This is a genomic window from Arthrobacter sp. 01T425, assembly GCF_056398725.1.
The window spans coordinates 1-43,182 of the sequence record NZ_JBFTPY010000026.1; the positions used below are offsets into that span (position 1 = coordinate 1).

At 65.4% G+C, this 43,182-nt stretch carries 45 protein-coding genes and 1 pseudogene; 25 read left to right on the forward strand and 21 right to left on the reverse strand.

Annotated features, from left to right (window positions below):
* Together AC1DNG_RS20140 and AC1DNG_RS20145 are read right to left on the reverse strand one after the other, a co-directional pair.
* Positions 1-446: dihydrofolate reductase family protein (locus tag AC1DNG_RS20140; protein WP_476888095.1), on the reverse strand; the 446-nt coding region annotated here is incomplete at its 3' end.
* 234 nt (positions 447-680) lie between these two features.
* The gene (locus AC1DNG_RS20145; protein WP_476888096.1) at positions 681-1,238 is read right to left on the reverse strand and encodes a putative immunity protein; all 558 of its coding nucleotides are present in this window, start codon (positions 1,236-1,238) and stop codon (positions 681-683) included.
* Between the two features lie 322 nt (positions 1,239-1,560).
* Here AC1DNG_RS20145 and AC1DNG_RS20150 point away from each other — a divergent pair, with 322 nt between their 5' ends.
* Positions 1,561-2,493 carry a hypothetical protein gene (locus AC1DNG_RS20150; protein ID WP_476888097.1) on the forward strand — a complete coding sequence of 311 codons (933 nt, stop codon included), beginning with the start codon at positions 1,561-1,563 and terminating at the stop codon, positions 2,491-2,493.
* 82 nt (positions 2,494-2,575) lie between these two features.
* A complete protein-coding gene (locus tag AC1DNG_RS20155; protein WP_476888098.1) occupies positions 2,576-3,070 on the forward strand; it encodes a DUF1801 domain-containing protein in 495 nt (164 codons plus the stop codon).
* Between the two features lie 98 nt (positions 3,071-3,168).
* Here AC1DNG_RS20155 and AC1DNG_RS20160 read toward each other — a convergent pair whose 3' ends face one another.
* Together AC1DNG_RS20160 and AC1DNG_RS20165 are read right to left on the reverse strand one after the other, a co-directional pair.
* Complete coding sequence (locus tag AC1DNG_RS20160; RefSeq protein WP_476888099.1) at positions 3,169-3,810, reverse strand: NADPH-dependent F420 reductase; 642 nt, start codon at positions 3,808-3,810, stop codon at positions 3,169-3,171.
* Positions 3,811-3,957: 147 nt separating this feature from the next.
* Complete coding sequence (locus tag AC1DNG_RS20165; protein ID WP_476888100.1) at positions 3,958-4,548, reverse strand: TetR/AcrR family transcriptional regulator; 591 nt, start codon at positions 4,546-4,548, stop codon at positions 3,958-3,960.
* Positions 4,549-4,634: 86 nt separating this feature from the next.
* On the opposite strand from AC1DNG_RS20165, the gene AC1DNG_RS20170 reads away from it, so the two are divergent.
* Entirely contained in the window at positions 4,635-4,976 is a 342-nt protein-coding gene (locus AC1DNG_RS20170) for a hypothetical protein (protein WP_476888101.1), read from the forward strand.
* A 22-nt stretch (positions 4,977-4,998) separates the two neighbouring features.
* On the opposite strand, the gene AC1DNG_RS20175 is transcribed toward AC1DNG_RS20170, so the two are convergent.
* The 3 genes from AC1DNG_RS20175 to AC1DNG_RS20185 form a co-directional block, all read right to left on the reverse strand.
* Positions 4,999-6,195: a luciferase domain-containing protein gene (locus AC1DNG_RS20175; protein ID WP_476888102.1), complete on the reverse strand. Its 1,197-nt coding sequence runs from the start codon at positions 6,193-6,195 to the stop codon at positions 4,999-5,001.
* Positions 6,196-6,349: 154 nt separating this feature from the next.
* On the reverse strand, positions 6,350-7,333 hold the full coding sequence (locus AC1DNG_RS20180) for a zinc-binding alcohol dehydrogenase family protein (RefSeq protein WP_476888103.1): 984 nt from the start codon (positions 7,331-7,333) through the stop codon (positions 6,350-6,352).
* Positions 7,330-7,833 (reverse strand): MarR family winged helix-turn-helix transcriptional regulator, encoded by a 504-nt coding sequence (locus AC1DNG_RS20185; RefSeq protein ID WP_476888104.1) that lies wholly within the window; start codon positions 7,831-7,833, stop codon positions 7,330-7,332. The genes AC1DNG_RS20180 and AC1DNG_RS20185 overlap by 4 nt, the downstream gene beginning before the upstream one ends.
* A 165-nt stretch (positions 7,834-7,998) precedes the next feature.
* Between AC1DNG_RS20185 and AC1DNG_RS20190 the strand changes: the two genes are divergently transcribed.
* The 9 genes from AC1DNG_RS20190 to AC1DNG_RS20230 all read left to right on the forward strand — a co-directional run bounded on the left by AC1DNG_RS20190 (position 7,999) and on the right by AC1DNG_RS20230 (position 18,097).
* Positions 7,999-8,793 (forward strand): IclR family transcriptional regulator, encoded by a 795-nt coding sequence (locus AC1DNG_RS20190; protein ID WP_476888105.1) that lies wholly within the window; start codon positions 7,999-8,001, stop codon positions 8,791-8,793.
* A 151-nt stretch (positions 8,794-8,944) separates the two neighbouring features.
* Entirely contained in the window at positions 8,945-10,222 is a 1,278-nt protein-coding gene (locus AC1DNG_RS20195; RefSeq protein ID WP_476888106.1) for a cytochrome P450, read from the forward strand.
* 5 nt (positions 10,223-10,227) lie between these two features.
* Positions 10,228-11,421, forward strand: coding sequence for a PEP/pyruvate-binding domain-containing protein (locus AC1DNG_RS20200; protein WP_476888107.1), 1,194 nt, complete (start codon positions 10,228-10,230; stop codon positions 11,419-11,421).
* Positions 11,422-11,489: 68 nt separating this feature from the next.
* Positions 11,490-13,367, forward strand: a complete 1,878-nt coding sequence (locus AC1DNG_RS20205; RefSeq protein WP_476888108.1) for a PEP-utilizing enzyme — start codon at positions 11,490-11,492, stop codon at positions 13,365-13,367.
* Positions 13,360-14,121, forward strand: a complete 762-nt coding sequence (locus AC1DNG_RS20210; RefSeq protein ID WP_476858717.1) for an SDR family NAD(P)-dependent oxidoreductase — start codon at positions 13,360-13,362, stop codon at positions 14,119-14,121. The genes AC1DNG_RS20205 and AC1DNG_RS20210 overlap by 8 nt, the downstream gene beginning before the upstream one ends.
* A gap of 47 nt (positions 14,122-14,168) precedes the next feature.
* Positions 14,169-14,489: a 2Fe-2S iron-sulfur cluster-binding protein gene (locus AC1DNG_RS20215; protein ID WP_476888109.1), complete on the forward strand. Its 321-nt coding sequence runs from the start codon at positions 14,169-14,171 to the stop codon at positions 14,487-14,489.
* Between the two features lie 2 nt (positions 14,490-14,491).
* The gene (locus AC1DNG_RS20220; protein ID WP_476888110.1) at positions 14,492-15,805 is read left to right on the forward strand and encodes an NAD(P)/FAD-dependent oxidoreductase; all 1,314 of its coding nucleotides are present in this window, start codon (positions 14,492-14,494) and stop codon (positions 15,803-15,805) included.
* A gap of 40 nt (positions 15,806-15,845) precedes the next feature.
* Complete coding sequence (locus AC1DNG_RS20225) at positions 15,846-16,583, forward strand: HD domain-containing protein (RefSeq protein ID WP_476874268.1); 738 nt, start codon at positions 15,846-15,848, stop codon at positions 16,581-16,583.
* Between the two features lie 65 nt (positions 16,584-16,648).
* Entirely contained in the window at positions 16,649-18,097 is a 1,449-nt protein-coding gene (locus tag AC1DNG_RS20230) for an aldehyde dehydrogenase family protein (RefSeq protein ID WP_476888111.1), read from the forward strand.
* Positions 18,098-18,150: 53 nt separating this feature from the next.
* On the opposite strand, the gene AC1DNG_RS20235 is transcribed toward AC1DNG_RS20230, so the two are convergent.
* The 4 genes from AC1DNG_RS20235 to ligD form a co-directional block, all read right to left on the reverse strand.
* Positions 18,151-18,699, reverse strand: a complete 549-nt coding sequence (locus AC1DNG_RS20235; RefSeq protein ID WP_476888112.1) for a TOPRIM nucleotidyl transferase/hydrolase domain-containing protein — start codon at positions 18,697-18,699, stop codon at positions 18,151-18,153.
* Between the two features lie 62 nt (positions 18,700-18,761).
* Positions 18,762-19,787 (reverse strand): NADPH:quinone reductase, encoded by a 1,026-nt coding sequence (locus tag AC1DNG_RS20240; RefSeq protein WP_476888113.1) that lies wholly within the window; start codon positions 19,785-19,787, stop codon positions 18,762-18,764.
* Positions 19,788-19,938: 151 nt separating this feature from the next.
* Positions 19,939-20,751 (reverse strand): MBL fold metallo-hydrolase, encoded by an 813-nt coding sequence (locus AC1DNG_RS20245; protein ID WP_476888114.1) that lies wholly within the window; start codon positions 20,749-20,751, stop codon positions 19,939-19,941.
* 524 nt (positions 20,752-21,275) lie between these two features.
* Positions 21,276-22,520, reverse strand: a complete 1,245-nt coding sequence (gene ligD / locus AC1DNG_RS20250; RefSeq protein ID WP_476874272.1) for a non-homologous end-joining DNA ligase — start codon at positions 22,518-22,520, stop codon at positions 21,276-21,278.
* Between the two features lie 48 nt (positions 22,521-22,568).
* On the opposite strand from ligD, the gene AC1DNG_RS20255 reads away from it, so the two are divergent.
* Positions 22,569-22,961: a VOC family protein gene (locus tag AC1DNG_RS20255; protein ID WP_230009733.1), complete on the forward strand. Its 393-nt coding sequence runs from the start codon at positions 22,569-22,571 to the stop codon at positions 22,959-22,961.
* Between the two features lie 31 nt (positions 22,962-22,992).
* Here AC1DNG_RS20255 and AC1DNG_RS20260 read toward each other — a convergent pair whose 3' ends face one another.
* The 3 genes from AC1DNG_RS20260 to AC1DNG_RS20270 all read right to left on the reverse strand — a co-directional run bounded on the left by AC1DNG_RS20260 (position 22,993) and on the right by AC1DNG_RS20270 (position 26,189).
* Positions 22,993-23,454, reverse strand: a complete 462-nt coding sequence (locus AC1DNG_RS20260; RefSeq protein WP_476858709.1) for a hypothetical protein — start codon at positions 23,452-23,454, stop codon at positions 22,993-22,995.
* A 95-nt stretch (positions 23,455-23,549) separates the two neighbouring features.
* A complete protein-coding gene (locus tag AC1DNG_RS20265) occupies positions 23,550-24,587 on the reverse strand; it encodes a LacI family DNA-binding transcriptional regulator (RefSeq protein WP_476888115.1) in 1,038 nt (345 codons plus the stop codon).
* 153 nt (positions 24,588-24,740) lie between these two features.
* Positions 24,741-26,189, reverse strand: a complete 1,449-nt coding sequence (locus AC1DNG_RS20270) for a sugar porter family MFS transporter (RefSeq protein ID WP_476888116.1) — start codon at positions 26,187-26,189, stop codon at positions 24,741-24,743.
* 356 nt (positions 26,190-26,545) lie between these two features.
* Between AC1DNG_RS20270 and AC1DNG_RS20275 the strand changes: the two genes are divergently transcribed.
* Positions 26,546-27,589, forward strand: coding sequence for a Gfo/Idh/MocA family protein (locus AC1DNG_RS20275; protein WP_476888117.1), 1,044 nt, complete (start codon positions 26,546-26,548; stop codon positions 27,587-27,589).
* Between the two features lie 15 nt (positions 27,590-27,604).
* Here the strand turns inward: AC1DNG_RS20275 and AC1DNG_RS20280 are convergent, their stop codons facing one another.
* Positions 27,605-28,189 (reverse strand): HhH-GPD-type base excision DNA repair protein, encoded by a 585-nt coding sequence (locus tag AC1DNG_RS20280; protein ID WP_476888118.1) that lies wholly within the window; start codon positions 28,187-28,189, stop codon positions 27,605-27,607.
* A 104-nt stretch (positions 28,190-28,293) separates the two neighbouring features.
* On the opposite strand from AC1DNG_RS20280, the gene AC1DNG_RS20285 reads away from it, so the two are divergent.
* Together AC1DNG_RS20285 and AC1DNG_RS20290 are read left to right on the forward strand one after the other, a co-directional pair.
* Positions 28,294-29,757, forward strand: coding sequence for a protein adenylyltransferase SelO (locus AC1DNG_RS20285; protein ID WP_476888119.1), 1,464 nt, complete (start codon positions 28,294-28,296; stop codon positions 29,755-29,757).
* Positions 29,758-29,769: 12 nt separating this feature from the next.
* Positions 29,770-30,093 (forward strand): hypothetical protein, encoded by a 324-nt coding sequence (locus tag AC1DNG_RS20290; protein WP_476888120.1) that lies wholly within the window; start codon positions 29,770-29,772, stop codon positions 30,091-30,093.
* A 30-nt stretch (positions 30,094-30,123) separates the two neighbouring features.
* Here the strand turns inward: AC1DNG_RS20290 and AC1DNG_RS20295 are convergent, their stop codons facing one another.
* The gene (locus AC1DNG_RS20295; protein WP_476857366.1) at positions 30,124-30,462 is read right to left on the reverse strand and encodes a hypothetical protein; all 339 of its coding nucleotides are present in this window, start codon (positions 30,460-30,462) and stop codon (positions 30,124-30,126) included.
* Between the two features lie 123 nt (positions 30,463-30,585).
* Here AC1DNG_RS20295 and AC1DNG_RS20300 point away from each other — a divergent pair, with 123 nt between their 5' ends.
* Positions 30,586-31,404: a pyruvate, water dikinase regulatory protein gene (locus tag AC1DNG_RS20300; RefSeq protein ID WP_476858702.1), complete on the forward strand. Its 819-nt coding sequence runs from the start codon at positions 30,586-30,588 to the stop codon at positions 31,402-31,404.
* 151 nt (positions 31,405-31,555) lie between these two features.
* Positions 31,556-33,973 carry a phosphoenolpyruvate synthase gene (gene ppsA / locus AC1DNG_RS20305; RefSeq protein ID WP_476874279.1) on the forward strand — a complete coding sequence of 806 codons (2,418 nt, stop codon included), beginning with the start codon at positions 31,556-31,558 and terminating at the stop codon, positions 33,971-33,973.
* Between the two features lie 118 nt (positions 33,974-34,091).
* On the opposite strand, the gene AC1DNG_RS20310 is transcribed toward ppsA, so the two are convergent.
* A complete protein-coding gene (locus AC1DNG_RS20310; RefSeq protein WP_476874280.1) occupies positions 34,092-34,781 on the reverse strand; it encodes an HAD family hydrolase in 690 nt (229 codons plus the stop codon).
* Positions 34,782-35,214: 433 nt separating this feature from the next.
* On the opposite strand from AC1DNG_RS20310, the gene AC1DNG_RS20315 reads away from it, so the two are divergent.
* Positions 35,215-35,988: an ion transporter gene (locus AC1DNG_RS20315; protein ID WP_476851137.1), complete on the forward strand. Its 774-nt coding sequence runs from the start codon at positions 35,215-35,217 to the stop codon at positions 35,986-35,988.
* A gap of 634 nt (positions 35,989-36,622) precedes the next feature.
* Here the strand turns inward: AC1DNG_RS20315 and AC1DNG_RS20320 are convergent.
* Together AC1DNG_RS20320 and AC1DNG_RS20325 are read right to left on the reverse strand one after the other, a co-directional pair.
* Positions 36,623-36,958 carry a carboxymuconolactone decarboxylase family protein gene (locus AC1DNG_RS20320; RefSeq protein ID WP_476851136.1) on the reverse strand — a complete coding sequence of 112 codons (336 nt, stop codon included), beginning with the start codon at positions 36,956-36,958 and terminating at the stop codon, positions 36,623-36,625.
* 204 nt (positions 36,959-37,162) lie between these two features.
* A complete protein-coding gene (locus tag AC1DNG_RS20325) occupies positions 37,163-37,816 on the reverse strand; it encodes a TMEM175 family protein (RefSeq protein ID WP_476888121.1) in 654 nt (217 codons plus the stop codon).
* A gap of 452 nt (positions 37,817-38,268) precedes the next feature.
* On the opposite strand from AC1DNG_RS20325, the gene AC1DNG_RS20330 reads away from it, so the two are divergent.
* Both AC1DNG_RS20330 and AC1DNG_RS20335 read left to right on the forward strand, forming a co-directional pair.
* Complete coding sequence (locus tag AC1DNG_RS20330; RefSeq protein ID WP_476888122.1) at positions 38,269-38,598, forward strand: carboxymuconolactone decarboxylase; 330 nt, start codon at positions 38,269-38,271, stop codon at positions 38,596-38,598.
* Positions 38,599-38,671: 73 nt separating this feature from the next.
* Positions 38,672-39,496: a VOC family protein gene (locus AC1DNG_RS20335; RefSeq protein WP_476888123.1), complete on the forward strand. Its 825-nt coding sequence runs from the start codon at positions 38,672-38,674 to the stop codon at positions 39,494-39,496.
* 54 nt (positions 39,497-39,550) lie between these two features.
* Here the strand turns inward: AC1DNG_RS20335 and AC1DNG_RS20340 are convergent, their stop codons facing one another.
* Positions 39,551-40,324, reverse strand: a complete 774-nt coding sequence (locus AC1DNG_RS20340; protein ID WP_476857359.1) for an ion transporter — start codon at positions 40,322-40,324, stop codon at positions 39,551-39,553.
* A 98-nt stretch (positions 40,325-40,422) separates the two neighbouring features.
* On the opposite strand from AC1DNG_RS20340, the gene AC1DNG_RS20345 reads away from it, so the two are divergent.
* The 3 genes from AC1DNG_RS20345 to AC1DNG_RS20355 all read left to right on the forward strand — a co-directional run bounded on the left by AC1DNG_RS20345 (position 40,423) and on the right by AC1DNG_RS20355 (position 42,193).
* Complete coding sequence (locus AC1DNG_RS20345) at positions 40,423-40,626, forward strand: hypothetical protein (protein ID WP_043435465.1); 204 nt, start codon at positions 40,423-40,425, stop codon at positions 40,624-40,626.
* A 193-nt stretch (positions 40,627-40,819) separates the two neighbouring features.
* A complete protein-coding gene (locus tag AC1DNG_RS20350; RefSeq protein WP_476871982.1) occupies positions 40,820-41,425 on the forward strand; it encodes a DUF1326 domain-containing protein in 606 nt (201 codons plus the stop codon).
* Positions 41,426-41,530: 105 nt separating this feature from the next.
* Entirely contained in the window at positions 41,531-42,193 is a 663-nt protein-coding gene (locus AC1DNG_RS20355; RefSeq protein ID WP_476888124.1) for a DUF2182 domain-containing protein, read from the forward strand.
* Positions 42,194-42,268: 75 nt separating this feature from the next.
* Here AC1DNG_RS20355 and AC1DNG_RS20360 read toward each other — a convergent pair whose 3' ends face one another.
* The gene (locus AC1DNG_RS20360) at positions 42,269-42,475 is read right to left on the reverse strand and encodes a TetR-like C-terminal domain-containing protein (protein WP_476888125.1); all 207 of its coding nucleotides are present in this window, start codon (positions 42,473-42,475) and stop codon (positions 42,269-42,271) included.
* Between the two features lie 44 nt (positions 42,476-42,519).
* Between AC1DNG_RS20360 and AC1DNG_RS20365 the strand changes: the two are divergent.
* A pseudogene (locus AC1DNG_RS20365) lies at positions 42,520-43,182 on the forward strand (thiolase family protein); the annotation flags it as partial.

Below are 43,182 nucleotides of genomic sequence, written 5' to 3' on the forward strand. Positions count from 1 at the left end.
AGTGCCTGCCGGACGGTCGAGGCCCCGCCGGCGATGTCCACGCCGTTGTCCCCGGCGGCCTGGCGCGCTGCGGAGTAGGCCGCGTCGAAGCCCTCGGTGACGAAGTGGAAGGTCGTTCCGCCGTCCATCTGGATCGGGTCGTGTCCGTGATGGGTCAGCACGAACACCGGCGCGTGGTACGGCGGTTCGGCTCCCCACCACCCGGCCCAGTCCTCATCCCAGTCCCCGCGGACCGGGCCGAACATGTTCCGCCCCATCACATACGCACCCCGTGGGCGCATGAGCCACTCGTTCGCGACCTTGTCGGCATCGTTGGCCCGCGGGTCGCCGATGTGCCAGCCGTGCAGCTCCAGCCCCCGCTTGCCCAGGGGGTTCTCGCGGCTCTGGTCCGGCCCGGCGACGAAGCCATCCAGCGAGATCGACATGTGGCAGGTGGTGTCCGGCATCGCGAACCTCCAGAGTGATAGCGACTTGCATGCGGTCGTGGGGATTCTGGGGATCGTAGCAGGTGATGGCATCCTCGACCACCGTCTCCGGCGGCTGGTCCCGACGGTCTCCTCACCCGGGCACGTGGGCCAAGCTGCTGGCTTCCAGGAATCCAGTAGCTGTATCGGATTTTCTGGCAGCACCAGTGCGGGCGGATGGTGTCGCGGTGGGGGACCGGCTTGCGGGCGGCAGATTCAACTGGAGGAGGCAGGCTGGTCGGGGCGGGCCAAGTCGGCCTGGATCGTGCGGATGATCGAGGCGAGGATTCCGGATGCGAGAAGTCCTGGCCCCAGCGGACCGGCGGGATTCGCGCCCAGCGGTGGCAGGCGCCGGAGCGCGGACCGGGCTTCGGCGCTCATGTGCTCGAGTTGCCAGTGGATCTCGTCGTCGTTCGTCTGGGGCCGACCGGGCGCGGCCAGTCCGGCCGCTTTCGCGGCATACGCGGCTGCCCCCAGGGCGTGCGCGCCCATGTGGGCGGCGGCGGCGGCTTGCGTGGCGGACCGGGCGGCAGCCACCGCAGCAGGGCTGGTCACCTCGCGTGCGGCACGGCCGGCCACAAACCGCCGGCGGATCTCGTCGGCGGCACTGAGTTCACCGCGGGCGAAGGCCCGCGCCCGGGCGATGGCGTCGCGGGGGCGATCATCTGCCGGCGCCTCGGCCTCAAATAAAGCCACAACCCGCTCAGCGCAGTCTGCGGCCCAAGTCGCGACGACGCGGCGCTCGGGCTCACTCAGCGTCTGCGGAGAAGCCATATCAGCACCATACACATGCTGTGCAGACCGGTCGGCTTACGGGCAGTGCGATGGACGCGAATCTCGGTCTCGATACGTGGGCACGTCTGGATTCCCGGCCGGAACCCTGGACATGACTTGGGTGTGCCGGACCCGCCCCTAAAGCAATGCCGCCTGTTCCGGCTGGAGGTCTCTACCGGGCGGGTCGCAACCTGGGTTCCCATCGGACTGCGACAGAATCGGAATCGGGTTCAGCCTGTGGGCCCACTGACGGCACCAGAAACTCCCAGGCCGGGCAGTGTCGACTTGAATCGATCGACCGCCACAACGAAAGCGGGTCATTGTGGGCATCTTCAGGAAGAAGTCTCCCGAACCGGAACCGCTTGATTCGCACCTCACGTTCTTCACGATTTCAGGCGCTAACCATTTCCGAACGATCACGCGCGAAGTTTTCGCCGAGATGGGACTCGAAGTCCATGTTCAGCCCGGCCACGCTGTCGATGACTCCGGGCGTGAATTCGGATTTTGGAACGTGGCCGCCGCTTGTGGTGACCAGCCGCAATCCTTGTGGCGGGACCTGATACGCGAACATCTTCAACGCGTTCTGGCGAGCTTCGACGCACCCGATCCGTTCGACATCCTTGCCCCTGCTGATGTAGCGAAGCAGACTTTCGCACGCCTTTATGATGAGGCGAGCATGCCAGGGATCGACGGCTACCCGCACAGGGAGTTCGCGCCGGGCATCGTCGAGATGATCGCGCTCGACCTCCCGGACACGGTTACCGTTTTCAGTCACAACAACGCAAACAAGTTCGGCGGGTTCGAAGCCCTCAGAACCCAGGGTATTGCGAACCTTCGCGGGCTGGCAGTCGAAAAACTCGAAACCCTCCCTGCACCGGGAGGGGGCTCGTTCACGGCTCTGTTAGGTGAATCTGTCTATACCGGGAGCCGGGCTCTACTTCTTCCCGACTTGGCCTCACAACTCATCGGCAAGCGCGTCCGAGAAGAATTCGGCTGGCTCATGAGCGTCCCGAACCGACACCAAGTCGTTTGGCACATCATCGAAGACGCCACCGTCATTCCAGCGGTTAACGGAATGGCCCGATTCGCCGCCATGGGATACAGCGATTCACCTGCACCGGTGAGTCCACACGTCTTTTGGTGGAACGGGACGAGCTACGAGCAACTTACCGAGGTTTCCGACGATGGTGGCCTGGGGATACGAGTAAGTCCAGCATTCCAGGCCGTCCTGGAATCGATAACTGCGGACAGTTAGAGACTTCGCCGAAGAGCCTGATACGGCTCGCGAGAAAACGGTTGTGGTTCCGTCTCGCGATGGGTGAGGAATAATACCCTCCATGACCAGCGGGGAGATCGGTAAGAGGGAAGCCCAAAAGCCGGCAACGCGCACCGGTGCGCGTGTTGACGTCGCCCCAACTCTGCCGGAATCCATAACCGGCAGGGCAAGCCCGGCAAAAGCGGCGGTCGGCGACAAGCCAGTCTTCGCATATATCGCCAGCCTGCCACAGCCGCAGCGGGGCATCGCCGAAACGGTCGATGCTTTGGCGGCAAAGACGCTGCCCAGCCTCCGGCGCTCAGTGAAGTGGGGCATGTCCTACTACGGAGTCGGCGACGGGTGGTGCTTCAGCTGCGGCGGTTTTGCTGGCCATGTGAAGCTCATGTTTGTGAATGGCGCCGCGCTCGAGCCTGTACCTCCGGTGACACCGGTGGGGATGGGCAAGTCGACTCGGGGTGTGGAGCTCAAATCCATGGACGACGTCGACGAACGCCAGATCGCGGCGTGGATGAAGCAGGTCGCGTCCGTGCCGGGTGTCGGAGGCAAGAAGCGTTGAACCGGAGGCCTGCCGCCGAGGCAAACAAGAGCACGACGGCGGATCCGGCCCGCCGTCGTGCTCTTGCGTCTATTTCTTGACGCCTATCGCAGTCCGGGTTACTTGGTGACCTGAAGTCCGGTGTCCCAGTTGAAGTCGGCGAACTCGGGGTTGGCCTGCATGGTCATGAGGACGAACTGGAAGCCTTCGAGTTCCCGGGAGCGCTTGAGCGGACCGACCACCAGGGGGCGCATGCCGCCGGCGCTGACGAAGCTGCTCACGGCGGCGGTGGCGTCCGCCTTGTCGCCGGCGATGAAGACGTCCAGGGGCTGTCCGCCTGACTCTCCGGCGACGAGGGTGCCGGCGAAGGTGGTGTTGAACGCCTTGACCACGTTGGCGCCTGCGGGGGCAAGCTGCGCAATTTCTTCGGCGGCGGAGGTGCCGGGCTCGACGACCAGGGAGTCGAAGGTCTCGAAGTTCACCGGGTTGGTGATGTCGACGATGGTCTTGCCGGTCAGGGCCTCGCCGTAGGCGCTGACGACGTTCTTGGCGGCGTCGAACGGGACAGCGAGGACCACGATGGCGCCCTGCGGGGCCTCGGCGGTGGTCCCGAAGGTGACGCCGGCGCCGAGTTTGGCGGCCAGTTCCTGCGCTTTGGTGATGTCCTGTCCGAGGATTTCCACGGTCAGGCCGCCGGCGAGTGCTCGGGTGGCGATGCCGCGGGCCATGTTGCCGTTGCCGATGATGGTGAGGTTCGTCATGGGTGTCTTCTTTCCGAATATGCGGGCCAGGAGGGTTTTCATCAGATTCTGTTCTCTTGGGGGAGTGATGCTTGAAGCTACAACTAAATGTACGTCAGGAAAGTTGAAGCGTCAATTAGTTTTTCGAACGGAACGGAGTATTCGCGCCTATGACGGCCGCTGGGCCGTATCCACGGCATCTTGAGCGAGCAGTTCGCCGGTGCGCACGATGGACGCGCGCCTGCGCTCTGCGTCCGGCGGTCCGGTGATCACGAGGGGGACATTCGGGCTCGCGACCCAGGCGTGGCACAGTGTGACGACGGTCAGGAGCAGGTCTTCCGCCGCGGCCTCGCTCAAGGCCGGAAGGGCATTCCGGACCTCGGTGACTTTGTTCGCCGAGCGGAGGGTGCGGGCCTCGGCTCCTACCGGATGTCCCTGCTCAAGCCCCTCCCAAAGGGTAAGGCGTGCGAGGCTGGGACGGCTCCTGGAAAAATCAAAGTACCGTCCCGCGAAATCTCCGATCGCACCAGGACCCATGCCGGCGACCGGAAGGTCGTCCAGGGCGGTGACGAGTTCGCGTGTGAGCGCCGCTTCAAAGAGTCCGGCCTTGCCGCCAAAGTAGAAGTAGATCCGTTCGCGGTTGCACCCGGAGATCCGCGAAATCTGATGGATGCGCGCACCGGAGAAGCCCCGATCAGAGAACTCGGTAATTGCGGCATCGAGGATTTTCTTCCGCGTCGCATCAGTGTCCCAGGCCATGGCCCCCATCATAACTCCAACCGTTTGTTTGCTTTCGCGAAACAGCACGCAGTAGCATCAATTCCAACCATACGTTTGGAGATTGAGTGGAACACGAGGGTAAGGCGCTAGCGGCCGATGAAACGGATGCGCATCATCACCGAACCGTCGGTGTGGCATCGGTCCATGTGAGGGCTGCTGTCACCTGGGTGGCGATCTTTCCGCTGGCCGCAATCGGGATGAGTATTTTGGCCGCTTTGGCGCCGGGGTGGCCAGCGATCCTGCGCGCTTTCACGCTCACTCTTGTGGTCGTTCCCATTGCCGTCTACTTCGCCGTTCCCCGCCTTCTCCTGCTCCAGGCGAAGCTGGGCCACGTTGCCACGCGCACTCGGGCGCGGCACAATGCGAAACGCCATGCGCGGGTTCGCAAGCCACGCCGGGGTGCATGATCGGGGCCGGCCTGCCGGAACGTTACAACCTGTGGGCGTCGGGGCCTGTGGCGCAGGCGTGACTGGTCTCTACCATTGCAGCGACCACGTGCAGCTCATTCTCGTCGCGGGGCCCGTAGACCATGACCATGCCTCGAGCCAGCCGGATGCCGGCCAGCGGGTGGGCCACTGCCCAGCCCTTGGCGATTGCGTCCGCGGCCAGTTGGGGCGGCAGGGCCAGGTGGAGGGAGCCGTCGTGGGGCGGGTGCTGGTGGGCAAACTCCCCGGCTGAGGGGACCAGGAACGCATCCTCGGGAGCGTCAGGTTCCGGCTTTATCATCAGGCCCCGCGCGCCTGAAACGGAGATAACGGACTGCGAAGTCGAGACTCCGGCGAGCGAACTGATCCTGGCGAACAACTTTTCCTGAAGGTCCACTGGCGCATTGTCACTGCGCTGTTCCTGCGGGATTGTCCATGACACGTTGGGACGCTGACCGGCCCTGCGGGGAAGAGTGCCGTCCGGCAGGGCCGACCAGCGTCCGCCGGTGGTACCTTCATCCGCTCCGGAACGAGCCAGGAACGACAGTCGCTCGTGGATCCAGCCCCCGAGTTCACGGAGCGTCTGGCCGCTGATTTGGTGCCCTCCGGGGTCGCGGCGGCCGTAGGCGGCGGCGGCGGAATCCGTCAGCAAGTAATTCCAGGTGCGGTCCAGCAGTTCCGTCGGGATGACTTTGTCCTGATCGCCCTGAGCGACGAAAACCGGAAGGCCTGCCAGCCGGGCCGGCGTGACCGGGACACCGGCGTCGAACGGCAAGGTGCCGTACAGAATAGCCGCACCGGAGAATCGTTGCGGATCTGCAAGGACCAGTCCGCCAGCGAATGCTGCACCCCCGCTGAAGCCGACGAGCACGACCGGCCGGCCTGCGGGGGCGACAGCATCGAGCCAGGTTCGGAACCACGCCATGGATGCCGTCAGCGACTCGGTAACCGGACGGCCAATGCCACGGTTGGCAAACCATGCATAGCCGCCGCCCTCTGCGATCGGCGCCCGGACGGCGGCATAGGCGGGGCCGGGCGGCAGGTGGTCGGCGAGGGCAATGATCTCGCGCTCGCTTGAGCCCCGGCCGTGCAACAGCACCACCAGGGGAGCCGCAGGGTCGGACGACCCGGCCGTCGTCGTCACTGCCGAGGTGCCCGGGTGATGGCCGTCAAGATCGGTGGACTTCTCGGAGATGCGCATGAATGCTCCTGTTCGGGGGTGTTGGGCACAATAAGTTTTCTCTTGAAGCTTCAACGATTATTGCGCGTCGCATATTCCCCCAGCGACTGTTGCGAATCAGCGGGGCGTCGCAACAGGGTTGGGGGGACGTAGCATTCGCTTCCGGCTGTGGGTCTTACGTGGTGACGACGAGTTTGCCGCTGACGCGGTTTTCCTCCATGTCCGTGTGGGCCTGGACGATGTTATCGAGGGTGTAGACCTTGCCGATGGGTACCATCGCGGTGCCGTCACTGACAGCCTGCAGGAATTCCTGGAGCACCCCGCCGGGGAGGTCGGGGGCGCCGCCTGTGTAGGAGGTGAGACGGACGCCCCGCGGAATGTAGTCAATCGGATAGAAGTCCGGTACTGTCCACTGGTTTGAGAGCATCCCGGTGAAGCAGACGACGCCGTGGACCCGGGTGGCGCGCAACGTGTCGGGCAGCGTGGGGATGCCGACGAGTTCGAGGGCGGCGTCCACGCCGCCCGGAACAATGCGGCGCACGGCAGTGGCGAGGTCGCCGTCGTCGATCAGGACATGATCGACGCCGATCGAGGCGAGCGCTTCCCGCCTGGCTTCGTCACGCGTTGAGGCCAGGACGGTGAGCCCGCGGCGCTTGGCAAGTATTGCGGCGGCCATGCCGACGGAGGAGGTTCCGCCGCGGATGAGCAGGCTCTGGCCGGGCTGGACGTCCAGGCCAATGGTGAGGGAGCCGTGGGCGGTCTGAAGCATCTCAGGGATGGCGCCGATGACGGACCAGGGCAGCTCTGATTCGAAGGCAATGACCTGCCGGGCCGGCACGCACGTGTACTCGGCATAGCCGCCGTCGAACACGCGGCCCATGCCGCCCATCAGGGTGGCGACCTTCTGCCCGGTGCGGAACTCGCCGCCGGGGGAGTCGGCCACCTCTCCGACAGCTTCGATCCCGGGCACGCGCGGGAACGTGACGCCCTCGGCCAGGCCCAGGCGGGTGTGCAGTTCCGAGCGGTTGAGCCCGAAGGCCCGGACCCGGATGAGCACCTGGCCCGGCAGTGGCACGGGGATGGGCAGGTCGCGAATGACCAGCGCCTCGGCCGGCCCTGGGCCGTCCAGCACAACGGCCCGCATGGTGCCGCCGCTCACTGACCGGCCGCCTTGGAGTTGAGCGCCGTGGAGTGCAGCGCCTTGGAGTCCACGGAGGGCCGCTGGGCGCTGCGGACCCGTGTCAGGAGGTCCAGCAGGGTGGTGGTCTCCTGCGGACTCAGGGCCGGGGTGAACCAGCGCGCGAGTTCGGCCTCGATCACTGCGCGTCCCCGAGCGACCACCGCGGCACCCGCCGCCGTGAGGTCAAGGAGTGAGGAGCGCCGGTCGCCCGGGTTCATCTTCCGCGAGCAGTACCCGGCCGCCTCAACACGGTCAACCAGCTTGCTGGCGCCGCCCACGGTTATGGCCAGCGCCGACGCGATGTCGAACACCCTGCACGTGCCAAGGGAGGAGACAACGACCATCGCCTCGAACCTGCCGAGGGGAAGTCCGCATTCCTGGCGCAGGCGGGCGTCGACCGCATCCCACAGCTCGGTTTCCAGCCGGGTCAGTGCGCTGAAGAGGGGATAGAAGTCAGTCTGGCCAGTTCTGGTGTCCATGGATCAAGATTAGCATTTGGATTCCATGGAAGATACTTCCCCGGATTCTACTTACCGGCCGGCTGCAGCTCTTTGGCGGACTCGTGTGCTCCTGCTCGAGGGCTAGACTCTGATCGGACGTCCCGGCGACCATCGACGATGGGCGAATATCGCAGAGGAGCCTTGATGGCTGGCGGCAGCAGTGAGCCCGGTAGGACTGTGACCTCGAAGGTGCTCTCCATCCTGGAAGCCTTCGAAAAGTCCCGGGGTGCCCTCAGCCTGACGGAAATCGCGGAAAAATCCGGGCTGCCCCTGAGCACCGCCCACCGGCTTGTCAACGAGCTCACGGACTGGGGATTACTTTCCCGCGAGCCCAACGGCCGCTATCAGCTGGGCATCCGCCTCTGGGAGCTTGCCCAGAACACCGGGCGGCAGCTCCGCGACGCGGCGCGCCCATACATCCAGGATCTTTTCTCCCTCACGGGCGAAACCGCGCACCTGGCCGTCCGGTCCGGCCACGAGGTGCTGTACATCGACCGCGTCTACGGCTCCAAGCGCCTGCCCCGAGCTTCCCGCGTCGGCGGACGCCTGCCCATGCACGCGACCGCCGTCGGGAAGGTCCTCCTGGCCTTCGAGGAGGATTGGGTCCGCGACGCCTACCTGAACCGGCAGCTCGAGCGGCACACCGCGCACACCCACGTTGACCCGAGAAAACTGGCCGCCGAACTGACCCAGATCCGGGAGCAGGGCTACGCCACTACGCTCGAGGAAGTCCGGCTGGGCTCGTGCTCCATCGCCGTCCCGGTCTTCCACACCGGCAGAATCGGCGCCGCGATCGGCCTGGTGCTTCCCACGAGCCAGGCCGCCACGATGAGCCGCCACCTTCCCGTCCTGAGGGGCATCTCGGCGCAGATCGAACGCGCCACCGCGCGGATCCCGTTGGAGACGCTGCTGGGTAGCCACGCCGCGGGATCGGACTAGTCCGAATCCTGCAGCTGCAGGCCCGCGGCAAAGTGGCTTCCGCTCAGTGGAAGCCATTCCTGCCATCCCGAGGTGACGGGGGCCACACTGGTGGAAGAACCCCCGGCATGCACTGCTGCTGTCAGCGGGACCGGAAAACCAAGGAGCCCAGATGTCATCGTCGACTGAAACGGCCGGCCGCTGTCCCTTCGGACACGGCGCCGAAGCCCCTACGGGGCACCACGGCTACGAGCCGTTCCAGATGAAGGATCCCTTCGCCGCCTACGCCGAACTCCGGGCCGAGCAGCCCGTGATGTTCGACGAGCGGATCGGCCTCTATGTCGTCTCCCGATATGACGACATCAAGGCCGTCTTTGAAGACTGGGAGACTTTCTCCAGCGAAAACGCCCAGGCGCCTGTCCGCGAACGCGGTGCCGCGGCCAAGAAGATCATGGACGACGGCGGCTTCACCGCCTACTCGGGCCTCTCCGCCCGCCGCCCGCCGGAGCACACCCGCATCCGCGCCGTGGTGCAGAAGGCCTTCACCCCCCGCCGCTACAAGGCTCTGGAACCGTTCATCCGGCAAAACGTCGTCGTACTGCTTGAAGAAATGCTGGCCCGGCCGGAAGGCCGCGGCGACATGGTCAAGGACCTTGCTTACGACGTCCCCACCATCACCATCCTCACCCTGATCGGCGCAGACGTAGCCCAGGTCGACACCTTCAAGCGCTGGAGCGATTCCCGCGCCGCCATGACGTGGGGCGACCTCACTGACGACGAACAGATCCCGCACGCCCACAACCTGGTGGAGTACTGGCAGGAATGCCTCCGGCTAGTCAGGGTGGCTCACGAGGAAGGCGGCGACAACCTCACCGCGGACCTGGTCAAAGCGCAGCAGGACGGCGCCGAAATCTCCGACCACGAGGTCGCTTCCGTCCTCTATAGCCTGCTCTTCGCCGGCCACGAGACCACCACCACGCTGATCTCCAACGCCCTCCGCGAACTCCTGGCCCGCCCCGAGCAGTGGAAGCAGCTGGTGGAGGACCCGAAAAAAATTCCCGCCGCCATCGACGAGGTCCTGCGCTACGCCGGCTCGATCGTCGGCTGGCGCCGCAAGGCCCTCAAGGACGCTGAAGTTGGCGGCGTCGCCATCGAAGAAGGCGCACAGTTGCTGCTCCTCATGGGCTCAGCCAACCGGGATGACACCAAGTTCGACGCCGGCGAGGACTTCGACATCACCCGCCCCAACGCCCGCGAGCACCTGTCCTTCGGGTTTGGCATCCACTACTGCCTGGGCAACATGCTCGCCAAGCTCCAGGCCAAGATCGCCCTCGAGGAAGTGGTCCGGCTCGTCCCGGAGCTGCAGCTGGAGCATCCGGAAACCATCTCCTTCCGGGAGAACCTCTCCTTCCGCGTCCCCGAGACCGTCCCCGTCACCTGGAAGGCCTGAGAAATATGCATAGCAACGAATACGTCCAGTTCTTCGACGGCGGCATCGAACCGAAGCTCGAAAACCTTGGCGGCAAGGGCGCCTCCCTGGTCACCATGACCTCCGCCGGCATGCCCGTCCCGCCCGGCTTCGTGGTCACCACCGCGCAGTTCGATGCCTTCATGGAGGAAGCCGGGATCACCCGGGACATCCACCAGCTCCTTGCAGGACTGGACCCCGAAGACATGGGCCAGGTGGATAGGGTGTCCGCCGCGATCCGGGCGGACATCCGCTCCCGCGCGGTGCCTCAGGCCCTGCGCGAGCTCACCGTCGCCGCCTACGAGTCCCTGATGTCCCGCTTTGAGTCGCCGGTCCCGGTGGCCGTTCGCTCCAGCGCCACCGCCGAGGACCTGCCGGACGCCTCCTTCGCCGGCCAGCAGGACACTTACCTCTGGCTCGACGGCGTCAAGGCCGTCACCGAGCACATCCGCCAGTGCTGGGCCTCGCTCTTCACATCCCGCGCCATCATCTACCGGCTCAAGAACAACATCCCCAACGAGGGCCTCTCGATGGCGGTCGTGGTGCAGAAGATGGTCAACGCACGGGTCTCCGGCGTCGCCATCACCATGGACCCCACCAACGGCGACCGTTCCAAGATCACTATCGACTCCTCCTACGGGGTGGGGGAGATGGTGGTCTCCGGCCAGGTCACGCCGGACAACATCATGCTGGACAAGGTCACGCTGGCGGTCGTCTCCGAACACCTCGGCGACAAGCACGCCGAACTCGTCCCGGACGCTGTTGCCGGCCGCCTGGTGGAGCGGGAGGTCGACGCCGAACGCCGCGGCCGCCGCAGCCTCACCGGCGCCGAGCTCACCGCCGTCGCGCAGATGGCCAAGCGCGCGGAGAAGCACTACAAGTGCCCGCAGGACATCGAGTGGGCCCTCGATGCGGACTTGCCGGACGGGGAGAACCTGCTCCTGCTGCAGTCCCGCCCGGAAACCGTGCACTCCTCGAAGCCTGTTGTCCCATCCTCGGCAGCCGCCGGCGGCTACTTCAGCGGACTCAGCCCCGCCACTTCTGCGGCAGCACCCGCTTCCCCGACAACGCCAGCCACCACGACGCCGGCCATCACGACGCCGGCCGGCCCGGCGCCGTCGTCCGCCACCGGCTTTAGCCTCGGCAGCATCACCGCCTCACTGCTGAAGCCGTCCTTCTAGAACGTTCCGACCCGCTAGTCCGCTACGTCACCCAGGCTCAACGCCGAGCCCGTATTGAAAGGACCGCCATGTCCCTGAAGTCCTTCCCCAAACCCTCCGAGCTCGCGGTCCCCGCCGGGGCCGAGGGCTGGGAAAAGATCTACCCGTACTATCTGGTCTTCCAGGACAAGCTCAAGGAGCAGGAGGACGCCAAGTTCTGGTTCTGCGACAGCCAGCATTGGCCCACCGTGTTCAAGCCCTTCGAGACCATCGGCGGCGAGTTCGCGGTCAAGTGCCTGGGCCAGTACAACGCCCGGCACCTGATGATCCCCAACGCCAACGGCATCGAGTTCCGCGTCCACCTGGGCTACCTCTACATGTCGCCCATCCCGGTCCCGGCGGACCAGATCGCCGCCCGCGTGCCCCTGTTCGAACAGCGCGTTGGCCACTACTTCCAGAACTGGGACCAGCTGCTCAAGCAGTGGCACGTCAAGGTCAAGGGCACCATCGACGAGATGGAAACCATTTCCTTCCCCAAGCTCCCGGACCTGGTCCCCATGGAGGACATCCTCTCCGGCAAGGGCAAGGACGGCTCCGAGAAGCTCCTGGAAAGCTACGACCGGCTCATCCAGCTGGCCTACCAGAACTGGCAGTACCACTTCGAGTTCCTCAACCTCGGCTACATCGCCTACCTGGACTTCTTCAACTTCTGCAAGCAGGTGTTCCCCAACATTCCGGACCAGTCCATCGCCACCATGGTGCAGGGCGTGGACATGGAGCTCTTCCGCCCGGATGACGAGCTCAAGCAGCTGGCCAAGCTCGCCGTGGAACTTGGGATCCAGGCCCACTTCAGCAACACCGACGACGTCGAGGCCACCCTGGCTGCCATCGCCGCGGCCCCCGGAGGCAACCGCTGGACGTCCCAGTACGATGCCGCCAAGGACCCGTGGTTCAACTTCACCGTGGGCAACGGCTTCTACGGCCACGACAAGTACTGGAACGAACACCAGGAAATCCCGCTCGGCTACATCGCGGACTACATCCGCCGCGTGGACGAGGGCCAGGAAATCATGCGGCCGGTGGAGGCGCTCATCGCAGAACGCGACCGCATCATCGAGGAATACCGCGAGCTGCTCGAAGGCGAAAATCAGGCCCTCTTCGACGCCAAGCGCGGGCTCGCCGCCACCGCCTACCCGTACGTGGAGAACCACAACTTCTACATCGAGCACTGGACCATGGGCGTCTTCTGGCGCAAGATCCGCGAGCTGTCCCGCATGATGCAGGCCGAGGGTTTCTGGACTGAACCGGACGACCTCCTCTACCTGGGCCGCAACGAGGTCCGCGACGCGCTGTTCGACCTGGTCACGGGCTGGGGCGTCGGTGCCAAGCCGATCGGTCCCGACTACTGGCCGGCAGAGATCGAGCGCCGCCGCGGAATCGTGGACGCGCTCAAGACCGCCCGGCCTGCCCCGGCGCTGAACACCCCGCCGGAATCCATCACCGAACCCTTTACCCGGATGCTGTGGGGCATCACCACCGAGCAGGTCCAGCAGTGGCTGGGCGCCGGCGAGGAAGTGGAGGGCGGGGGCCTGCGCGGCATGGCTGCCTCGCCGGGCGTGGTGGAGGGCCTGGCCCGCGTCATCACCGACGCGGACCAGCTCTCCGAGGTCCAGCAGGGCGAGATCCTGGTGGCCACCGTCACCGCGCCGTCCTGGGGCCCGATCTTCGGCAAGATCAAGGCCACGGTCACGGACATCGGCGGCATGATGAGCCACGCGGCCATCGTCTGCCGGGAGTACGGTCTTCCGGCGGTGACCGGAACGGGTTCCGCCTCCACCACCATCAAGACCGGCCAGCGGCTGCGGGTGGACGGCACCAAGGGCACCGTGCAGATCCTCGATGCCGACCAACCGGAGCTCCTGGCGACCGGACCCGGCGCCCACGCCCACAGCCACAGTCATGTCTGAGCTGAACGCGCCGGCTGCAAGGACCGTCCTGATCACCGGTGCCGCCGGCGGGCTGGGCCGGGCGTTTGCGCTCGGCTTTGCCGGCCGCGGGTACCGCGTGGCGGTCGCCGACATCAACCTCGAGGGCGCTGAGCAGACGGCCAAACTGGTCCGCGAACTCGGCGCCGAGGCCGCCGCCTTCCCGGCGGACGTCACCAGCGTGGACTCCACTGAGATCCTCGCACGGGACTGCGCGGACTTCGGGAACGGAAGCATCGACGTCGTCCTCAACAACGCGGCGGTGTACGCGGGGGTGACCCGCAGCCCGTTCGAGGACATCGACCCGGCCGAATGGGACCTGGTGATGAACGTCAACCTCAAGGGCCCCTGGCTCGTGACCCGCGCGGCGAGCCCGTACCTGCCCGAGGGCGGGCGCGTCATCAACCTCTCCAGCGCCACCATCTTCAGCGGCTCGGAACAGTGGCTCCACTACGTCGCGTCCAAGGGCGGCGTGGTGGCCCTGACCCGGGTGATGGCCAAGGAACTGGGGCGCCGGGGGATCACGGTCAACGCGATCGCCCCCGGCTTCACGCTCACCGAAGCCAGCTACGGCCTGATGGAGAACGCCGAGAACTACGGTGTGGACCGTGGGGCCATCAAGCGGGCCAGCCAGCCCGAGGACATCGTGGGCGCGGCCCTCTTCCTGGCTGGGCCGGACAGTTCCTACTACACGGGCCAGACCATGGTGGTGGACGGCGGCCGCCAGTTCATCTGAGGCGCTCCCTTGCCTGCCATCATCCGATTCAACCTAAGGAGAACCACATGCCAACGGTTCATTTCACCGACGCCGAGGGCGCTGTCCGCGACGTCCAGGGAAACCCCGGCGATTCAGTCATGGAAACGGCCGTCCGCAACGGCGTCCCCGGGATCGTCGCCGAATGCGGCGGCTCATTGTCCTGCGCTACCTGCCATGTCTTCGTCCGCGAGGACTGCCTTTCGCAGCTTCCGCCGATGGAGGACATGGAAGACGAAATGCTCTACGGCACCGCCGTCGACCGTGAGGACAACTCGCGGCTGTCCTGCCAGCTCCGGCTCACGGACACGGTGGAGCTGTTCGTCACCACCCCGGAAACCCAGGTGTAGCCGTGGGCGCGGAAGCAATGGAGCAGGCAACTGACACCCTCGTCGCGGAGCAAAGCACTCCAACGCGCACAGGGCTCCTAATCATCGGCGCCAGCCAGTCCGGGGTCCAGCTTGCTGTATCGCTGCGGGCACTCGGCTTCGACGAACACATCACCCTGCTCGGCGACGAGGACCACCGACCCTACCAGCGCCCGGCCCTGTCCAAGGAGTTCCTGCAGGGCACGGTAGAGAGCGAATCACTGATCTTCCGCTCCAACGATTACTGGGCCGGACACAACGTGGCCCTGGTCAAGGGCGAATACATCGTCCGGATCGACAAGGAACCCGACGGCTCCGGGGTCGCGCATTCTTCCGCCGGAAAACAGTTCCCTTTCAAGCGGCTGGCGCTCACGGTCGGCGCCCGGGCCCGCAAGCTGGAGATTGAGGGCGGGAACCTCGACGGCGTGCTGTACCTCCGCAACGCCGACGACGCGCTGGCACTCAAGGCGCGGGTGGGGGATGCCACGGATGTGGTGGTGATCGGCGGCGGATTCATCGGACTGGAGGCCGCGTCCAGCCTGCGGAAGATGGGCAAGAACGTCACGGTTCTGGAATTCGGTCCGCGGCTCGTTGGCCGGGCCGTGGGAGATGAGACGGCCGCGTACTTCCTGCAGGCGCACCGTTCCCGCGGCCTGGACATCCGGCTCAACACCAGCGCCAAGCGCTTCACAGCCAGCGAGGGCGGTAGCGCGGTCGCCGGCGTCGAACTCCAGGACGGCACAGAGCTCTCCGCGCAGATTGTGCTCGTGGGGATCGGCGTCATTCCCAACACACAGCTGGCCGAACAGCTCGGGCTGACGGTGGACAACGGGATTGTGGTGGACCGCTTCGCGCTCGCCTCGGACGGCACAACGGTGGCGATCGGCGACTGCGCCAACATGCCCAACCCGGTGCCAGGGTCGGAGCCGGGGGAGCGGATCCGGCTGGAAAGCGTCAACAACGCCATCGAACACGCGAAGGTGGCCGCCTACTCGCTGACCGGGCGGCGCGAGGAATACGCCGGGATCCCGTGGTTCTGGTCCAATCAGGCGGACCTCAAGTTGCAGATCGCCGGACTGTGCAACGGCTACGACCAGACGGTACTCCGGCGGGACGAGGACCGCGGGAAGTTCAGCGTCCTGTACTACCGCCAGGGCCAGGTCATCGCCGCGGACTGCGTCAACGCCCCGCTGGACTTCATGGCCGTCAAGAACGCACTGGCAAAGGACCAGAACATCCCTGCCGACGCGGCGGCGGACCCCGCCACGCAACTCAAGACCATCACCACGGACAGCTAACTGCACTCAGACAGTACGCCGGCCCACCCGAAGGAGCATTATGAGCACCCCCAAGACTCCGGTCGCAGCCAGCCCCGCCGCTGAACCGGTGGACGTGCCGGCCCAGGCCTTTGCCGCGGAGTACAGCGTCCGGCCTGTTCCCGCGGCTGGTCCGGTAGACACCACCGCGATCTGCAATACCCCGGCTGCCGTTCAGGAACTCGACGCCCTGTGGAAGGCCGTGGTCCATGAGACGCGGACACGCGGAAACGACATCCACTTGCCGATTTCCTTGGCCTACGCCGAACGGCTGTGCCGGGCCTATCCCGGCGCCGACGCTGAACTGGTGCGCGTGGCCACCGTGCTGCACGACACTGGCTGGGCCCACGTTGATGAATCCCGCATCATATCCGAGGGCTTCACCGGTGACTGGCGGAAGGCCGCCATCCGCTACGAACACGAGCAGCAGGGCTGCGACGTGGCCCGCCGGGTGCTCCCCGCCCTGGGATACTCCACCGAATTCATTGAGCGCGTCTGCGAGATCATCGACGGCCACGACACCCGGCCGGTGGCCCGGTCCCTGGAAGACGCCCTGATGCGCGATGCCGACAGGCTATGGCGCTTCGACCGCGCCGGGATCGCCCTCGCCTCCTCGTGGTTCGCCATGGACCCGGCCACGTACACCGACAGGCTGGCCACCGAGATCCTGCCCGAACTCATCACCCAGGCCGCGCACGATATGGCCGCCGCGGACCTAAACCGATCCAACGCCCTTCTTAAGACGGCGGTGATCCGATGACCTCCGCCACGCATGATGCTCCTGCCCTGGTAGCCCGGACGGAGCTGTCCCTGCCGCATACGCATGTGGATACGATCTTTGTCGACGGCGCGTGGCAGCCTTCGCGGGGCACCGGCCGCAACCCGGTGACCGACCCCGCTACGGGCGAAGTGTGGGGCTCGGTGCCGGACGGAACGCCGGAAGACCTGGACGCCGCCGTCGGCTCTGCCCAGCGTGCCTTTCAGGGCGAGTGGCCCCGGCTTACCCCGTCTGAGCGCGCCAGCTACCTTCTCCGGATCGCTGAGGAGGTGGAGAATCGGGCTCAGGAGCTTGCCCTGACGAACTCGCGGGAAAACGGCTCACCGGTGTCCGAATCCGCCGGGGCGGCAGCCAACGCGGCCGGTATCTTCCGGTACTTCGCCACCCTCGCCGAGTACCTTGAGCATGAGGATGTCCGCCCCTTCCCGCGCGGCGGCGGCGAGTCAGTAGTGCGGCGCGACCCGCTGGGAGTCTGCGCGCTGATCGCGCCGTGGAACTTCCCCATCAACCTGGTGGTCATCAAACTGGCGCCGGCTCTGCTGGCAGGCTGCACCGTGGTGATCAAGCCGGCGTCGCCCACGCCGCTGTCCATCCGGGTGATTATCGAGGCCGTCGCCGCGGCCGGGGTTCCGGCGGGCGTGGTCAACCTGGTAACCGGCTCCGGCCGGCTGGGGGATCAGTTGGTGAAGCACCCGGGCGTCGAAAAGGTGGCGTTCACGGGATCGACGCCGGTGGGCCGGAAAATTGCCGCGGCCTGCGGGGAACTGCTGCGTCCGGTCACGCTGGAGCTGGGCGGGAAGTCCAGCGCCATTGTGCTCCCTGATGCGGATCTGGATGCGATGTCCAAGGTGCTGATCCGGTCGTCGATGCGCAACACCGGCCAGACCTGCTACATCTCGACCCGGATCCTGGCGCCCGCGAGCCGATACGACGAAGTGGTGGAGATGGTCACGGCCACGATTGCGGCCGGAAAGCAGGGTGATCCGCTCGAGGCGGACACTGTGTTCGGCCCTTGCGCAACGGAGTCCCAGTACCGGACCGTGCTGGAGTACGTGGAGTCGGGCCTGGCCGACGGCGCGCGGGCCACCACCGGTGGGCGTGCGGCGTCGTTAGGCGGTGGCCTTGAGGGCGGCTATTTCGTGGAGCCCACAGTCTTCGCCGACGTCACCCCGGAGATGCGGATCTCCCGCGAGGAGATCTTCGGCCCGGTCCTGTGCATCCTAAAATACGACGACGCCGATGGCAGTGTTGACGAGGCCGTCGCGCTGGCGAACAACACCGAGTTCGGGCTCGGCGGTCTGGTGTTCGGGCAGGACGCGGCGGCTGCTCTGAACGCGGCCGACCGGATGGACACGGGATCCGTGGGCATCAACTTCTTCGCCTCCAACCATGCAGCCCCCTTTGGCGGCCGGCACGATTCCGGCCTTGGCACCGAGTACGGGATTGAAGGCCTGAACGCGTACCTGAGCTACAAGTCCATCCACCGCCGCACGTAACTAGCGGGATGCCCCTGACACGGTAAAGGCAGTCGATCCTTTGGGCGGCAGGATCACAGCGGGAATGATGCAACGAGGCGGGCGAGCGGCGGAGGCGCCTTTCCGGCCGGCAAGGCGTCGACCAGCAGTGGCGCGTATCGGATCTTGTTGCCGCTGCGTCCCCCGAAGAACCGGCGCAACTGCGCCGTTATTGGCCGCTCTCGCAGGGACGGCTGGCGTTGGAGGAGCCGGAACGACGCGAGCTCGCCTTGAGCCGCGATGACTTTGAGCACGGCATCGATCCCCAGGCAGCGGATGAGTTCGTCCTCCAGATCGGCGTGGCAGACGTGGAATCCAAGCTCGGCCAGCGCACCGGACCCGATACCTGCCCGGCCGAGCGCGCGGGTGATGCCACGGGATTCCCCTGCATCACACAGGCCTAACAACCGGTGGCCTGCGCCATTCGGTCCGTAGCGGTCGAGGAAGTGGACGATGCTGGTCGCGCCTCCCATCGGCACGACCGACACCCGCAAGTCTGCCAGGTCATGGCCAAGGCGGAAGGCCAGCCTCTCAACCGCCAGCCTGTCACTCTCACCCTCGACCAAAACCGTCGTCGCCTGCATGGAACCAGTATGCCGAACGCATTGCCTGGTCACGGGCTCCTCGCCCGACACGCAGAAGGTGGTCAGGCCGCGGACACGTCGACCAGGACCTTCCCGACGAAGCCTTGTTCTACGGCGTCGTGCGCTGCCGCGGTTTCCTCGAGTCGAAAGCGGGTGAGGGGCAGTCCGTGCTCATCGTCGACCCGCAATGCCCCCGCTTTCAGCGCATCGGCGACGGCGGCGACGGCCGCCGCCTTCTGCAGCTCCGTCACGGTGTACGTGAGGATGAACTGGAATTGGACGTTCTTGCCCATGCTCTCGCGAATGGGAATGGCCAAGGATTCACCGGGGTTGGCAGCATAAATGGAAATGGTTCCGCCCGGCTTCACCACCTTGAGGTCATTGCCGATGTTCGCCGGAGCATTGACGTCGACGATCGTATCAACGCCTCCAGGGGCTGCCTCGCGCACGGCCTGTGGGACGTCGGCAGTGCGGTAGTTGATCACATTGTGCGCGCCGGCCCGGCGGGCAAGTTCAACTTTCCGCTCCCCGCTCACGGTCGCGATGACGGTTGCCCCGGCCCAGCGGGCGAGCTGAATGGCCGCATGCCCGACCGCACCCGCGCCACCGGTGACCAGCACCACCCGCCCTTCCAGGGCGCCCGGCGAAAGCCTGGCCGGGCCGTCCTGGCCGGAGGTCAGTGCACGATGTGCCGTCAGTGCCGGGATCCCCAGGGATGCGCCCGTGTCGAAGGACTCCATCTCTGGAAGGGCAACGGCCTGCGCGGCCGGCACCACCACGTACTCCTGGGCTGTGCCCTCGGTGCCGCCCCAGGCGACGTCCCAGAGCCAAACACGATCGCCGACGGACAGCCCCGGCACGCCGGATCCAAGCTCGTCGATAACGCCGGCACCATCCTGGTTCGGCACTTTTGGTGCCTCCAGCCTGCTTCCGCTCCCGCCGGCGGCCCGGGACTTCCAGTCGGTGGGATTGACCCCGGAGACCACCACCCGGACTCTGACTTGGCCCGGTCCGGGTACCGGCAGTGGCCTGTCCTGGAGGGTCATCACGGACGATGGCCCTGTCTTTTCGTACACGATGGCCTTCACTGTTACTCCGCTTCTTCGGATTCCATTGGGGGAAGGGATGAGAGCGCCGTGAGAACCTGGGGGTTCTCCTGGTCGCCATGATGGCTCGGATACCTCTGACGTCAATTGAGGCGCTTGATCCCACGCTAACGCAAAAGGGGAAATGGGCGGATCAGGTCAAATGGTCGAAGTCGCCGCGCGCCCAAGCAGCGTGCCGTTGGGCGGAATCGTGCAGAATGGCCTTGGCGCCGGACGCGATGACATTGTTGAAGTTGCCGTAGATCCGGTCGAAGTTGAGTTCTCCCAGCTGCGCGGCGATTCGCACTGCCACCGCGCCGGATAGCGGCACGTGGTTAGGGTAGCTGCGCATGAAGGCGATGGAGCGACGGTCTGGATTCGGATACACGCTGTCACCGGTCAGCAAAACTCCTTTGCGGCCGGCGCCTGCTGCCCAGTGCACGACCGCGCTGCCCGGGAAATGGCCCCCGGTCTGGTGCAGGGTCAACCCTTCGGCGATAGGTTGACTGCCGGACCAGTATTTAATGAGCGGATCATTGCGCCCCAGCCATCGCCGGTCTGCATCCGCCACAAGTACGGGGACGCCGCCGAGCCGATGCGACCATTCGACCTGCACACCGAACATGTGTGGATGGCTGGCGGCGATCGCCAGGACCGGGCCCCGCTCGAGCACTGCCTTCGCAGCGCTGTCGTCGACATATCCGACCGGATCCCACAACAGCGAACCCTCGTGTGTCGCCACAAGCTGGGCGGTCTGGCCGATCCCGACTTTTGGCTCTGTCCGGATCCCGACAAGGCCCGGCTCGTTCTCCGTCAACACCGTTTGCTGGCCCTCCTGCGCCAGCCCGTCCAGTGTGAGCCACTTTTGTCCGTCCTCGGGTACATACTGCCGCTCGTCGGTGCAGATCGGGCAGACCCCCGGCGTAGGTTCGTCGCGTTCCACGGCGCAGGTTGCGCAGATCAGCATGGTGGGTCCCTTCTAAGGTCTTGTGTCCTGCTCCTCTTGCCCACCGTAAGCGTGCCCTGCGTCGTCGGGAAGCCTATGCCGCTGTCAACTTCTAACGCGAAAATCTGGCGTTCAGGCCCGGCGTGCACCCCGCCGCGCCTTTTGCCATGTTGGACGGCGGTGATGTGCGGCCGGCCGCGATGGCAGCCGCAAAATGGATCCCGCAACCCGGGTGTGCGTCGAATTGGGTGTCAGGAGCGTCGATACATATTCAGCGCACCGACGGGGACAGCAGGGCGGCTATGACGTTCACCGCATACCAGCCCAATGCCCCAAGTGCACCCAGAACGGCAACGGAAACCACCCAAAATAGGGCCGAGAGTTTCGGCCTCGGCTTCTCATCCATAACAACCACCCCGCAATCAATTGGCATACCTCGGACCGAATCTTGGCTGAACCCCCTTGCGGAAAGCTTGGAATCGAGCAAGCCTCAAGACGCCTGAGCCCCGTCCTTGGTGTCAGGATCCGGTGTCAGGATCCGGCGGTCAGGATCCAGGGCGCCCCGGCCACTCTTTGCCGGCCCAGGGGTCGTAGTCGGCGATGAGCTCCTCCTGCGGCGGACGCTCATTTTCCGGGACGTGTTGCAGGTTCACCCGGACCCGGTACCAGAGCGAACTCGATCCCCGCATTCTGTCGACGAGTACGTCTGCGGGGTGCAGGGCTGATAAGAGGTCCGCATGCCGGGTCTTCCATTCCTCGAGCGCCGCGAGCGCCTCGGGCTTGGTCTTGGTCCGTGCCACCTCGATGAGCGGCATTACCGATTGCCGGCGGCCCAGACCGTCGCCGCCGCGCGGCGGCTTCTCGGCGGGGCCGAGCCCGGCAGCCAGACTGATGAGCCTGTCGAGTGTCCCTGCCGCGTCGTCGATCCCGGCGTGGGGGTCGCCCATCGCCGCGAAGCGCTCAAGCACCGTGGGCACCGTGAATTGTTCCGGCCGGGTGGAGGTAACCTCGTCCCACGTGAGCGGAGTCGAGACCCGGGCGTCGGGCAGGGGCCGGATCGAGTACGCCGATGCCACGGTGCGGTCCTTGGCGTTCTGGTTGAAGTCGACGAACACACTCTCGCCGCGCTCCTCCTTCCACCACCGTGCGGTGGCGAGGCCCGGAGCGCGGTTCTCGACCTCGCGGGCGAGGGTCTCGGCGGCGAGCCGCACGTCGTAGTACGACCACTGAGGCGCGATGCGCACGAGGATGTGAAGTCCCCGCGAACCGCTCGTCTTCGGCCACCCCACCAGTCCGACGTCGTCGAGCACCTCCCGCGCGACATAGGCGACGTCGACGATCTGCGCCCAGTCGACCCCCGGCATCGGGTCGAGGTCGACCCGGAGCTCGTCCGGGTGCTCGAGGTCCTCGGCACGCACGGGGTGCGGGTTGAGGTCCAGGCATCCGAGATTCACGACCCACGCCAAGCCTGCAGCATCCCGGATGACGGCCTCTTCGGCTGATGTTCCGGACGCGTAGTGCAGCGTTGCCGTGTCGATAAAGTCGGGGTGGTTTTCAGGCACGCGTTTCTGAAAGAACGGCTCAGCGCCGATCCCCTTCGGGAAGCGCTTGAGTACCATGGGCCGGCCGCCTGCGCCCCGCAGCGCACCGTCGGCGACGGCGAGGTAGTAGCGGACCAGGTCGAGCTTGGTCAGCCCGGGTTCGGGGAACACCACCTTGTCCGGACTCGAGATGCGAACCTCGTTGCCGGCTATGTTGAGGATCTCGGCGGGGGTCTTCGACGAGTTCATTCCGCCACGCTAGTTCCGGACGGCTGCGCTTGGGAATAGCATTCCGGCATGGACGCCAAGTTATTCGCCTATCTCAGCTACAGTGACGCACCCGCAGCCCTGGACTGGCTCCAGGCCGTGGGATTTGGCGTTATTCAGCGGCACGACGGACCCGCAGGGTCAGTGCTGCACGCCGAGATTTCCATGGGGGAGGCGGTGCTAATGGTGGCAAGTAGCGATGCCGCCTACCAGCGGCCGCCACTTATCGGCCAGTCAACCGGCCAGGGACTATATCTTCTGGTCGAAGACGTCGACGCCTTTCATCAGAAGGCCCTCGCCGCGGGCGGAACCTCAGTGATCGAGCCCGAAGCCACCCAATGGGGCGCCCGGCGCTGCCGGGTGCTCGATCCGCAAGGACAGGAATGGAGCGCCGGCACCTACCAGCCCGGAATAGTCTCGTGATGCGTCCTTGCCTGCCCCCGGGCAGGCGCTTTTAGGTGCCCTCCTGGGTGCCGGTGTCGAAGGGCTTGCCCGCGGCCGGCGGCTTTTCGCCAGGCGTACCTGTTCCGGCCTTGCGCAGCGGATCTACAGTACCTTCCGCGCCGTAGTCACCTTCGGTGTACTGGCCGATTTCCGACCCGGCCGTGCGTCCCGGAGCCGTGCCAGCGCCGCCGTAGTCGGCTGCTACGTAGCGCCCGGATTCCTTGGCTCGGTCTCCCAAGGGTTCGGGCAGGCCGCCCTCCCTGCCGGCCGCACCGTAGTCACCTTGGACGTATTGGCCTTCCTCGTCCTCGGCGTGCCGGCCTCTCTGCACGCCAGCCTTACCGTACGCTCCTTCGACGTACCGGCCCCGGAGCTCCTTATCTTCTGGTTTCACGTCCGCGGGCGCCTGGTCCGCGGGCAATTCGGAGTCGCTGCGGTCTGTCATGATCCTGCCCTCCAGAGACGAATCCATGCGTCTAATCCGGCGCAATTCAAGTCTAGTCAGGGCCACTGCACCACGACAGAGGGCAGCGGCCGCCGGCCGCCCGCCTTGGGTGGCCAAGAGTGTCAGGTGTGGGCGGCGGGAGCGGTGGTGCTTCGAACGACGAGGCGCGGGGCCAGCACTTGGGTACGTGGCTGCAGGGAGGGGTCGGCGATGCGGGCGAGGAGAAGCTCCGCGACGCGGATGCCTACGTCCCGGCTGACGGGGTCGACGGTGGTCAGGGAGACGTGGCGGATCCCGGCGAGATAGGTGTTGTCGTATCCGACCAGTGAGAGTTGTCCCGGCACGCTGATGCCGTGCTCGTCGGCGGCCGAGAGCGCACCGACGGCGAGGATGTCGTTGGCGGCAAAGACCGCTGAGGGGGGCTGGCCGCCGTCGATAAGGCGGCTCATTGCCTCAAAGCCGGAATGCTCGCTCAAGTCCGTTGGTATCACTCGGATGTAGTTCTGCAAGCCGTGGCGGGTCATGGTGTCCCGGTAGGCGTCGGCCCGCACGGTAGCAGAGCCGGTGGGAGCGGTGAGGAAGGCAATGTCGCTGTGGCCGAGACCAATCAGGTGCTCGACGGCCATCCGGGCGCCGGCGGCGTCGTCGTTGGTGACGCGGTCCGCTGCCGGGAGGTCGAAGGCGCGGGTGCCGGCGACGACGGCTGGCGTGAGCAGTGTGGCGCGGGTGAGGTCTTCATCGGCGTTGAAGTCTCCGGCGATGACGAGGCCGTCGACGCGCAATTCCATGAAGGCGGACACCGGGCTTTCCCCTGGGCGGGCCAAATAGCGTGGATCGCCGAGGACCATCCGGAGGTTCTGCTCCCGGAAGATGTTCTGCATGCCGTCGAGCAGCTCCACGAACCAGGGATTGGAGAGGTCGTCCAGCAGCACTCCTACTGTTTGCGTCCGTCCGCTGGCGAGCGAGCGGGCCGCATTGCTGGGCCGGTAGTCGAGTGCGGCTATGGCGATGGCAACAGCTTCCCTCTTTTGTTCACTCACCTTTGGTGAACCCCTCAGCACCAGGGATACGAGTGCGCGAGATACGCCGGCTTCGCGCGCCACATCCTCAATGGTGGCGCGTTTGGCCGCTCCATGCTGGTTCAGTTCGTTCCTGGACAAATGGCCTCCTGCCGGCAAGCGTATCGCGGGAAACACAGCGGTTCCGGCCGCCGCCCCATGGGCAACCGCACCGGTTCCACTGCTGCCTGACGCCGGCCGCATGCCTGTCCCGTGGGGGAGGCCCCGGCGGCAATGGCTACGGACGTTCGATTCTCAGAGAGATACCGCCTTCTCGCCCGGTACCGTGGGAGGCACGATGATTGGAATGCCTCCGGTGCGGAAGTGCACCTCCAGCTCTTCCAGGGATTGCCCCTTCGTCTCCGGCACGAATTTCGCCACGAAGATCAGGGAAACAATGTTCACCAGCACGAACACGGTGAACGTGCCGGTTGAGCCCAGGGCGACGACCAGGATCGGGAACAGGAAGGAGATCGCCGCGTTCACGGTCCAGAGGGCGAACACCGCGATGCCCATCGCGAAGCCGCGGATGGCCAGCGGGAAGATCTCGGAGAGCAGTAGCCACACGCACGTGCCGATGAAGCACTGCACGAAGGCCACGAACAGCATCATCGCCGCCAGAATGGTGTAACTGACGAGGTCCGACTGGGGGAGTGTGAAGACGACGGCGAGGAGTGCCTGCGAAGCTACGACCCCGGAGAAGCCAATGACCAGCATGCGGCGGCGCCCGATGAAGCCCAGCAGCCAGATACCCAGGACGGTCATCAGCACCGACGTGACGCCGACGGCGATGGTCGCCACGAGCGATGCGCTCACGCCGAGGCCGCTGCGCTCGAGGATGGTGGGGGCGTAGTAGTTCACGGTATTGATGCCCGTTGCCTGCTGGGCTGCGGCGAGCCCGATGCCGACCCAGAGGAGCCGGCGCATCCAGAGATTGTTCTTCAGATCGCGCCAGGCGCTGGAGCGCTCATTCCGGGCCGTATTCGCGGACTCAACGATTTCTTTGTATTCGAAATCGGCTTCCTCCGGGCTGCGACTGAGGTTGAGGATGCGGCGACTGTCCTCGAGCCTGTCGCGGATAGCGAACCAGCGCGGCGATTCGGGCAGGGCGAGCATGCCGATCAGGAGTGCGATGGCGGGGATGGAGGCAATGCCAAGCATGATGCGCCAGACCTCCGCGTCGTGGATGACGGCGTCGAGGAGTGCGTTGATGGCAAAAGCAAGCATCTGTCCGGTAACGATCATCAGTTCGTTGATGGTGACCATGCGCCCGCGCAGATGTGCGGGCGCCATTTCTGCCAGGTAAAGAGGGCACGTTACGGCAGCGGCGCCGACGCCAAGACCGAGGATGACGCGGGCAACGACCATGAACCCGACGGTCGGTGCGATGGCGCAGCCTATCGCGCCGAGAAGGAAGAGCAGCGCGCACACAAGCAGCGTGCCGCGCCGCCCAAGCTTATCGGCGAGCCTGCCGCCGCTCAGTGCGCCCACCGCGGCACCAGGGAAGAGCAGTGCGCTGACGACGGTGGCCTCTTCGACCGGGCTCATGCTCAAGGAGTCCTGCATGTAGAGCAACGCACCGGAGATCACGCCGGTGTCGTAGCCGAACAGGAGTCCGCCGAGTGTGGAGATAACAGTGAGACGGGCGAGATACCCGCGGTGTTTTGAGCCCGATGCGGGCGAGCTTGCTGTGTGCAACGACATTGTTGACTTCCTCGATTCGGCCGACCTGGAGGGCGGACTTTGAATTGGGAGCGTTCCCGGGAGTGTGCTGGATCACGCACCTTCTACGTTAGAGCGCTCTAACGAGACGGTCAAGACTTTGTCTTGACATGCGCTAAAAGTATCGACGGGCATCCTGGAGGCGCACGGTCAGGGGCAAGTCCGCGGGCGGGGCGGCGGGAAGGGTGCCGGAGGCCGAGTGTGTGGCGCCGCGGTGGAGCGGTTACCTCTTCAGGGGCTATTCCCGGATGAAGCGGTTTGTTACTATGTCAGGACAAATTCAGGGAAGGGGTTATGCGTCTCATGCGAATCGATGTCAACACAAGGGAGGCCGGCATATGACCGGGAACTCCTCACTCCCGGTGTCCCGGGTCCCGGATTCCCGAGCCGCACCACCACTCCGCTGGGGGATCATGGGTCCCGGCTGGATTGCGGAGCGCTTTACGGAATCCGTCCAGGCGCACACCTCGCAGATTATCGCCGCAATCGGGTCCCGCTCGCTGGACCGTTCCGAAGCCTTTGCTGGACGGCACGGCATCCCCGCTGCCTTCGGCAGCTATGAGGAGCTGGCGGCCGCCGACGTCGACATCGTCTACGTGGCCACGCCGCACAACTTCCACTACGAGGCCGCCCTCATGGCGCTCGACGCCGGCAAGCACGTTCTGGTCGAAAAGCCGATAGGCATCAACCGTGCACAGGCGGCCGGCATCGCCAGCCGGGCCGCCGACGCCGGCCTGTTCGCCGCCGAAGCCATGTGGACATTTTTCCTGCCCAAGTTCGACGTCATCCGGCAAGTGCTCGACTCCGGAATGCTCGGGGACCTTACTACGGTCTTCGCCGAATACGGTGAGCACTTTGACCGCAGCCACCGGATCTTCGACGCGGCTCTGGCGGGCGGGCCACTGCTGGACCTGGGGACCTATCCGCTTTCGCTCATCACGTCCGTCCTGGGCGAACCGGACCGCCTCCTGGCGCTCGGTGAACCGCACGAATCCGGAGTCAATGCCCAGCTTTCGGCCGTCATGTCCTTTGCCGGCGGACGCCAGGCCATGATGAACACCCAATTGCACAATTTCACGCCGACGTCCGCCACCATTGTGGGCACCGAGGCTTCGCTGTCAATTGACGGGCCCTTCAACATGCCAGGCAAGTTCAGCGTCCGCTTCCCGGACGGTACCCGGCTGGCCTATGAGGAGCCGGCCGGAGCACACTTCGAGGGCCTGCACTTCGAGGCTGCCGCCGTCGCCCGCGCCATTGCGGCAGGGCGGCTGGAGGTTCCCCAGCGGCCGCTCGCCGAATCCATCCGGACCATGGCCGTCGCCGACGCCATCAGGAACCAGCTCGGAATCGTGTTCCCCGGCGAAGCCGTTGGAAGCCTCTGATCCAGGACCTCCGTATCAGCGCTCGGATGCCTTCGCGGCTTTGATGGCGGCCTTGGCGGCCTGCTTGCTGGCGCGCACTCTTTTCAGCGACTCGGGGTCCACGATGTCGGCGACAGAAAGAAATGCGCTCTCCTGGCCATAGGGGCCGGCGGCCTCACGCCAGCCTGGCGCCTGCAGGCCGCACTGCTTGCCGAGCAGTGCAAGGAAGATCTTGGCCTTTTGCTCTCCGAAGCCGGGCAAGCCCTTCAACCTGCGCAGCACTTCCTCACCGTCCGGGTCGTCCTGGTTCCAGATGGCAGTTGCGTCCCCATTCCAATCGCCTTGGACGGTCGCAGCGAGGTCCTGGACGCGGCCGGCCATGGAGCTGGGGAAGCGGTGGATGGATGTACGCTCCTTGAAGATCTCAACGAAGCCGGCAGGGTCGTATTCGGCGATTGCGGCAGGGGCCATGGACCCGATGCGCGTCCGGATCTTTTCGGGTCCGGCAAACGCAGACTCCATGGTCACCTGCTGGTCAAGCAGCATGCCCACAAGGAGTGCGAACGCGTCATTGCTGAGCAGTTGGTCGGCGGCGGCGTCGCCCGTGATGTGCAGTTCCATGCGCCCATCCTGCCACCAGCTCCGCGCCACGTCATGGCACCGGCCCGAATCTGCTCCGCCGCGACCAGCGGCATTGCTGACGCTGTGGCCGGTATCCTTTAAAGATGAGTGGCACAGCGCATTCAACCGTCACATTTGATGGCCGCTTCGCCCGGGAGTTCCAGGAGATGGCCATTCCCTGGCGCGCGGAGGAGGCGCCCGAGCCGCACCTTTTGGTGCTCAACGAGCACCTCGGCGCTGAGCTGGGCCTCGATCCGGCCTTCCTCCGGAGTCCGGAGGGTCTGCGTCTGTTGACCGGCAATGCCGTCCCCGCCCATGCCAGTCCGGTGGCGCAGGCCTACGCCGGCCACCAGTTTGGCTGGTACGCGCCCCGGCTCGGCGACGGGCGCGCACTCCTGCTGGGCGAGATCGGGCACGCGGACGGGCAGCTCCGCGACGTCCACCTCAAGGGATCAGGACGCACGCCGTTTGCCCGCAACGGGGACGGCCAGGCGGTGGTCGGTCCCATGCTGCGCGAATACATCGTGAGCGAGTCGATGCACGCGCTGCACATCCCCACGACCCGGTCCCTCGCCGTCGTCGCGACGGGACGTTCGGTGCAGCGCGAGACGCTCCTGCCCGGCGCCATTCTGACCCGGATAGCCAGCAGCCACCTGCGCGTGGGCAGCTTCCAGTACGCCCGGTCCACGGGCGACATCGGCCTCCTTCGCCGCCTCGCCGACTACGCCCTGACCCGTCACCACCCCGCCGCCGCGGAGGCCGGGAACCGATATCTCGCACTCTTCCAAGGGGTCATATCCGCCCAGGCTTCGCTGGTGGCCCAGTGGATGCTCGTCGGATTCGTTCACGGGGTCATGAACACCGACAACATGACGATTTCGGGCGAAACGATCGACTACGGGCCGTGTGCCTTCATGGAAGGCTTCGACCCGGCCGCCGTCTACAGTTCGATCGACGAGAGCGGGCGCTACGCCTACCGCAACCAGCCGGTGGTGGCGGAGTGGAATCTTGCCCGGCTCGCGGAGTCGCTTCTGCCCCTGCTCCACGACGACGAGGAGCAGGCGGTCGAGCTCGCGGTGGGAGCACTCGGCGAGTTCCGCCGGCAGTACAGTGACGCCTGGTCGGCAGGCATGAAGGCCAAGCTGGGGTTCCGTGACGGGCTCGACGACGACGTGGCCTCGCCTCTCGTGGACGAACTTGTGGCTTTAATGCAGGAGTCACGGGCCGACTACACCTCGTTTTTCCGGCACCTCGGCAAAGCCGCCCGCGGCCGTGCCGAAGCCGCGCGGGGCCAGGTCCAGGACACGGCAGCTTTCGATGCCTGGGTGGGGCGATGGCGTGCCTTGGCACCGGATGCTGACGCCATGGACCGGGTCAACCCCATCTACATCCCGCGGAACCACCTGGTGGAGGAGGCCCTGGCGGCCGCTACCGTCGGAAACCTGGATCCGCTGGCACGGCTGCTGGACGCAGTCGCCTCGCCTTTCGACGAGCGGTCCGGCCTCGAGCGCTACGCAGCTGCCGCCCCAGAAAGCTTTGGCCCGTACCGAACCTTCTGCGGAACCTGAGGGGGACTGATCATGGATACCGAATTCGCCGAGGTCATCGATCATGACGTCACCACCATCACCTGCGTTTGCGGCAATACCGTCAGCAGCGAGGGATTGATTCAGGCCAACTCACAGGGCATGCCCGTTCACATCGGCGGAAACGTTCCCGTGCCCGCGGGGCTGGCTACCTGGCCTGAGGACGAGGATCTCTACACCCTGTGCTCCTCTTGCGGCCGCGTTTACCATGACGCTGTCATCGAAGAGACTGGGACCGCGCCCGTTGCTTTCCGGGTTGATGTCACCGCCGGACCGGTTGCCGAAGCGATCCGTGTCCACTGGGACCTCAACACGTAGCACTGTGACCGTGTCAGGGATCAGTGAGCCCTACACGGTGTCCGGCCGCTGATCTCCCTTGTGGCTCCGCAGATTCTCCTGCACCTTGCCGAACAAATCCTTGATGGTCGTCTCCGTATTGGTGAGCATGTCCGGCTGGACGTAGACCTGTTGGGCGGGAGGCAGGCTGTAATGGGACGCCAGGCCACCCGCACCGTCCACCCCTGCCAGCGCGATGGTCACACCACCCTCCTTGCGCGCAATGGCGCCAATCCGGCCGAAGACCACGGTAAATTCGTCCGGCTGGAAGCTCACGGTCAGTCCGACATGTGTCCGGTTAAGGTCACTTGCCGTGACGGCCTTCTCGTTCCCGGTCCCTGCATAGTTCATGTCGATCTCCCGGATAGCTGGTGGCGTTGTAAGCGAGCAGTCTACGTCCGGGACCGGAGACGGGGTAGGGACCCGCCGGCTGCCCGATACCGGACCGGTCCCGGCGTGGGGGAGAATGCGTTCATGACCAATGACGATCTCCGGCCTGTCTACTTCCTTTCGGACAGCACCGGCATCACCGCGGAAACGCTCGGCAACACCTTGCTGACGCAGTTCCCCGCGAACCACTTTGACCGCATCACGGTCCCCTTCATCACCACGGTCGAACAGGCCAGGACGGTGGTCGGCACTATCGACAAACTGGCCGCCACGGGCCTGCAGCCGATCGTGTTTTCCACCGCGGTAAGCAGCGATATCCGCCAGGTCCTGGGTACGTGCCAGGGGATCATCGTGGATCTCATCGGGACTCATGTCGGACAGCTGGAGCAGGCCCTCGGTTCGCCGGCCAGCGGCGAACCCGGCAGGGCCCATGGCCTGGGCAATGCGGAGCGGTATCAATCCCGGATGGCCGCCGTCGAATACGCCATGGAACACGACGACGGCCAAAGCCTGCGGGCGCTCGAAAAGGCCCAAGTCATCCTGGTGGCGCCGTCCCGCTGCGGAAAAACGCCCACCACAATGTACTTGGCCCTGCAGCACGGCATTTTCGCCGCCAACTTCCCGCTGGTGGACGAAGACTTTGAACGGGAAGGGCTCCCCAAGCCGCTGAGGCCTTTCGTTGAGAAGTGTTTCGGGCTCTCCTCCAACCCCCTGCGCCTGAGCCAGATCCGCACCGAACGGCGCCGGGGCTCACCCTACGCGTCGCTGCGGCAGTGCGGCTTCGAGCTGCGCAGCGCCGAGCAACTGTACGTCTCCCACAGGATTCCGTACCTGAATTCGGCCACGGTGTCCGTCGAGGAAATGGCGGCAACCATCCTGCAGCGGATGAACCTCAAGCATTAGGGAAAAGTTTCACAAACTTGGTGTGGCGCACGTCATGTGGAAAGTGCGCTGGAGACCTGTCACTGTGGACAGGACTTGCGCCCATCAACCGGCCATCGCCGCAAGCGGGGCGGCGCACTTGCATGCCATCATCTGCAAAGGAGCAGTAACTATGACGACAGACATCCTGTGGTTCTCAGAACTCGGACTCAAGGACCTGGACCGCGTGGGCGGAAAGAACGCCTCCCTCGGTGAGATGGTGCAGAACCTGACCTCCGCCGGCGTCCAGGTTCCCGACGGCTTCGCCACCACCGCGGATGCCTACCGCAACTTCTTGGCGGATTCGGGCCTCGACCAGAAGATCGCCGACCGGCTGGTCGGCCTGGACACCGATGACGTCACGGCCCTGGCAGCCGCCGGGCAGGAGATCCGGGCCCTCATGCGCGAGACGCCCTTCCTGCCTGACTTCGAAGCGCAGATCCGGAACTCCTACCAGCAGCTGGTGGACAAGCACGGCGGCTCTGAGGACCTGTCCTGGGCCGTCCGTTCCAGCGCGACCGCGGAAGACCTCCCCGATGCCTCCTTCGCCGGGCAGCAGGAAACCTTCCTGAACGTCCGCGGCATCGAGAACATCCTGCTCGCCATCAAGGACGTGTTCGCGTCCCTCTACAACGACCGGGCGATCGCCTACCGGGTACACCACAAGTTCGAGCACGCCGAGGTGGCGCTCTCGGCCGGCATCCAGCGCATGGTGCGCTCCGACGTCGGCGCCTCCGGCGTCATGTTCACCATGGACACGGAGTCCGGGTTCCAGGACGCCGTGTTCGTCACGTCCTCCTACGGCCTCGGCGAGGCTGTCGTCCAGGGCGCCGTCAACCCCGACGAGTTCTACGTCTACAAGCCCGCGCTGCAGGCCGGCCGGCCCGCAATCCTCAAGCGCGGACTGGGCGAGAAGGCCCTGCAGATGACCTACACGAGCAGCCGCGAAATCGGCCGCACCATCGACTTCGTGCCGGTCGAGGCGTCCCTGCGGAACCGCTTCAGCCTCACTGACGACGACGTCGAGCAGCTCGCCCGGCACGCCGTCGCCATCGAGAACCACTACGGCCGCCCCATGGACATCGAATGGGGCAAGGACGGGATCGACGGCGGCCTGTACATCCTGCAGGCGCGCCCGGAGACCGTGCAGTCCCGCCGGGCCTCCGGCAGCCTGAGCAGGTTCCGGCTCAACGGGACCGGCCGGGTGCTGGTCGAGGGCCGCGCCATTGGCCAGCGCATCGGCGCCGGCAGCGTCCGCATCCTCACCGCGATCGACCAGATGGCCGCCTTCAAAACCGGTGATGTCCTCGTCGCCGACATGACCGACCCGGACTGGGAACCGATCATGAAGCGGGCCTCCGCCATCGTGACCAACCGCGGCGGCCGCACATGCCATGCCGCCATCATTGCCCGGGAACTGGGGATTCCCGCCGTCGTCGGCACCGGGGACGCCACCGATGCCCTCTCCGACGGCCTCGACGTAACCGTGTCCTGCGCCGACGGTGAAACCGGCGTGATCTACGAAGGGCTCCTGGACTTCAGCGTCGAGGAAACCGAGATTACCCAGCTGCCCGAGGCCCCCGTCAAGGTCATGATGAACGTCGGCACCCCGGAGCAGGCTTTCACGTTCGCGCAACTGCCCAACCACGGAGTGGGCCTGGCCCGGCTCGAATTCATCATCAACCGCCAGATCGGCATCCACCCCAAGGCACTGCTGAATCTCGACGAGCAGCCGGCGGACGTCGCCGCGGAAATCCGTGAGCGCATCGCCGCGTACGAGAGCCCGCGCGACTACTACATCAAGCGCCTGGCCGAGGGCGTGTCCACCATCGCGGCGGCGTTCGCGCCGGAACCCGTGATTGTGCGCATGTCCGACTTCAAGTCCAACGAGTACGCCAACCTGATCGGCGGGCCCGCCTACGAGCCGCACGAAGAGAACCCGATGATCGGCTTCCGCGGCGCCTCACGCTACTTGGAGCCGTCCTTCCGGGACTGCTTCGACCTCGAGTGTGAGGCCCTGTCCTTTGTCCGCAACGAGATGGGCCTGACCAACGTCAAGCTGATGATCCCGTTCGTACGGACCCTGGATGAGGCCCGCGGCGTTATCGAACTGCTGGGGGAGAACGGCCTCACCCGCGGCGAGAATGGCCTAGAGGTGATCATGATGTGCGAGATCCCATCCAACGCGCTGCTCGCCGATGAGTTCCTGGACTACTTCGACGGGTTCTCCATCGGCTCCAACGACATGACCCAGCTGGCCCTGGGCCTGGACCGGGACTCCGCGATTGTCTCGGGCGGCTTCGATGAACGCGATCCGGCCGTCAAAAAGCTCCTGAGCATGGCCATCGCGGCCTGCAAGGTGCGCGGCAAATATGTCGGCATCTGCGGCCAGGGTCCGAGCGATCACGCGGACTTCGCCGAGTGGCTGGTCGAGGAAGGCATCGATTCGGTCTCCTTGAACCCCGACACCGTGGTGGACACCTGGCTGCGCCTTGCCGGCGCCACAGCCGGCCCGGCCGTCGAGGCAGGCGTCGGGGCCGGGGCGAACTGACAGCCGCGGCGTCCAAGTAAGACAGGCCGGACACCCGCCGGGCAGCACGGACTGAGAATTCCAGACCGTGCTGCCTGGGCGGCCGTTCAGGCGTTGGAAGCCGCACGGGCGGAAGGCCTCAGGCGCTCAGCTTTCCAATCGCGCTGCTTTCAAGGTTCTCCAACAGGTGCCGCGGATTGTCGTAAACTTCGGCGGCACCGGCCTCCCGCAGCTCGGCTTCGCTGATTCCGCCGCAGGTCAGGGCAATGGCGGGAACTCCGATTGCCGCGGCGGCCAGCACGTCCCAGACGGCGTCGCCAACAAACACGACGTCCGCCGGGCTGAGCTCAAGCTTTTCCAGGCACGCCAGCAGAATGTCGGGAGCGGGCTTGCTCTCGTCGGCGTCGTTGGAACTGGTCCACGCATCGATGGACGTGCCGGCGTCCAGGAGGCGCCGGGCGACGTCCAGGTCGCGCTCCTGCGCTGATGATGCCAAACCCACGGCCAGCCCGGCGCCGGAGCATGCGGCCAGGAGGTCCCGGGCAGAGTCGAAGGGGCGCAGGGAAGGCCAAAACGTGGAGAACACGGCGCCGTGCGCGGATTTGAGGTCTTCCTGCATGTCCGTGGTGCACCCGGGGACCAAGTGTTCGATGAGCTTGTCGCCGCCCATGCCGACGCAGCGGTGGATAGCCGAGATCTGGATGTCCAGCCCCTCCCGCCGGAACGCCTGCCACCAGGCAAGGGCATGGAAATAGCTGGAGTCAATCAAGGTCCCGTCGACGTCGAAAAGGACCCCGCGTTTCTTTTCGGATTTTGAACCTGGCACCATTGCTACCCCACCTTTGGTTGAGGGCGGCCGCATGTGCCTGACCAGGCAACGGCTCGGCCCATAACGGATCTTTCCAGACCGGCGTCCGAAGTACCTGTCAAAGACTTCTCAGCGTCCACGATCAGAACGCCGCCACCACTCTGCAGCGAGTGCTCCAACTCCAAATGTCCGGCCACTTTAACCTCCTCGACTCTGCTGGAAGCTTGCATAGTAAGACTACTTAATGCAGGGGAATTTTCGTGGCGGCGTGCATGCAGCGGTCGTCGCCGTCGGGGAGCGGCTAACGACATTTAGACCATGCGCCTGCCTCGATCCCGGCGAGGCCCCCGGCCGGGTACTTGCGCGCCAGGCTGTTGAACAGCGGCACTGCGGTCCGGTCAGAGAAGGGCAAAAAGTGTCGGGTACTTGAGTGCTTTCGTGCCAGAATCCTCACATGACCAGGGAACGCAGTGAACTGAAGAGCATCGGATATGAGATCTTCATCGGAATCCTTTCGCTCCTGTCGATCGTCAATCTCGTGCTCGTGTATGCCGCGCGGGAGCAGTCGCTCGACACCGTGCTCGAGGTGATGAACGCCCTTTTCAGCGTGATCTTCCTCGCCGACTTCCTCTACCGGATCCTCACCGCGCCATCGGCGGGCGCCTATTTCTTCAGGCACTTCGGCTGGGCCGACCTGCTGGCCAGCATGCCCTTCGCGCAACTCAAGTTCCTGCGCATCTTCCGGCTGATCCGGGTGTACCGCCTGCTCCGCGACGTCGGCATCCGGACAATCGGCCGCGCACTGAGCAAAGACCGGGCCGGCAGCTCCCTGTACATCCTGCTGCTCATGGGCATTTTCGTACTGGAATTCGGAAGCCTCACGATGCTCCGCATCGAGCAGTATGCGCCGGGGGCCAATATCACGACGGCCTCGGACGCCATCTGGTACACGATCGTCACGATCTCGACAGTGGGATACGGTGACCAGTATCCGGTCACCGGTGCCGGCCGTATTCTCGGTACGGGCATCATCGTCGTCGGTGTCGGCATCTTCGGCACCTTCACCGGCTACCTGGCCAACTTCTTCCTGGCTCCCCGGAAAAAGGAACCCGCACCGCCCGTCGATGCGGCCAACACCAGCGCGACGGTCGAAGCACTCCGCCTGCGCCTCGAAGAGTCCGAAGCCAAGCTCACCGAGATCAGAAAGCTGCTCACCGAGCCAACCTAGCTGGGCCTCCCCGGCCCGGCTGCCTGCCAGGGTTCTTCGCCGAACCAATGACTTTTGGCACTGCCCGTGTGTGCCTGCCGGGGCAAGAGTTGGACCTTCGCTACCGGTTTGGCCAGCGCCCCGGTCCGGGTGCGAAAGGCCGCTTGCCTTTGACGGGTCGGTCCTGCCCCACACCGTCCGGAGACAGCGTCCGGTGTCAAGACCGTGAAGGTGGGTGACGAGAAGTTCATCGAAGCCGCTTCGTCCTGATCGGCCGACACGACTCCAGTGAACCCTGCGGAGGGCCGCAAGACCACGAACCGACATGCCCGGGCATCGCTTCGGATCCGCGCGAACAACTCCACTCTCGGCTCCATCCACCAGGGTGCCGGCGAGTCACGAGGTGGGGCCAGAAATAACCGCCTATCCGTGAGATCCAAACCGGTCATAACCACCCGGGGCAGATCTACGCGTCCCCTGCCACATTGAGCCGGAATGCGTGGACCGGAGGGGAGAACGTCAGCACCGGACCCCACGACGTCGTCTGCACAGACCGGGACGAGGATCATTCCGGCGTTGCCCGAAGGCGATATGCCGCCCGTGCAGGTTCCCCTCCCACGAGCCCGCGCGCCACGGCGCCGTGGTCCGGACGGGATTAGCCCTCGGCTTCCGCTTCTGCCTCGGCCATAGCCTCGGTCAATTCGAGGGCGAAGCCCAGGGCGCTGGCTAGGTTGCCGGTTGCCGCCACGATCCGGGGGGTGCCGACGATTGGGGCAACAGCGATCAGGATGCCCTGGATGTCCTCACTGGTGATGCCGACATCCATCGCGGTACTGGCATTGAAAAAGTAGGACGCGGCCGGGGCGTCGACGGCGGCGAGCGCAGCGATCCGGGCCAGCATCAACTCGCGGGGATCAAGCGTCGAGCGTTCAACCGATACGGCGGTGAGGTCGGCGAGGGCGTCCAGGATCGGGGTTTCTTCTTCGGCCATGGCCATGTCTCCATCTGGTTGCGGTGATTGTATGGCGAGTGGCGCGACCGGGGCCGGTCGCTGCGACTCGACATCAACGTAACCCTCGAAAGCGGAGGACGACATCACCCCCATGGGATGAACCGATGCTCAGCCCGCCGTGGCGGCCGCAGCGCATCGACAGGAATCTTGAATGCAAAGCCCCCGATTCTGCCTACCCGCCGGTCAAGCGGAACGGGAACGGCGCCGGATGGCGCTGAACGGCAGGAGGATAAACAGGGCGAGTGCCAGGTAGCCGAACACGGCGATGACTGGCTGGACCAGCCCAATCAGGATCATTGCGACGTACACGCCCAGCGTGGGCGTTAGCCGTTTGGTGAGGGTCTTCACATCCTCATCAGCCAGATCCGGGCGCACGAGACGCGCGCGCACCGCGTATCGCCAGGTCACCGAAATCATGATCATCGACAGGAGCAGGTTGATGCCGTAGACGGTCGCCGCGATCCGCTCGGGCCCGGCTTCGTGGATGAATTCGGCCAGCAACTTCGTCGGAAACGGCAGGAACGAGACAACCAGGAGCAGTAACAGGTTCAGCCGTACGAACACCGAGTCGGCATGGTCGAGGTATTCGGTGATAACCGTGTGGGCAAACCAGACCGCCCCAATCGTCGAGAAGCTGACCAAGTAGGCTAAGTACGACGGCCACAGGTCGACCAGCGCGCCGACGAGGTTCTCGTGGGAGCCGGCAGGGACCGAGATCTCCAAAATGAGGAGCGTTATCGCGATGGCGAACACGCCGTCGCTGAATGCTTCCATCCGCCCGGTCCGATAGGCAGACGGCCGGGGTTGCGGCTGCGCGGCACCAACCTCGTCATCCATGGGACAAGCATGGCAGCCGCTTCTTGACATCCGGCTCATCCGCAACGAACGATCTACTTGATGCGCTGCCCGTGGGTCAGCCACGCCCCATGGCCGATTTCGGCCCCACATATGACGGACTCACCGACTCCTACGTTTCATCCAGACCTTCTTCCAGCCGACACCGTAACGGGGTATATCGCTCGGCATTGAGGCCTACGGATACATCGGGCTCAAACCCTTTTGGGCGGGTCAGCAATTGTGCGTCAAAGGCGACCTCACTACTTGGCGGCTACCGAGAAGTGATCCTTTCGCACGCTCGAGGCCCGTCTGTTACGGAGTCCGATGGCCGGCGATCGGTTCATCCCGCGGGGGTGATGTCTCCCTGGGACGTACAGGGCTACTTTGCAGACGGGCCGGGCCCCTCGCCCGTGCCGTCGGCTCGGCACCCAACACCGAATCCAGATGGAGACATGATCATGGCCGAAGAAGAAACCCCCGTCGTCGACGCCCTCGCCGACATCACCGCCGTGTCGCTCGAACGCTCCACCCTTGTTCCCCGCGAGTTGATGCTGGCCCGTATCGCGGCCCTCGTCTCCGTCGACGCTCCACCCGCCTCCTACCTGCTCAACGCCGGTACGGTGGTCGACGTCGGCGTCACGGCAGATGATGTCCAGGGCACCGTCATCGCAGTTGCGCCCATTCTCGGCACTCCCCGGATCGTGGCGGCAGGCAGCAAACCTCGCCATTGCGCTCGGCTTTGTCATCGCAGTGGCCGAAGCCGAGCTCGAAGCCGAGCTTGAGGCTGAAGCCGATGCCCCGGCCCAGGACTGATCACGCCAGGCGGTACTACGAAAGGGACTGCGGGAGCGAGACATGACCCAGCGAACCTACCCTGAGGGCGTACCGTGTTGGATCGACACCGAGCAGCCCGACGTCGAGGCGGCCGCCGAGTTCTATGCCGGCCTCTTTGGCTGGACGTTCGAGGACGCCGTGCCGGCGGGCGCGCCAGGCCGATACTTGATTGCCACGCTCGATGGCCAGGACGTCGCCGGGATGGCGGACACCCGGGGTGCCGCGACATGGAATACCTACGTATCCGTCGAGGACGCGGATACCGCAGTGCAGCGCTTGGTCGCTGCCGGCGCTACGGTACGGTCGGCAGCCGCAGACGCTGGAGAAGGCGGCCGCAGTGCGGCGCTGACCGATCCAGGGGGCGTCGGGATCCGCATCTGGCAAGCCAAGCGACGCTTGGGGGCACAGGTGGCCAATCAGCCGGGGTCCTGGAATTTCAGCGATCTCCACACGCCTAACCCCGGCGCGGCCATCAAGTTTTATGAGGACGTGTTTGGCTGGAAAGTCGACGACCTCGGCTTCGCGATGATGATCCGCAGGCCCGGTTACGGTGATCACCTTGAGGCGACAATCGATCCGGGCATCAGGGAAAGGCAGTCAGCGCTGGGCCCTCCACCTGGCTTCGAGGATGCGATCGCCTGGATCGCGACCACGGCCCCCGACGAACTGCCGCACTGGCACGTCTCGTTCACCGTTGCTGACCGGGACCGGACAGTGGTTGATGCGAAGCGACTCGGCGCCCAAGTCGTTAGCCAAAGCGAGACCGAGTGGACGCGCACGGCACTGATCCGGGACCCCCAGGGAGCGGAGTTTACCGCCAGCCAGTTCACGCCCCCGTCGCCATGAGCGCTCCTTCAATAGAGGCGCCGGGTCAGATGGCGGCAGCTATGGGACGAACGTTCACCCGGTTGGCCCGGCAAGCAGCTTTTTGATCTCGGTGAGCTTGGCTTCGGACTCTTCGAGGCGCTGACGGAGTCCTTCGACCGTCGCGGGTCCCGTCCCGGCGGCATCGACCGGCGGTGCGGGATTCTTGGGAGACAGAAAGAAGTTGGCCAGGTAGCCGGTGAATGTGCCGAAGATGCCGACACCGAGGACAATGATGCCTGCCCCGATCAGACGGCCCGGTTCGGTGACCGGATACTGGTCACCATATCCGACTGTCGAGATCGTGACGATGGTGTACCAGATGGCGTCGGAGGCGGTCGTGATGTTGGCCCCCGGGGCGTACTGCTCGACGCGGAGCATGGCGAGGCTGCCGAATTCGAGCACGAGAATGCCCATGAGCAGCAGGATGTACAGGGAGCTGCCGGCCCGGTCCTTGATCAGCGCGCGGCTGATCGTGCGGACGCCGACGTCGCGGAGCAGGCGGTACACCCGGATCAGCCGGAAGATGCGCAGGATCTTGAATTGCGCGACAGGCACGCTGGCCAACAGGTCGGCCCAGCCAAAGTGCTTGAAGAAATAGGCGCCGGCCGATGGCGCGGTGAGGATCCGGTAGAGGAAGTCCGCAAGGAAGATCACACTGAAAATGGCGTTCATCACGGTGAGCACCGTGTCGAGGTACTGGTCCTGCACGACATACAAGAGCACGAGATTGATAATCGACAGGATCGAAAGGATACCGATGAAGATCTCGTATCCGGTGCTCTTCAGTTCACTTCGTTCCTTGGTCATATGAGGATTCTGGCACGCAAGCAACGGCGTGGCTGACACTTTTTCAGGAGTAGGGTTTGCCTTGGCAGACGAAGGGGTCGGCAGACGAAGGGGTCCACATGAGCTACAAATATCGAACCGTCCGGGTTCGCGGCACTGACCTGGTTGGAACTATCGCGCGCAAACACGGGGGAGCGCCTGAGATCTACGAAACCTCGAAGGACCCGAGCACCTCGGTCGTCCCGGTGTTCTTCCAGGCAACGGGCGAGGTCCGATTCTTCGACAGGTCAATGCTGGAGGACGTCGTGACGCCGGCCAGCTAGCAGCGGTGTTACACCGCTGCTGCAAACGGAAAAGTCGCATTGGCGCCCATCCCGGCCGCATGACCCCCACCCCTCCATTCGAAGCGCAGGGCCGCCCAGAACGGCCTTTTGCAGGGGTGTCCGCAGGACGTTGACACTGCTCAGGGCCGCGAGGAGGATTTGTTTTGGGGGGCCTCTTCGAAAGGAGCCCTAAATGCCGTGGCATGTCGAGGGTACATACTTTGAGAACTGCAATTGCGACATGGTCTGCCCGTGTACGGCGACAGGACAGACGGCACCGGCGGACAATGACCGCTGCAACGTGGCCTTGGCCTTCCACGTGGAAACCGGCGAAGTCAACGGTGTCGACGTCGGCGGTCTGACAGTCTGCGTCGTGGCCGATACCCCGGCGCTGATGAGTGAGGGGGGCTGGAAGGTCGGTCTCCTGATGGACGCTGCCGCCTCCGCCGAGCAGGCCGAAGCGCTCGGTGCCGTCTTCGGCGGCCAGCTCGGCGGACCGATGGAGGGCCTCGCTCCCTTGATCGGTGAAATGGCGGGCATGGAGTCCCTGGAAATGGCCTACGCCGACGACGGGCGTGTCCACCAGGTGCGTATTGGCAGTGCAGTCGAGATGGTGGTCGAGGACTTCATGAATCCATTTGATTCCACAGGGCGGGGAGTGAAAATTAGCGGGGTCGGATTCCCGGCCGACACTCTGGCAGCCGGCACATCCAGCACCGCCCGCGTCGACGTGTTCGGGATGACCTGGGATAACGCCGGGAAGAACTCATTCTCGGCCCCCTTCGCCTGGTCCGCTTAGGTGCCGGGCAGGAGCCGCCTGACAGCTGGCCACCATGCCGGAGAATTGGCGCTGATCGGGTGCGCCGCGCTGGCCTGGTACCTGACGTTCCAAGGTCTTTCCGACATGTCCACGGGCCCGGGAACGATGGGATTGAGGCTCTGGGGTTTCCTGGCGGTGTGGACGCTGATGATGGCAGCCATGATGTTGCCGGCGCTGGCGCCCCTGACTTCGACGTATCTCAGATCCATCCGCGCCGTGCGCAGCAGCCGGGTCAGGGCCATCCGGACAACGGCCCTGGTAGGCGGCTACCTTCTGACATGGATCGGATTCGGCGTCGTGGCCTACGCGGCCGCGGCGCTCGCCGGACTGCTGGCTGAGGACGCGCCGGATATCGCGCCCTGGGTGGGAGGTGCCGTGCTGGTGGCGGCCGGCGCCTACCAGCTCACCCCGCTGAAGGACTTTTGCCTCAGGCACTGCCGGTCGCCCATAGCCTTCCTGTTGCACGTGTCCGGGTACAAGGGCCGCTTGCGGGACGTCCGCGTCGGCATGTACCACGGCGTGTACTGCGTCGGCTGCTGTTGGGGGCTCATGGTGGTGCTGATTGCCGTGGGCGTGATGAACCTGGCGTGGATGGCCGTGCTCACGGTAGTTATCTTCCTGGAGAAGACATGGAAATACGGGCCCGCCTTCAGCCGGATAACCGGTGTCTCGCTGATCGTTTTCGCGCTCTTCGTCCCGGCACACCCGGAGCTGCTGCCCGGGCTATACATGCCCGCGCCCATGTAAGGGACGCTGACCGTCGTCTTCGAATAAGAGTCCGGGGACCGACTTCGGCACGGGGTCCCCGCGCCGTCATCGCTTCTACGGCGTGCCCCCGTGGGCGGGTCCGCGCGAAAACAGTGTGCTGACGAGCCGGACCCCAAAGCCCTCGTCCAGCGGGGAGCCACTCAGGAAGAACCGGTAGTAGATCGGCCCCAGCAGGAGGTCGGTGAGCATCTCGGCGTCGACGTCCGGGCTCAGGTCTCCTCGGGAGATGCCCCGCTCCACCAGGAGGCGTACATCTGCCACCCGGCGGTTCACCACCCGCTCCCGGTAAGCACGCGCAAGTTCCGCACGTGATCCGCGAATCCGTGAAGCGCGCCCCGGCCCTGGACGTGGAGCGGATCGATGAGGTGGTGTTCGGCAACGCGAACGGAGCCGGCGAGGAGAACCGCAACGTCGCCCGGATGGGCACCCTGCTGGCCGGGCTGCCCGTCTCGGTCCCGGGCACCACGGTCAACCGGCTCTGCGGATCCTCCCTGGACGCGGCGATCATCGCCTCCCGCCAGATCAACACCGGCGACGCCGAGCTGATGCTGATCGGCGGCGCCGAATCGATGTCCCGGGCCCCGTGGGTGCTGCCGAAGACCGAGAAGCCCTACCCGGCCGGGGACCTGACTCTGGCCTCCACCACGCTCGGCTGGCGGCTGGTGAACAAGGCCATGCCGCAGGACTGGACCATCTCCCTGGGCGAGGCCACCGAACGGCTCGCCGAGAAGTACGGCCTGACCCGCGAGCAGCAGGACGAGTTCTCCGCCGCCTCCCACAACCTCGCCGCCTCGGCCTGGGACGAGGGCTTCTATGACAACCTCGTCGTCCCGGTCCCGGGCACGGACCTGGTCCGCGACGAGGGCATCCGTCCCGGGTCCTCGGCGGAGAAGCTCGCCGGGCTCAAGACCGTGTTCCGGACCGGGAACGGCACCGTCACGGCCGGGAACGCGTCCCCGCTCTCCGAC

Coding starts and splice junctions, on each gene's coding strand:
- AC1DNG_RS20145 (WP_476888096.1), bottom strand. CDS start 1,238: ATGGCTTCTCCGCAGACGCTGAGTGAGCCCGAGCGCCGCGTCGTCGCG.
- AC1DNG_RS20155 (WP_476888098.1), top strand. CDS start 2,576: ATGACCAGCGGGGAGATCGGTAAGAGGGAAGCCCAAAAGCCGGCAACG.
- AC1DNG_RS20160 (WP_476888099.1), bottom strand. CDS start 3,810: ATGACGAACCTCACCATCATCGGCAACGGCAACATGGCCCGCGGCATC.
- AC1DNG_RS20165 (WP_476888100.1), bottom strand. CDS start 4,548: ATGGCCTGGGACACTGATGCGACGCGGAAGAAAATCCTCGATGCCGCA.
- AC1DNG_RS20175 (WP_476888102.1), bottom strand. CDS start 6,195: ATGCGCATCTCCGAGAAGTCCACCGATCTTGACGGCCATCACCCGGGC.
- AC1DNG_RS20185 (WP_476888104.1), bottom strand. CDS start 7,833: ATGGACACCAGAACTGGCCAGACTGACTTCTATCCCCTCTTCAGCGCA.
- AC1DNG_RS20190 (WP_476888105.1), top strand. CDS start 7,999: ATGGCTGGCGGCAGCAGTGAGCCCGGTAGGACTGTGACCTCGAAGGTG.
- AC1DNG_RS20195 (WP_476888106.1), top strand. CDS start 8,945: ATGTCATCGTCGACTGAAACGGCCGGCCGCTGTCCCTTCGGACACGGC.
- AC1DNG_RS20200 (WP_476888107.1), top strand. CDS start 10,228: ATGCATAGCAACGAATACGTCCAGTTCTTCGACGGCGGCATCGAACCG.
- AC1DNG_RS20205 (WP_476888108.1), top strand. CDS start 11,490: ATGTCCCTGAAGTCCTTCCCCAAACCCTCCGAGCTCGCGGTCCCCGCC.
- AC1DNG_RS20210 (WP_476858717.1), top strand. CDS start 13,360: ATGTCTGAGCTGAACGCGCCGGCTGCAAGGACCGTCCTGATCACCGGT.
- AC1DNG_RS20215 (WP_476888109.1), top strand. CDS start 14,169: ATGCCAACGGTTCATTTCACCGACGCCGAGGGCGCTGTCCGCGACGTC.
- AC1DNG_RS20225 (WP_476874268.1), top strand. CDS start 15,846: ATGAGCACCCCCAAGACTCCGGTCGCAGCCAGCCCCGCCGCTGAACCG.
- AC1DNG_RS20235 (WP_476888112.1), bottom strand. CDS start 18,699: ATGCAGGCGACGACGGTTTTGGTCGAGGGTGAGAGTGACAGGCTGGCG.
- AC1DNG_RS20245 (WP_476888114.1), bottom strand. CDS start 20,751: ATGCTGATCTGCGCAACCTGCGCCGTGGAACGCGACGAACCTACGCCG.
- ligD (WP_476874272.1), bottom strand. CDS start 22,520: ATGAACTCGTCGAAGACCCCCGCCGAGATCCTCAACATAGCCGGCAAC.
- AC1DNG_RS20255 (WP_230009733.1), top strand. CDS start 22,569: ATGGACGCCAAGTTATTCGCCTATCTCAGCTACAGTGACGCACCCGCA.
- AC1DNG_RS20260 (WP_476858709.1), bottom strand. CDS start 23,454: ATGGATTCGTCTCTGGAGGGCAGGATCATGACAGACCGCAGCGACTCC.
- AC1DNG_RS20270 (WP_476888116.1), bottom strand. CDS start 26,189: ATGTCGTTGCACACAGCAAGCTCGCCCGCATCGGGCTCAAAACACCGC.
- AC1DNG_RS20275 (WP_476888117.1), top strand. CDS start 26,546: ATGACCGGGAACTCCTCACTCCCGGTGTCCCGGGTCCCGGATTCCCGA.
- AC1DNG_RS20280 (WP_476888118.1), bottom strand. CDS start 28,189: ATGGAACTGCACATCACGGGCGACGCCGCCGCCGACCAACTGCTCAGC.
- AC1DNG_RS20285 (WP_476888119.1), top strand. CDS start 28,294: ATGAGTGGCACAGCGCATTCAACCGTCACATTTGATGGCCGCTTCGCC.
- AC1DNG_RS20290 (WP_476888120.1), top strand. CDS start 29,770: ATGGATACCGAATTCGCCGAGGTCATCGATCATGACGTCACCACCATC.
- AC1DNG_RS20295 (WP_476857366.1), bottom strand. CDS start 30,462: ATGAACTATGCAGGGACCGGGAACGAGAAGGCCGTCACGGCAAGTGAC.
- AC1DNG_RS20300 (WP_476858702.1), top strand. CDS start 30,586: ATGACCAATGACGATCTCCGGCCTGTCTACTTCCTTTCGGACAGCACC.
- ppsA (WP_476874279.1), top strand. CDS start 31,556: ATGACGACAGACATCCTGTGGTTCTCAGAACTCGGACTCAAGGACCTG.
- AC1DNG_RS20310 (WP_476874280.1), bottom strand. CDS start 34,781: ATGGTGCCAGGTTCAAAATCCGAAAAGAAACGCGGGGTCCTTTTCGAC.
- AC1DNG_RS20315 (WP_476851137.1), top strand. CDS start 35,215: ATGACCAGGGAACGCAGTGAACTGAAGAGCATCGGATATGAGATCTTC.
- AC1DNG_RS20320 (WP_476851136.1), bottom strand. CDS start 36,958: ATGGCCGAAGAAGAAACCCCGATCCTGGACGCCCTCGCCGACCTCACC.
- AC1DNG_RS20325 (WP_476888121.1), bottom strand. CDS start 37,816: ATGGATGACGAGGTTGGTGCCGCGCAGCCGCAACCCCGGCCGTCTGCC.
- AC1DNG_RS20330 (WP_476888122.1), top strand. CDS start 38,269: ATGATCATGGCCGAAGAAGAAACCCCCGTCGTCGACGCCCTCGCCGAC.
- AC1DNG_RS20335 (WP_476888123.1), top strand. CDS start 38,672: ATGACCCAGCGAACCTACCCTGAGGGCGTACCGTGTTGGATCGACACC.
- AC1DNG_RS20340 (WP_476857359.1), bottom strand. CDS start 40,324: ATGACCAAGGAACGAAGTGAACTGAAGAGCACCGGATACGAGATCTTC.
- AC1DNG_RS20345 (WP_043435465.1), top strand. CDS start 40,423: ATGAGCTACAAATATCGAACCGTCCGGGTTCGCGGCACTGACCTGGTT.
- AC1DNG_RS20350 (WP_476871982.1), top strand. CDS start 40,820: ATGCCGTGGCATGTCGAGGGTACATACTTTGAGAACTGCAATTGCGAC.
- AC1DNG_RS20355 (WP_476888124.1), top strand. CDS start 41,531: ATGTCCACGGGCCCGGGAACGATGGGATTGAGGCTCTGGGGTTTCCTG.